The 41,280-nt window shown below is 71.6% G+C and carries 39 protein-coding genes and 2 pseudogenes; 17 read left to right on the top strand and 24 right to left on the bottom strand.

Features of this window, described 5'->3' with window-relative positions:
• Together OTB20_RS35930 and OTB20_RS35925 are read left to right on the top strand one after the other, a co-directional pair.
• Positions 1–108 (top strand): annotated as a pseudogene (locus OTB20_RS35930) (IS5/IS1182 family transposase); the annotation flags it as partial.
• Between the two features lie 848 nt (positions 109–956).
• Positions 957–1,646, top strand: a complete 690-nt coding sequence (locus OTB20_RS35925) for a transglycosylase SLT domain-containing protein (protein ID WP_267824096.1) — start codon at positions 957–959, stop codon at positions 1,644–1,646.
• A 101-nt stretch (positions 1,647–1,747) separates the two neighbouring features.
• Here the strand turns inward: OTB20_RS35925 and OTB20_RS35920 are convergent, their stop codons facing one another.
• Positions 1,748–4,270 (bottom strand): FHA domain-containing protein, encoded by a 2,523-nt coding sequence (locus OTB20_RS35920; protein ID WP_267824094.1) that lies wholly within the window; start codon positions 4,268–4,270, stop codon positions 1,748–1,750.
• Between the two features lie 374 nt (positions 4,271–4,644).
• Between OTB20_RS35920 and serB the strand changes: the two genes are divergently transcribed.
• On the top strand, positions 4,645–5,844 hold the full coding sequence (gene serB / locus OTB20_RS35915) for a phosphoserine phosphatase SerB (protein WP_267752480.1): 1,200 nt from the start codon (positions 4,645–4,647) through the stop codon (positions 5,842–5,844).
• A gap of 78 nt (positions 5,845–5,922) precedes the next feature.
• Here the strand turns inward: serB and OTB20_RS35910 are convergent, their stop codons facing one another.
• The 4 genes from OTB20_RS35910 to OTB20_RS35895 form a co-directional block, all read right to left on the bottom strand.
• On the bottom strand, positions 5,923–6,441 hold the full coding sequence (locus tag OTB20_RS35910) for a SixA phosphatase family protein (protein WP_267824092.1): 519 nt from the start codon (positions 6,439–6,441) through the stop codon (positions 5,923–5,925).
• A 134-nt stretch (positions 6,442–6,575) separates the two neighbouring features.
• Positions 6,576–6,791 (bottom strand): hypothetical protein, encoded by a 216-nt coding sequence (locus OTB20_RS35905; protein ID WP_267824090.1) that lies wholly within the window; start codon positions 6,789–6,791, stop codon positions 6,576–6,578.
• A 137-nt stretch (positions 6,792–6,928) separates the two neighbouring features.
• Positions 6,929–7,048 carry an SGM_5486 family transporter-associated protein gene (locus OTB20_RS35900; RefSeq protein WP_266876817.1) on the bottom strand — a complete coding sequence of 40 codons (120 nt, stop codon included), beginning with the start codon at positions 7,046–7,048 and terminating at the stop codon, positions 6,929–6,931.
• A gap of 5 nt (positions 7,049–7,053) precedes the next feature.
• Entirely contained in the window at positions 7,054–8,340 is a 1,287-nt protein-coding gene (locus OTB20_RS35895; RefSeq protein WP_267824088.1) for a CynX/NimT family MFS transporter, read from the bottom strand.
• A gap of 96 nt (positions 8,341–8,436) precedes the next feature.
• Between OTB20_RS35895 and OTB20_RS35890 the strand changes: the two genes are divergently transcribed.
• Positions 8,437–9,138: a FadR/GntR family transcriptional regulator gene (locus OTB20_RS35890; protein WP_267824087.1), complete on the top strand. Its 702-nt coding sequence runs from the start codon at positions 8,437–8,439 to the stop codon at positions 9,136–9,138.
• On the opposite strand, the gene OTB20_RS35885 is transcribed toward OTB20_RS35890, so the two are convergent.
• The 3 genes from OTB20_RS35885 to fabG form a co-directional block, all read right to left on the bottom strand.
• Positions 9,119–9,550, bottom strand: coding sequence for a hypothetical protein (locus OTB20_RS35885; RefSeq protein ID WP_267824085.1), 432 nt, complete (start codon positions 9,548–9,550; stop codon positions 9,119–9,121). The genes OTB20_RS35890 and OTB20_RS35885 overlap by 20 nt on opposite strands.
• Before the next feature lie 167 nt (positions 9,551–9,717).
• Entirely contained in the window at positions 9,718–10,491 is a 774-nt protein-coding gene (fabI, locus tag OTB20_RS35880) for an enoyl-ACP reductase FabI (RefSeq protein ID WP_267824084.1), read from the bottom strand.
• 5 nt (positions 10,492–10,496) lie between these two features.
• Positions 10,497–11,216 carry a 3-oxoacyl-[acyl-carrier-protein] reductase gene (fabG, locus tag OTB20_RS35875; protein WP_267824083.1) on the bottom strand — a complete coding sequence of 240 codons (720 nt, stop codon included), beginning with the start codon at positions 11,214–11,216 and terminating at the stop codon, positions 10,497–10,499.
• 184 nt (positions 11,217–11,400) lie between these two features.
• On the opposite strand from fabG, the gene OTB20_RS35870 reads away from it, so the two are divergent.
• The 3 genes from OTB20_RS35870 to tyrS all read left to right on the top strand — a co-directional run bounded on the left by OTB20_RS35870 (position 11,401) and on the right by tyrS (position 15,742).
• Positions 11,401–12,948 (top strand): TldD/PmbA family protein, encoded by a 1,548-nt coding sequence (locus OTB20_RS35870; protein WP_267824082.1) that lies wholly within the window; start codon positions 11,401–11,403, stop codon positions 12,946–12,948.
• Positions 12,945–14,345, top strand: coding sequence for a metallopeptidase TldD-related protein (locus OTB20_RS35865; RefSeq protein ID WP_267824080.1), 1,401 nt, complete (start codon positions 12,945–12,947; stop codon positions 14,343–14,345). The genes OTB20_RS35870 and OTB20_RS35865 overlap by 4 nt, the downstream gene beginning before the upstream one ends.
• 131 nt (positions 14,346–14,476) lie before the next feature.
• The gene (gene tyrS / locus OTB20_RS35860; RefSeq protein ID WP_267824078.1) at positions 14,477–15,742 is read left to right on the top strand and encodes a tyrosine--tRNA ligase; all 1,266 of its coding nucleotides are present in this window, start codon (positions 14,477–14,479) and stop codon (positions 15,740–15,742) included.
• A 123-nt stretch (positions 15,743–15,865) separates the two neighbouring features.
• Here tyrS and OTB20_RS35855 read toward each other — a convergent pair whose 3' ends face one another.
• Entirely contained in the window at positions 15,866–16,144 is a 279-nt protein-coding gene (locus tag OTB20_RS35855) for a GlsB/YeaQ/YmgE family stress response membrane protein (RefSeq protein WP_267752464.1), read from the bottom strand.
• 232 nt (positions 16,145–16,376) lie between these two features.
• On the opposite strand from OTB20_RS35855, the gene OTB20_RS35850 reads away from it, so the two are divergent.
• A complete protein-coding gene (locus OTB20_RS35850) occupies positions 16,377–16,655 on the top strand; it encodes a DUF3099 domain-containing protein (protein ID WP_267752462.1) in 279 nt (92 codons plus the stop codon).
• Between the two features lie 157 nt (positions 16,656–16,812).
• Positions 16,813–17,061: pseudogene (locus OTB20_RS35845) on the top strand (hypothetical protein); the annotation flags it as partial.
• Positions 17,062–17,092: 31 nt separating this feature from the next.
• Here OTB20_RS35845 and moaA read toward each other — a convergent pair.
• From moaA to OTB20_RS35830, 3 genes are all read right to left on the bottom strand, one after another.
• On the bottom strand, positions 17,093–18,082 hold the full coding sequence (gene moaA, locus OTB20_RS35840) for a GTP 3',8-cyclase MoaA (protein ID WP_267824077.1): 990 nt from the start codon (positions 18,080–18,082) through the stop codon (positions 17,093–17,095).
• A gap of 196 nt (positions 18,083–18,278) precedes the next feature.
• Positions 18,279–19,934: a cation acetate symporter gene (locus OTB20_RS35835; protein WP_267824076.1), complete on the bottom strand. Its 1,656-nt coding sequence runs from the start codon at positions 19,932–19,934 to the stop codon at positions 18,279–18,281.
• Entirely contained in the window at positions 19,931–20,296 is a 366-nt protein-coding gene (locus tag OTB20_RS35830) for a DUF485 domain-containing protein (RefSeq protein WP_267752458.1), read from the bottom strand. The genes OTB20_RS35835 and OTB20_RS35830 overlap by 4 nt, the downstream gene beginning before the upstream one ends.
• Positions 20,297–20,548: 252 nt before the next feature.
• Between OTB20_RS35830 and OTB20_RS35825 the strand changes: the two genes are divergently transcribed.
• Entirely contained in the window at positions 20,549–22,096 is a 1,548-nt protein-coding gene (locus tag OTB20_RS35825; RefSeq protein ID WP_324290457.1) for a S8 family peptidase, read from the top strand.
• Positions 22,097–22,175: 79 nt separating this feature from the next.
• Here the strand turns inward: OTB20_RS35825 and OTB20_RS35820 are convergent, their stop codons facing one another.
• Genes OTB20_RS35820 through OTB20_RS35810 form a run of 3 tightly spaced genes read right to left on the bottom strand, consistent with a single transcriptional unit; the run spans position 22,176 to position 24,856 of the window.
• The gene (locus OTB20_RS35820) at positions 22,176–23,219 is read right to left on the bottom strand and encodes a zinc-dependent alcohol dehydrogenase family protein (RefSeq protein WP_267824075.1); all 1,044 of its coding nucleotides are present in this window, start codon (positions 23,217–23,219) and stop codon (positions 22,176–22,178) included.
• An 18-nt stretch (positions 23,220–23,237) separates the two neighbouring features.
• Positions 23,238–23,963 carry a lysoplasmalogenase gene (locus OTB20_RS35815; protein ID WP_420716554.1) on the bottom strand — a complete coding sequence of 242 codons (726 nt, stop codon included), beginning with the start codon at positions 23,961–23,963 and terminating at the stop codon, positions 23,238–23,240.
• Entirely contained in the window at positions 23,960–24,856 is an 897-nt protein-coding gene (locus OTB20_RS35810) for a sterol desaturase family protein (RefSeq protein ID WP_267824073.1), read from the bottom strand. Before OTB20_RS35810 ends, OTB20_RS35815 begins: the two co-directional genes overlap by 4 nt.
• Positions 24,857–24,984: 128 nt before the next feature.
• Between OTB20_RS35810 and OTB20_RS35805 the strand changes: the two genes are divergently transcribed.
• On the top strand, positions 24,985–27,972 hold the full coding sequence (locus OTB20_RS35805; RefSeq protein ID WP_267824071.1) for an NACHT domain-containing protein: 2,988 nt from the start codon (positions 24,985–24,987) through the stop codon (positions 27,970–27,972).
• A gap of 79 nt (positions 27,973–28,051) precedes the next feature.
• Here the strand turns inward: OTB20_RS35805 and OTB20_RS35800 are convergent, their stop codons facing one another.
• The 4 genes from OTB20_RS35800 to OTB20_RS35785 are packed head-to-tail and all read right to left on the bottom strand — an operon-like array spanning position 28,052 to position 32,262.
• Complete coding sequence (locus OTB20_RS35800) at positions 28,052–29,278, bottom strand: amidohydrolase family protein (protein WP_267824070.1); 1,227 nt, start codon at positions 29,276–29,278, stop codon at positions 28,052–28,054.
• On the bottom strand, positions 29,275–30,570 hold the full coding sequence (locus tag OTB20_RS35795) for an amidohydrolase family protein (protein WP_267824069.1): 1,296 nt from the start codon (positions 30,568–30,570) through the stop codon (positions 29,275–29,277). Before OTB20_RS35795 ends, OTB20_RS35800 begins: the two co-directional genes overlap by 4 nt.
• 10 nt (positions 30,571–30,580) lie before the next feature.
• Positions 30,581–31,465, bottom strand: coding sequence for an SDR family NAD(P)-dependent oxidoreductase (locus OTB20_RS35790; RefSeq protein WP_267824067.1), 885 nt, complete (start codon positions 31,463–31,465; stop codon positions 30,581–30,583).
• Positions 31,465–32,262, bottom strand: coding sequence for an acetoacetate decarboxylase family protein (locus OTB20_RS35785; protein WP_267824065.1), 798 nt, complete (start codon positions 32,260–32,262; stop codon positions 31,465–31,467). Before OTB20_RS35785 ends, OTB20_RS35790 begins: the two co-directional genes overlap by 1 nt.
• Before the next feature lie 125 nt (positions 32,263–32,387).
• On the opposite strand from OTB20_RS35785, the gene OTB20_RS35780 reads away from it, so the two are divergent.
• The 6 genes from OTB20_RS35780 (at position 32,388) to OTB20_RS35750 (ending at position 38,807) form a co-directional block, all read left to right on the top strand.
• Positions 32,388–33,011: a TetR/AcrR family transcriptional regulator gene (locus OTB20_RS35780; protein WP_267824063.1), complete on the top strand. Its 624-nt coding sequence runs from the start codon at positions 32,388–32,390 to the stop codon at positions 33,009–33,011.
• Between the two features lie 144 nt (positions 33,012–33,155).
• Positions 33,156–35,783: an MXAN_6230/SCO0854 family RING domain-containing protein gene (locus tag OTB20_RS35770; protein WP_324290458.1), complete on the top strand. Its 2,628-nt coding sequence runs from the start codon at positions 33,156–33,158 to the stop codon at positions 35,781–35,783.
• Positions 35,784–35,842: 59 nt separating this feature from the next.
• Positions 35,843–36,817, top strand: coding sequence for a DEDDh family exonuclease (locus OTB20_RS35765; protein WP_267752446.1), 975 nt, complete (start codon positions 35,843–35,845; stop codon positions 36,815–36,817).
• A gap of 91 nt (positions 36,818–36,908) precedes the next feature.
• Complete coding sequence (locus OTB20_RS35760; protein WP_112453882.1) at positions 36,909–37,142, top strand: hypothetical protein; 234 nt, start codon at positions 36,909–36,911, stop codon at positions 37,140–37,142.
• Between the two features lie 101 nt (positions 37,143–37,243).
• Positions 37,244–38,041 carry an SURF1 family protein gene (locus OTB20_RS35755; protein ID WP_267824098.1) on the top strand — a complete coding sequence of 266 codons (798 nt, stop codon included), beginning with the start codon at positions 37,244–37,246 and terminating at the stop codon, positions 38,039–38,041.
• 10 nt (positions 38,042–38,051) lie between these two features.
• Complete coding sequence (locus OTB20_RS35750) at positions 38,052–38,807, top strand: SDR family oxidoreductase (RefSeq protein ID WP_267824059.1); 756 nt, start codon at positions 38,052–38,054, stop codon at positions 38,805–38,807.
• A 41-nt stretch (positions 38,808–38,848) separates the two neighbouring features.
• On the opposite strand, the gene OTB20_RS35745 is transcribed toward OTB20_RS35750, so the two are convergent.
• From OTB20_RS35745 to OTB20_RS35725, 5 genes are read right to left on the bottom strand one after another with little or no spacing between them, the layout of a single operon-like run.
• The gene (locus OTB20_RS35745) at positions 38,849–39,394 is read right to left on the bottom strand and encodes an alkaline shock response membrane anchor protein AmaP (RefSeq protein WP_267824057.1); all 546 of its coding nucleotides are present in this window, start codon (positions 39,392–39,394) and stop codon (positions 38,849–38,851) included.
• The gene (locus tag OTB20_RS35740) at positions 39,391–39,921 is read right to left on the bottom strand and encodes a DUF6286 domain-containing protein (protein ID WP_267824055.1); all 531 of its coding nucleotides are present in this window, start codon (positions 39,919–39,921) and stop codon (positions 39,391–39,393) included. The genes OTB20_RS35745 and OTB20_RS35740 overlap by 4 nt, the downstream gene beginning before the upstream one ends.
• Entirely contained in the window at positions 39,918–40,286 is a 369-nt protein-coding gene (locus OTB20_RS35735) for a hypothetical protein (protein WP_267824053.1), read from the bottom strand. Before OTB20_RS35735 ends, OTB20_RS35740 begins: the two co-directional genes overlap by 4 nt.
• Positions 40,283–40,489, bottom strand: a complete 207-nt coding sequence (locus OTB20_RS35730) for a hypothetical protein (RefSeq protein ID WP_267824052.1) — start codon at positions 40,487–40,489, stop codon at positions 40,283–40,285. Before OTB20_RS35730 ends, OTB20_RS35735 begins: the two co-directional genes overlap by 4 nt.
• 10 nt (positions 40,490–40,499) lie before the next feature.
• Positions 40,500–40,934 (bottom strand): Asp23/Gls24 family envelope stress response protein, encoded by a 435-nt coding sequence (locus OTB20_RS35725; protein WP_267824050.1) that lies wholly within the window; start codon positions 40,932–40,934, stop codon positions 40,500–40,502.
• Between the last annotated feature and the right edge of the window lie 346 nt (positions 40,935–41,280).

The raw sequence follows: 41,280 nt of genomic DNA, 5'->3' as shown, positions 1-41,280 counted from the left end.
AACCGCCTCAAAAACTTCCGGGCAGTCGCCACCCGCTACGACAAACGCGCCTATGTCTACCTCGGAACAGTCACTCTCGCAGCCCTCACGATCTGGCTCCGCACCTGATCCAGGAAACAGAACCTAGGCCCGGCGTAGGTCCCGGCCTAGGGCGGAGGGACCTGGCGGGGTGCGGCCCGCGGCCGAGGCGGCGGGGGCCTCCGGGTTCCCACGGTGGGGGCGTCTGCCGGACGGCAGGGAAGGGCGGGGCTCGGGGGGACGGGAGAAGGGACTGTATATAAGAGGACATTCCGCCGGGCCTTGCGGCCCGGTTTCCCCGTGGGCAGCGGGGGCCCGGACCGGGTCGCACCGGGGAGGACCCGACCCCGGGCCGTGGCCCGGGCGGAGCGGGGCCGGGAGGCGGGAGCCGAGGGGGCGGAGCATCGATGTCGCCGGCGCTAAGGCCGTGGGGCCGCCGGGGGCCGAGCGGGCGGCGGGCGGGGCGCCGCCCGGTCTGTGCGAGCCCGGGGCCTCGCGCCTGGCGGCGCTGGAGGTGGCGGCCGGGCGGGGCGCCGTACCGCGCGGTCAGGCCGAAGCCGTAGCGAATCCGTACCTCTGGCATGAGTTCGGGGACGTTCTTCTGCTACTCAAGGATGAGAACGGCCACTGAGCGGATTGCTGACGCAACGGCGGGTGAGATTGATACGTGACCGATGTGAGCCCGGGCATAGGACGCACATCACTTACGAAGCTCCCTAGTGGACGCATAAGAGCGCCGTTAACGCTGGCTCGTATGCGCCGAGCCCCGAAATCGAGGCTTGCTGTCAGGCCCTGATCCACTAAGCAGGATCGTACGTCACACCTTTGCCACAAGTTTTTGCCACCGCTAAGAATTGCTCTCGCCGCACAGCGCCGCCGGATCCCGGATCCGAGAGGCGCTTTCCTGCGGCCCCCGCTATTCGAAGAGGTTGCTACGCATGTCCGAGACCAGCACTCCCGGCCACAGCCGTCGTCTGACGAAGGCCTACAAGCTTTCCATCGCCGGTGTAGCCACCCTGGGCGCTGCCGCCCTCGCCCTCTCCATCGTCCCGGCCGGAGCCGACGAGGCCACGACGGCCGTCGTCGCCGCCCCCGTCGCCTGGTCGAAGGTTGTCGACGGCGCGCAGACGCAGGCCGTGCAGCAGCACCTCACCGTTCAGCAGGTCGTCGCGGACCAGCAGGCCAAGGTCGCGAAGGTCGCCAAGGACGCCAAGGACGCCGCGAAGGCCAAGGCCGAGGCGGACGCGAAGAAGGACCGCGAGCAGAAGGCGGCCGCCAGTCGTTCCGCGAACCGCGCCCCGGTCTTCGCGAACAACCTCGACGGATGGATCAAGGAGGCCCTCTCCATCATGAAGAAGGAGGGCATCCCCGGCACCTACGCCGGCATCCACCGCAACGTGATGCGCGAGTCGAGCGGCAACCCCCGCGCGATCAACAACTGGGACATCAACGCCCAGAACGGCATCCCGTCGATGGGCCTGCTGCAGGTCATCAAGCCGACCTTCGCGACGTACCACGTCAAGGGCACCAAGTTCGACCAGTACGACCCGGTCGCGAACATCGTCGCCGCGTGCAACTACGCCGCCGACCGCTACGGCTCCATGGACAACGTCAACAGCGCCTACTAAGGCCCTGGCGTCCCGCCAAGCCCCCCATGCGCCTCAGGGCGGCCCCGGTGTTCCGGGGCCGCCCTGAGGCGTCTCTGCGCGCCGCGCGGCGGCGACGGGGCTTACTTGCGCATGACCTCGGGCTCGTGGCGGCGCAGCAGGCGTGCGACCGCGAAGCCGCAGGCGATGCCGAGCAGGACCAGGACGATGATGTCGAAGCTCCACTGGCCGACCGTGGCGTCCCAGAGCGGGTCGGTGTTGTCCGGGTTGTCGCGGTCCCACGGAGCCATGAGCTCCGAGAGGTGCAGCGTGGTGCCGGCGGCGGCGACGGCCCAGCGGGACGGCATCAGCCAGGCGACCTGCTCCAGGCCCGGGGAGTCGTAGACCTGGAAGAGGATGCCGGTGAAGACGACCTGGATGATCGCGAACATGACCAGCAGCGGCATCGTCTTCTCGGAGGTCTTCACCAGCGAGGAGATCACCAGGCCGAACATCATCGAGGTGAAGCCGAGCGCGGTGATCGACAGGCAGATCTCGACGGCCGGGGGCATGAGGAGGCCCTCGGCCGGCATGTCGCGCGGGAAGAAGCCGATCCCGCAGATGACCACGCCCTGGATGGCCGTGATGAAGCCGAGGACGATCACCTTCGACATCAGGTACGCGGACCGGGACAGGCCGGTCGCGCGTTCCCGCTCGTAGATCACCCGTTCCTTGATCAGCTCACGGACCGAGTTGGCGGCGCCCGAGAAGCACATGCCGACCGCGAGGATCAGCGTGATCGTGCCGGCGGCGCTGTTGAACGTGGACGGCGGCTTCGGCGGTGCGAGGCCGAAGGTCGCCGGGATGACCGTGGAGACCACGCCGAGGACCGCCGGGAGGAGCAGCATCAGGGCGATGAAGCCCCGGTCGGACGCGATGACCGACACGTAGCGGCGGATCAGCGTCCACAGCTGCGAGCCCCAGCCCTGCGGCTTCGGCGGCCGTGCCTGCTGCATGGCGGGCTGCACCGACTGCGGGGCGACCGCGTCGATGTCGGCGGCGTACAGCTGGTAGTGCTGGGAGCCCTTCCAGCGGCCGGCCCAGTCGAATTCGCGGTATTCCTCGAAGGCGGAGAACACGTCGGCCCAGTTGGCGTAGCCGAAGAAGTTCAGCGCCTCGTCCGGCGGGCCGAAGTACGCGACCGACCCGCCCGGGGCCATGACCAGCAGCTTGTCGCAGATGGCCAGCTCGGCCACCGAGTGCGTGACGACGAGGACCGTGCGGCCGTCGTCGGCGAGGCCGCGCAGCAGCTGCATGACATCGCGGTCCATGCCCGGGTCGAGGCCGGAGGTGGGCTCATCCAGGAAGATCAGCGAGGGCTTGGTCAGCAGCTCCAGGGCCACGGACACGCGCTTGCGCTGGCCGCCCGAGAGCGAGGTGATCTTCTTGTCCTTGTGGATGTCGAGCTTGAGCTCGCGCAGCACCTCGTTGATGCGGGCGGCACGCTCGGACTCGGCGGTGTCCCCCGGGAAGCGGAGCTTGGCCGCGTACTTGAGGGCGGTGCTGACCTTCAGTTCCTTGTGCAGGATGTCGTCCTGCGGGACCAGGCCGATGCGCTGGCGGAGCTCCGCGAACTGCTTGTACAGGTTGCGGTTGTCGTAGAGGACGTCGCCCTGGTTGGCCGGGCGGTAGCCGGTCAGTGCCTTGAGCAGCGTCGACTTGCCGGAGCCGGAGGGGCCGATGACCCCGATCAGGGACTTCTCCGGGACGCCGAAGGTGACGTCCTTGAGGATCTGCTTGCCGCCGTCGACCGTGACCGTGAGGTGGCGGGCCGAGAAGGAGACGTCACCGGTGTCGACGAACTCTTCGAGGCGGTCGCCGACGATCCGGAAGTTCGAGTGTCCGACGCCGACGATGTCGTTCGGACCGAGCAGCGCGGTGCCCGACTTCGCCAGCGGCTGGCCGTTGACGTAGGTGCCGTTGTGGCTGCCGAGGTCGCGGATCTCGAAGCGGCCGCCCGGCATCGAGCGGAACTCCGCGTGATGGCGGGAGACCTGGAGGTCGGAGACCACCAGCTCGTTCTCCAGCGCGCGGCCGATGCGCATGACGTGGCCCAGCGCGAGCTGGTGGAACGTCGTCGGGCTGCGGCGGTCGCCGTAGCCCGGGGTACCGTCGCCGCCCGGCTGCTGCGCCTGCTGCTGCGGGAAGGGCTGCGCCTGGTGGGGCTGCTGCGCCTGCTGCTGCGGGAACGGCGGGGCCTGCTGGACCTGCTGCTCCCAGGCCTGCGGCTGCTGCTGCGCCTGCGCCTGTGGCGCGTACGCCTGGGCGGGCGACTGCTGCGCCACGGCCGGCTGCGGCGCCGGGGCGGCCGCCGCGGCCGCGACGGTATTCAGCCGCGGCCCGTCGGTGGCGTTGCCCAGGTGCACCGGCGTACCGGGGACGAGCTCGGCCTGCTGGACCCTCGCCCCGCGCACGTACGTGCCGTTGGTGCTGCCGTGGTCCTCGATCCCCCAACCTCGCCCGTTCCAGGCGATGGTGGCGTGCCGCCACGACACCCGGGCGTCATCGATCACCACATCTCCCTGGGGGTCGCGCCCCAGCGAGTACGACCTGGACGGATCGAGCGTCCAGGTCCTTCCATTCAATTCCAGTACGAGTTCCGGCACTCCAGCCCCACTTAAGTCCCCCGAGAATCCCCCATGACGTCTGGGAGTCTAGGGATGGCGAACATCCGGGGGAACTATTTCAGGCGCGCGGCCACAAGGGGAATCCGGGCCACGTACCGGCGTGCGGAGGGCCTTGCCGAGGGGGGAGAAAGTCACCCGGAGGGGGCCTTTCCCGACGTTCCGCCCCCGCCCTGACTCCGGTCGCCGCCCGCGTGGCCTGCGTCCGCGCGCCCCTTCCGCGGCTTCCACATGTCCACCGCGTGGCCTCCGGGCGTCCGCTGTGCGAGCTCCGCACGTCCGTACGGAGCGAAACGGTTCCGCCAGGTGGGACGGGGGTCCGTGCGCGGAGGCCGGGGAGATACGGTGAAGCCACCATGAGCGCTTCGCAGACCTCCGACGTCCCCACCCTCCTCGTCAAGATCTTCGGCAAGGACCGTCCCGGGATCACCGCCGGGCTGTTCGACACCCTCGCCGCCTACTCCGTCGACGTCGTCGACATCGAGCAGGTCGTCACCCGGGGCCGCATCGTCCTGTGCGCCCTCGTCACCCACCCGACCGCCGGCACCGAGGGCGAGCTGCGGGCCACCGTCCACAGCTGGGCCGAGTCCCTCAAGCTGCAGGCCGAGATCCTCTCCGGCACCGGCGACAACCGTCCGCGCGGCAGTGGCCGTTCGCACGTCACCGTGCTCGGGCACCCGCTCACCGCCGAGTCCACGGCCGCCATCGCCGCACGGATCACCGCGACGGGCGGCAACATCGACCGCATCTTCCGGCTCGCGAAGTATCCGGTGACGGCCGTGGAATTCGCCGTCTCCGGTACCGGGACCGAGCCGCTGCGCACCGCGCTGGCCACCGCCGCCGCGCAGATCGGCGTCGACGTGGCCGTGGTCTCGGCCGGGCTGCACCGGCGGGCCCAGCGCCTCGTCGTCATGGACGTGGACTCGACCCTGATCCAGGACGAGGTCATCGAGCTCTTCGCCGCGCACGCCGGCTGTGAGGCCGAGGTCGCCGAGGTGACCGAGCGGGCCATGCGCGGGGAGCTGGACTTCGAGCAGTCCCTGCACGCCCGGGTCGCGCTGCTGGCCGGGCTGGACGCCTCCGTGGTGGACAAGGTCCGCTCCGAGGTACGGCTCACCCCGGGCGCCCGGACCCTGATCCGCACCCTCAAGCGCCTCGGGTACCAGGTGGGCGTGGTCTCCGGCGGGTTCACGCAGGTGACGGACGATCTGCGGGAGCGGCTCGGCCTGGACTTCGCCTCCGCGAACACCCTGGAGATCGTGGACGGGAAGCTGACGGGCAAGGTGACCGGTGAGATCGTCGACCGGGCCGGCAAGGCCCGGCTGCTGCGCCGCTTCGCCGCGGAGGCCGGTGTGCCGCTGGCCCAGACGGTGGCCATCGGTGACGGCGCCAACGATCTGGACATGCTGAACGCGGCCGGGCTGGGCGTGGCCTTCTGCGCCAAGCCGGTGGTCCGCCAGGCCGCGGACACCGCCGTGAACGTGCCCTTCCTGGACGCCGTGCTGTACCTGCTCGGGATCACCCGCGAAGAGGTCGAGGCCGCCGACCTGGCGTGACGACGACGTCTCCCTACGACGGAGCGGGCCCCGGCACTGTGGAAGTGCCGGGGCCCGCTCCGTCGTAGGACGTGTGTGTCAGGCGTGCGGGGTCCAGAAGTCCAGCAGGGTGCCCACGCCGTGTTCCACGGACTTCCAGGAGCCGGTGAAGGAGAGGACCGCGATCCCGGAGGTCGGGAAGCCGCTGTGGTTCATCCGGGCGAGTACGTCGCCCTGCGCGCTCCCGGAGAGTGCGTCGGCCAGGGCGTGCATGCCGGGGTTGTGGCCGATGACGAGGAGGTTCTTCACCTCGTCGGAGGTCTCGTTGACCAGGGCGATGAGCTCGCCCAGGGAGGCCTCGTAGAGCCGTTCCTCGTACGAGGTCTTCGGCCGGTGCGGCAGTTCATGGACGGCCAGCTTCCAGGTCTCCCTGGTCCGGGCCGCGCTGGAGCAGAGGGCCAGGTCGAAGGCGATGCCGGTCTGAGCCAGCTTCTGGCCCGCGGCCGGGGCGTCGTGCCGGCCACGCTCGGCCAGGGGGCGGTCGTGGTCCGGGCCGTCCGACCATTCGGCCTTGGCGTGCCGGAGGAGAACGATCCTGCGGGGTGTGTCGGCGCTCATGGCTCCCAGCTTCGCATGAATCGAGCCACGGGGCGCAGGGTGTTGAGGGGGTCACCCCCAGGTGGGGGCCCGCCCCGGCACCGGGCCGCGCGCGCGGGCTCCCGGTGGCCGGCGGGTCGCCGGCCGGTGCCTCGTCAGCCGACGACGCGCAGCAGCCGTTCGGTGACGTGGACGAGCGTGGAGCCTTCACCGGAGGAGGCGTGGGCCTCGCCGGATCCGGCGAGGAGTATGAGCAGGAGGCCGAAGGCGAGGGCGGGCAGGGCGAGCGCCCACCAGTGCAGCCGGGCGTTCGGCCCGGCGGCGCGGGGTGCGGACAGGCGGCCTGGGGCCAGGTGTATGGGGGCCGACATGGCCGCCTCCGTGGGGGTGCGTCGGACGGGCTCGCTCTTGCTCCTCGAATCTAAGGATTCGAGCCGGCGGTTCCCATCGGGGACGCACCCCAGTTGTCCCTGAGCCTGACCCCCTAGGGGCTGGGGGGATAACCCCCCTACGGCGAGGCGAGGGTCGCGACGACGGCGATGACCACGGTCACCAGGAGCATCGCGCCGAGCACGAGGCCTAGCTTCCTGTGGCCGTTCTGGGGGTTCGGTTCAAGTACGGGCGACATGCCGGTCAGTCTCGCATGCCGCATTCGTCCTCGATCGTGCGGTCCCGGCCCGCGAGCACGCCGAGCGCGATCTGCGGGACGAGCAGTCCGGCCATCAGGGCGAGGGGCAGGTCCCAGCCGCCGGTGTGCTGGTAGAGGGCGCCGATGAGGAGCGGTCCGGGGATGGAGATGAGGTAGCCGGTGCTCTGGGCGAAGGCGGAGAGCTTGACGACCCCGGCCGGGGACTTGGCGCGCAGCCCGATCAGTGTGATGACGAGCGGGAAGGCGCAGTTGGAGACGCCGAGCAGGACGGCCCAGGCCCACGCCCCGGCGACCGGGGCGAAGTACAGCCCGAGGTAGCCGACGAGGCCGAAGAGGCCGAGGACGACCGCGATGGGGCCCTGGTTCCTCATCCGGCCGGCGAGGCCGGGGATGACGAAGGCGAGCGGGACGCCCATGACCATGGTGACGGCGAGCAGGACGCCCGCGGTGGAGGCGGAGACCCCGGCGTCGCGGAAGATCTGTGGGAGCCAGCCCATGGTGATGTACGCGCCCGTGGCCTGGAGGCCGAAGTAGCAGGCGAGGGCCCATGCGGTGCGGCTGCGCACCACGCTCGGCCCGGCGTCGGGCCGGGCGGCCGGTACGCCCGCGGCCGCCTTCTCCTTGCGGGCCGCGGCGGCGATGGGCAGCCAGGGCAGTACGGCGGCCGCGGCGAGGAAGGCCCAGATCAGCAGACCGGTGCGCCAGCTCCCGCCGAGGGCCTCGGTCAGCGGGACCGTGGTGGCGGCGGCGAGCGAGGTGCCGGCGGCCAGGGCCATGGAGTAGAGGCCGGTCATGGTGGCGACCCGGTCGGGGAACCATCGCTTGACGATCACCGGGAGGAGCACGTTCGTCAGGGCTATGCCCGCGAGGCTCAGGGCGCTGGCGGCGAGGAATCCCGCGGCGTTGGTTGCGAAGGGCCGGATCAGCAGGCCCGCGGCGACGGCGGCCATGCCCGCGCAGACGACGGCCGCCGGGCCGAAGCGGCGGGAGAGCCGGGGCGCGGTGACGCCGAAGACGGCGAAGCAGAGGGCGGGTACGGAGGTGATGAGTCCGGCGACGGTTCCGCTCATGCCGAGGCCCGTACGGGTCTCCTCGAACAGGGCGCCGAGGCTGGTGATGGCGGGCCGCAGGTTGAGGGCGGCCAGCACGATGCCGACGAGGAGCACGGGTCCGAGCCACGCCGGCTGCGGGGCGGCGGCGGGAAGGGGCCGGGCGGATGCCGTGTGCTCGGCCTGGGGCCGGTTCAGGGTCTGAATTTCTTCGTCGGACATCCAACCATCATAGATTCATGGGATGATTGGTTGTCCACCCCGCAGTCGATAAGTGCCCGTCCTGAAACCTGTACGTCCGAGAGGAACCCCGACCGCATGCCGCTGACCTCGCCCCGGCGATCCGCACTCGTCGACCAGGTGATCGCCCAGCTCAGGAACCAGATCACCACGGGCGAATGGCCCGTGGGCTCCCGCATCCCCACCGAGCCCGAGCTCGTGGAGCTGCTGGGCGTCGCCCGCAACACCGTGCGCGAGGCCGTCCGGGCCCTCGCACACAACGGCCTCCTCGACATCCGCCAGGGCTCGGGCACCTATGTCATCGCCACCAGCGAGCTGGCCGGGGTGATGCACCGCCGTTTCGCCGGCGCCGATCCCCGGCACATCGCGGAGCTGCGCTCGATGATGGAGTCCTCAGCGGCCCGTCTCGCGGCGGAGCGGCGGACCGCGCGGGACCTCGTACAGCTGGACGCGCTGCTGGCGCGGCGCGAGGAGGCGTGGTCGGGCGGGGAGGCGGAGCCGTTCATCGCGGCGGACGTGGCCCTGCACATGGCGGTGGTGGCGGCCTCGCACAACGAGGTGCTCATCGAGCTGTACGCGGACCTCGGCGATCTGGTGGCCGACTGGCTGCGCACCGACGTGGGCGCGGAGCTCGATCCCGCCTCGCACCTGGACCACGCCCGGCTGATCGAGGCGATCCGGCGCGGGGACGGGGAGGCGGCGGCCTCGGAGGCGGCGGGCTATCCGTTCGTCTGCCTGGGCAGGGAAGCACCCGCGGGGGTCACTGCCGCTGGTGGCTGACCCAGGCGGAGCGGACTTCCTTCCAGCAGCGGCCGGCGAGTTCCACCCGGCCGGCCGGGTGGACGGCCACGGCGGCGGCGTCCCCGTCCACGTCCCACCAGCGGTCGCACTCGACGTGCAGGCGGACCAGGTCGGTCTGCGGGTAGCCGTTGTGGCAGAACGCGGCCACCTGCGAGCCGTTGATCTCGGTGTCGCAGTCGGCCCCGAAGAGCTCCCGGGCGGCGGGCGGCGCGGGCTGTACGGGCGGTTCGGCGGGGATCTGGGCCAGGTCGACCACGGCCTGGGTCTGGGAATCCGTACCGGGTGCAGGGGCGGCCGCTTCGTCCTGCAGGGCGGCCCCCGGAAGCAGGAATCCGGTCAGGACCACCGAGGTGACCAGCAGGGATACCGCTCGGCTCCGCCTCGCGTGCACTCCCGTACCCCCTCCCCGCAAGAGCCGAGAAGATCCCGACAGGGCCAGTTTGCAGGGAAATGTCCTGCTTTTCGACTCGGGAAGATCCGGCCCGGGGGAGGACATCTGATCGAGTCACCCCCTACGGCCACCGCCACCCGCCGCCGTACGGATGGACGGGCCCTGGATCAGGCACCCATCGCGTGCAGGCCGCCGTCGACGTGGATGATCTCGCCGGTGGTCTTGGGGAACCAGTCCGACAGCAGGGCGACGACGCCCTTGCCCGTCGGCTCCGGGTCCGACATGTCCCACTCCATCGGGGCGCGGTGGTTCCAGATGTCCGCCAGGTCCCCGAAGCCCGGGATGGACTTCGCGGCCATCGAGCCGATCGGACCGGCGGAGATCAGGTTGCAGCGGATCTTCTCCTTGCCCAGGTCACGGGCAAGGTAGCGGCTGGTGGCCTCGAGCGCGGCCTTGGCCGGGCCCATCCAGTCGTACTGCGGCCACGCGTACTGCGCGTCGAAGGTGAGGCCGACGATCGAGGCGCCCTCGTTCTCCGGGAAGAGCGGCTTGCACGCCATGGTCAGCGACTTCAGCGAGAACGCCGAAACGTGCATGGCGGTGGCGACCGACTCGAACGGGGTGTTCAGGAAGTTGCCGCCGAGCGCGTCCTGCGGCGCGAAGCCGATGGAGTGGACGACGCCGTCGAGGCCGCCGAGCTCCGCGCGGACGAGCTCCTCCACGCGCGCCAGGTGCTCGTCGTTGGTGACGTCGAGCTCGATCACCTTGGCGGGCTTGGGCAGCTTGCGTGCGATGCGCTCGGTCAGCGTCGGCCGCGGGAACGCGGTGAGGATGACCTCGGCGCCCTGCTCCTGGGCCAGCCGGGCGGTGTGGAAGGCGATGGAAGACTCCATCAGCACCCCGGTGATGAGGATGCGCTTGCCGTCGAGAATTCCGCTCATGGTGATCAGTGACCCATGCCCAATCCGCCGTCAACGGGAATGACGGCTCCTGTGATGTACGCGGCGTTGTCGGACGCCAGGAAGCTGACCGCGGCCGCGATCTCCTCGGGCTGCGCATAACGGCCCAGGGGCACCTGGCCGACGATGCCCGCCCGCTGCTCGTCCGTGAGCACCTTCGTCATGTCGGTGTCCACGAAGCCCGGGGCGACGACGTTGAAGGTGATGTTGCGGGAACCCAGCTCACGGGCGAGGGAGCGGGCGAAGCCGACCAGCGCCGCCTTGGAGGCGGCATAGTTGGCCTGGCCGGCCGAGCCGAGCAGTCCGACGACCGAGGAGATCAGGACGACGCGGCCCTTCTTGGCACGGAGCATGCCGCGGTTCGCGCGCTTGACCACACGGAAGGTGCCCGTGAGGTTGGTGTCGACGACCGAGGCGAAATCGTCCTCGGACATGCGCATGAGCAGCGTGTCCTTGGTGATGCCGGCATTGGCCACCAGGACCTCGACGTTGCCGTGCGCGTCCTCGACCTGCTTGTACGCGAGGTCGACCTGGTCGGAGTCGGTGATGTCGCAACGGACCGCCAGCACGCCCAGGGCCGTGAGCTCCGCCGGGGGCTCGCCCGACCGGTACGTGATCGCGACCTTGTCCCCCGCCTCGGCGAAGGTTCGGGCGATGGCGAGGCCGATGCCCCGGTTTCCTCCGGTGACGAGAACCGAGCGGCTCAACGGATCACCCTTTCGACTAGCGGTCTGAATACCAAAAACCTATAGGTCAAGTACCCCTTACGGAGAATCGGCTCCGACAGGGCCTCGGTACCGGGTCTGTCGAGTCCCTACAGAAAGATGTAGGCACCGCATGCCGCGGCGCGACATGATCGTGCCAGCTGCCCCGACCCCCGGGAGGACCTCCGTGCCCCATTCCATCGACGCGGCCTTCACCGCGCTGCCCTTGCGGGCGCTCGCCGACGCGGCGCTCGCCAGGGCCCGCGCGCTGGGCGCCGACCATGCCGATTTCCGCCTGGAACGCATCCGCAGCGCCTCCTGGCGGCTGCGCGACGCCAAGCCCTCCGGCGGCTCCGACACCACCGACCTCGGCTACGCGGTCCGCGTGGTGCACGGGGGCAGCTGGGGGTTCGCCTCCGGTGTGGACCTGACCATGGACGCCGCTGCCAAGGTGGCCTCGCAGGCCGTGGCCATGGCGAAGCTCTCCGCCCAGGTGATCAAGGCGGCCGGTCGGACCGGGGGCACCCCCAGCGGTAGCTGGGGGCGCGTCGAGCTCGCCGAAGAGCCCGTGCACGCCGACAAGACCTGGGTCTCCGCCTACGACGTGAACCCCTTCGAGGTGCCGGACACGGAGAAGGCCGCGCTGCTCGCCGACTTCAGCGCACGTCTGCTGGCGGCCGACGGGGTGGCCCACGTGGACGCCTCGCTGCTCGCGGTCCACGAGAACAAGTTCTACGCCGACACCGCCGGCACCTCCACCACCCAGCAGCGGGTGCGCATCCACCCGCAGCTCACCGCCGTCGCCGTGAACTCCGCCACCGGCGAGTTCGACTCGATGCGCACCATCGCCCCGCCGGCCGGGCGCGGCTGGGAGTACCTGACCGGCACCGGCTGGGACTGGAACGCCGAGCTGGAGTCGATCCCCGGTCTGCTCGCCGAGAAGATGCGGGCACCGAGCGTCGAGGCCGGGCGCTACGACCTGGTCGTGGACCCCTCGAACCTGTGGCTCACCATCCACGAGTCCATCGGCCACGCCACCGAGCTGGACCGGGCGCTGGGCTACGAGGCCGCGTACGCCGGGACCTCCTTCGCCACCTTCGACCAGCTGGGCAAGCTCACTTACGGCTCCCCGATCATGAACGTCACGGGCGACCGGACGGCCGAGCACGGGCTGGCCACCGTCGGCTACGACGACGAGGGCGTCGAGGCCCAGAGCTGGGACCTGGTCAAGGACGGCACCCTGGCCGGCTACCAGACGGACCGTCGGATCGCGAAGCTGACCGGCCTCGGCCGTTCCAACGGCTGCGCCTTCGCCGACTCCCCCGGGCACGTGCCCGTCCAGCGCATGGCGAACGTCTCGCTGCAGCCGGATCCGGGCGGGCTCTCGACCGAGGACCTGATCGGCGGGGTGGAACGCGGGATCTACGTGGTCGGCGACCGCTCCTGGTCCATCGACATGCAGCGCTACAACTTCCAGTTCACCGGGCAGCGCTTCTTCCGCATCGAGAACGGCAAGCTGGCCGGGCAGTTGCGCGACGTCGCGTACCAGGCCACGACCACGGAGTTCTGGGGCTCGATGGAGAAGGTCGGCGGTCCGCAGACCTACGTCCTGGGCGGCGCCTTCAACTGCGGCAAGGCCCAGCCGGGCCAGGTCGCGGCGGTCTCGCACGGCTGCCCGTCCGCGCTGTTCCGCGACGTGAACATCCTGAACACCACGCAGGAGGCCGGGCGATGAGCTCGTCGATTCGTACCACCAAGCCCCACGAGATCGTCGAGCGGGCGCTGGAGCTGTCCACCGCGGACGGCTGCGTCGTCATCGCCGACGAGCAGTCGAGCGCCAATCTGCGCTGGGCGGGCAACGCCCTGACCACCAACGGGGTCACCCGCGGCCGGACCCTCACGGTCATCGCCACCGTCGACGGCAAGGAGGGCACGGCCTCGGGGGTCGTCTCGCGCTCCGCCGTCACGGCCCAGGAGCTGGAACCGCTGGTCCGGGCCGCCGAGGCGGCCGCCCGCGGCGCCGGACCGGCGGAGGACGCCCGGCCGCTGGTCACCGGCACCCCGTCCTCGCCGGACTTCGCCGACGCCCCGGCCGAGACCTCCTCGGCGGTGTTCGCCGACTTCGCCCCGGCCCTCGGCGAGGCCTTCGCCCGGGCCCGCGCCGGCGGCCGCGAGCTGTACGGCTTCGCCAACCACGAGCTGGTCTCCACGTACGTGGGCACCTCTACGGGGCTGCGCCTGCGCCACGACCAGCCCAACGGCACCCTGGAGCTCAACGCGAAGTCCCCCGACCGCCAGCGCTCGGCCTGGGCCGGCCGCGCGACGCGGGACTTCAAGGACGTGGACCCGACCGTGCTCGACGCGGAGCTGGCCGTACGGCTCGGCTGGGCGGAGCGGAAGATCGACCTGCCGGCCGGGCGGTACGAGACGCTGCTGCCGCCCACGGCCGTGGCCGACCTGCTGATCTACCAGATGTGGTCGGCGGCGGCCCGGGACGCGGTGGAGGGCCGGACCGTCTTCTCCAAGCCCGGCGGCGGCACCCGGCTCGGCGAGCGGCTCTCCCCGCTGCCGCTGACCCTGCGCAGCGATCCGAACGCGCCGGGCCTGGAGTCCGCGCCGTTCGTGATCGCGCACAGCTCCGGAGACGGCGCGTCCGTCTTCGACAACGGCCTGCCGGTCCCGGCGACCGAGTGGATCAAGGACGGCGAGCTGGCCCGGCTGACCACCACCCGGCACACCGCGGACCTGACCGGCCTGCAGGTCTCCCCGTCGTTCGGGAACCTGATCCTGGAGGGCGGCGGCGAGAAGTCGCTGGAGGAGATGGTGGCCGCCACCGAGCGCGGGCTGCTGCTGACCTGCCTCTGGTACATCCGCGAGGTGGACCCGGCGACGTTGCTGCTCACGGGGCTGACCCGGGACGGCGTCTACCTGGTGGAGGACGGCCAGGTCGTCGGCGAGGTCAACAACTTCCGGTTCAACGAGTCCCCCGTGGACCTGCTGTCGCGGGCCTCGGAGGCCGGCCGGACCGAGAAGACCCTGCCGCGCGAATGGAACGACTGGTTCACCCGGACCGCGATGCCCGCCCTGCGCATCCCGGACTTCAACATGAGCTCGGTCAGCAAGGGGGTCTGATCCCCCAGAGGGGCCGGATCCCACGGAGTGGTCCGATCACAAAACGGGTCTGAGGTGCGCGCCTTCCCCGCCTAGACTGGCGGGGAAACCCTCAGCCTTTCGTTTCATCTCGTTCAAGGAGACCCAGAACCGTGACGGACATCGTCGACGAACTGAAGTGGCGCGGGCTCTTCGCCCAGTCCACCGACGAAGAAGCGCTGCGCAAGGCGTTCGCGGACGGTCCCGTCACGTTCTATTGCGGCTTCGACCCGACGGCGGCCTCGCTGCACGTGGGTCACCTCGTGCAGGTCCTCACCGTGCGCCGGCTCCAGCAGGCGGGCAACCGTCCGCTGGCGCTGGTCGGCGGCGCCACCGGGCAGATCGGTGACCCGCGCCCGACCGCCGAGCGCACCCTGAATGACCCGGAGACCATCGCGAACTGGGTGACGCGGCTGCGCACCCAGATCGAGCCGTTCCTGTCCTTCGAGGGCGAGAACGCGGCGCTCATGGTCAACAACCTGGACTGGACGGCGGGCATGTCCGCCATCGAGTTCCTCCGGGACATCGGCAAGCACTTCCGGGTGAACAAGATGCTGACGAAAGACTCGGTCGCCAAGCGGCTGGAGTCCGACCAGGGCATCAGCTACACGGAGTTCAGCTACCAGCTGCTCCAGGGCATGGACTTCCTGGAGCTGTACCGCCGGCACGGCTGCGTGCTCCAGCAGGGCGGGTCCGACCAGTGGGGCAACCTGACGGCCGGTCTCGACCTGATCCACCGCGTGGAACCGGACGCGCACGTCCACGCCATCGCGACCCCGCTGATGGTCAAGGCGGACGGCACCAAGTTCGGCAAGTCCGAGAGCGGCGCCGTCTGGCTCGACCCGGAGATGACCACCCCGTACGCGTTCTACCAGTTCTGGCTGAACGTGGACGACCGGGACGTCTCCACCTACATGCGCATCCTGTCCTTCCGGAGCCGTGAGGAGCTGGAGGCGCTGGAGGCGCAGACGGCTGAGCGGCCGCAGGCGCGCGCCGCCCAGCGGGCGCTCGCGGAGGAGCTGACCGCGCTGGTGCACGGCGCGGACCAGTGCGCCGCCGTGATCGCGGCGTCCAAGGCGCTGTTCGGCCAGGGCGAGCTGGCGGACCTGGACGAGGCCACTCTGGCCGCGGCCCTGTCCGAACTGCCGCACGCCCAGGTCACCGAGCCGGGGCTGGTCGTGGACCTTCTCGCGGAGACCGGGCTGGTCGCCAGCAAGTCGGCCGCCCGCCGGACCGTGAAGGAGGGCGGCGCCTACGTGAACAACGTGAAGGTCGTCTCCGAGGACGCGGTCCCCGCCAAGGAGGACCTGCTGCACGGACGCTGGCTGGTGCTGCGCCGAGGCAAGAAGAACCTGGCGGCGGTCGAAGTCACCGGCTGAGCGCCGCCTCGGCGACGCGGCGCGGGAGCGCCAGGAGAGAGCACGAGGAGGGGGCCGGCCCGGACGCATCGTCCGGGCCGGCCCCCTCCTCGTGGTACGCCGCCCGCGGCGGACCCGGGGCTCCTAGGTCATCTGTCGCTTGTTGCCCCGGACCATGCCGTAGAGCAGGTCGCCGAGACCGACGACCACGACGGCTCCGGCAAGCTGCAGCAGGTGCCGGATCCAGTCGATGCCGCGTGTTTCGTTGACGCCGATCCACGTGGCCACGGCATTGCCGAGGACGGCGCCGATGATGCCGAACACTGTCGTCAGCCAAAGGGGCTGGTGTTGCTTGCCCGGCAGGATCGCCCGGGCAATCAGTCCCAGTACAAAGCCGACGATGATCGCCCACAACCAACCCATGTCGAGCCTCCTCCTGGCGCGTTGCGCGCATGTGGGCCAAGTCTCGACCCGTCCGGCCTACTACGCATTTCGGACAGCTCCATTCGGGGGGCACCCCCTCTGCCCGGCGCCGGGCAGGCGGCGTACCGTGGAGGCGTCCGGGCCGGGGAGTGCCCGGCGGTCGATCGGGTGGTGGATTGTGGAGCGGACGAAGCGGAACGGGTCCGAGGTCTTCCGGATCACGGGGGCGCGGATGAGCCTCGCCGAGGACGTACGGGGACGGCAGCGCCGGTACGTGATCTCGATGTTGATCAGGACCCTGTCGGTCATCGCGACGATCGTCCTGTGGAACGTGCAGCGGCCGGTGGCCATGGTGACGCTCGTCGCGGGGGCGCTGCTGCCGTACGTGGCGGTGGTCATCGCCAACGCGGGGCGCGAATCGACGCCCTCCCTGCCATCCCACTTCATGCCGGCTCCGGCGCACCCCGAACTGGGCGACGGAAACCTCAAGAAAAGCTCAGATCAATCATGAAGTTCCAGTGCACCGCACCGGGTCCTGCGTGACATACTGCCTACGCGCTCCGCATCCCCCGTCGGAGCGACGGACCGACGCCGGGCAGCTCCCCCCGTGGCTGCTCGGCGTCGCCATTCCGTCTTAGGGTTGAGCCGTGACTCCCCTTGACGCACCTCTGAACGACCCGCCCGGCAACGCCGCGTCCGGCGACGACGCCCCCGCCGACGCACCCACCTGTTCCGCCAAGGGCTGCCGCGGGGCGGCCGCCTGGGTCCTGGCGTGGAACAACCCGAAGCTTCACACCCCCGAGCGCCGCAAGACCTGGCTGGCGTGCGAGGAGCACCGCGAGCACCTGTCCCAGTTCCTGGGGGTCCGCGGTTTCCTCAAGGACGTCGTAGAGCTCGACCAGTGGGTACAGCCCGAGGGCTCGCTCGGATCGTCCCTGACCGCGGAGGTCAGCCGCCGATCGCCGACATCGGGCGGTCGGGCTGCAGGAAGGTCGGGTCGTCGAGGCCGGACCCGGCCTTCTTGCCCCACATCGCCACCTTCCACAGGCGGGCGATCTCCTCGTCGTCGGCGCCCGAGCGCAGGGCCGCGCGCAGGTCCGACTCCTCGGTGGCGAACAGGCACGTACGGATCTGGCCGTCGGCCGTGAGGCGCGTACGGTCGCAGGCGCCGCAGAACGGGCGGGTGACGGAGGCGATGACTCCGACGGTGGCGTCTCCGCCGTCGACGACCCAGCGCTCGGCCGGGGCGGAGCCGCGCTCCTCGGACCCTTCCTCGGTGAGCGTGAAGCGGGTCCGCAGGGATTCCAGGATGTCACCGGCGGTGATCATGCCGTCGCGCTTCCAGCCGTGCTGGGCGTCGAGGGGCATCTGCTCGATGAAGCGGAGCTCGTACTCGTTCTCCACGGCCCAGGCCAGCAGGTCGGGGGCCTCGTCGTCGTTGAGTCCGGGCATCAGCACGGCATTGACCTTGACCGGGGTGAGGCCGGCGTCGCGGGCGGCGGCCATGCCCTCGATGACGTCCTTGTGGCGGTCGCGCCGGGTCAGGGTCTTGAAGACCTCGGGCCGCAGCGTGTCCAGGGATACGTTCACCCGGTCCAGGCCGGCGGCCTTGAGGGCCTGTGCGGTGCGCTTGAGGCCGATGCCGTTGGTGGTCAGCGACATCTGGGGGCGGGGCTCCAGGGCCGCGCACTGCTCCACGATCCCGACGATGCCGGGGCGCAGCAGCGGCTCGCCGCCGGTGAAGCGGACCTCTTCGATCCCGAGCCGGGTGACGGCGATGCGGATCAGCCGGACGATCTCGTCGTCACTGAGCAGATCGGATTTGCCGAGCCACTGCAGGCCCTCCTCGGGCATGCAGTAGGTACAGCGCAGATTGCACCGGTCGGTGAGTGAGACGCGCAGGTCAGTGGCTACGCGGCCGTAGGTGTCGAGAAGCACTGTAAGCCCCCTCCCCTGTCCGGTTCATAGAGGTTTGCGTCGCGATGGATGAGAGTACGAGCGCTATCAACGAGCCTACGCGACACCCGTGACATGTAGGGGTGCCGGAATGAACGAGACGAGGTATGGCCGTGTCGTAGGGAAATACGACACGGCCACGCTGGGTGTTCGGAGCATCTCGCTGCGGCGCAGCGTGTCAGTGCGCCCCGGTTCCGGTGAGTGAGCGGACCTCGAGCTCGGCGAACTTCTGCGGGTCGGCCTTCTCCTTGGACAGGACGGTTCCCAGCCATCCCAGCAGGAAGCCGAGCGGGATGGAGATGATGCCCGGATTCTCCAGAGGGAACCAGTAGAAGTCGGCGCCCTTGAACATCGAGGTGGGCTTGCCGGAGACGACCGGGGAGAAGAGCACCAGGACGACCGAGGAGACCAGGCCGCCGTAGATGGACCAGAGCGCCCCCTGGGTGGTGAAGCGCTTCCAGAAGAGGCTGTAGAGGATCGTCGGCAGGTTGGCGGAGGCGGCGACCGCGAAGGCCAGGGCGACGAGCCCGGCCACGTTGAGGTCGCGGGCCAGGGCGCCGAGGCCGATGGCGACGGCTCCGATGACCACGGTCGACCAGCGGGCCGCCCGCATCTCTTCCTTCTCGGTGGCCTTGCCCTTGCGGATCACGTTCACGTAGATGTCGTGGGCGAAGGACGAGGAGGAGGCCAGCGTCAGGCCCGCGACGACCGCGAGGATCGTGGCGAAGGCCACCGCCGAGATCACGGCGAGCAGGACCGCGCCGCCGGTGGATCCCGAACCGCCGCCGATCTCCTGGGCGAGCAGCGGGGCCGCGGTGGTGCCGGCCTTGTTGGAGGCGATGATGTCGGCCCGCTTGAGCAGGGCCGCGGCGCCGAAGCCGAGGACGATCGTCATCAGGTAGAAGGCGCCGATGATGCCGATGGCCCAGTTCACGGACTTCCGGGCGGCCTTGGCCGTGGGGACCGTGTAGAAGCGGATCAGGATGTGCGGCAGGCCGGCGGTGCCCAGGACCAGGGCGAGGCCCAGCGAGATGAAGTCCAGCTTGGAGAGCGAGTCCTTGCCGTACTTCAGGCCCGGCTCCAGGAACTTCACCCCCTGACCGCTGTTGTCGGCGGCCTTGCCCAGCAGGTCCGAGATGTTGAAGTTGAACTTGAGCAGCACCAGGAAGGTGATCAGCAGCGTGCCGGCGATCAGCAGCACGGCCTTGATCATCTGGACCCAGGTGGTGCCCTTCATCCCGCCGATCGTGACGTAGAGGATCATCAGGACGCCGACCAGCGAGACGATGACGACCTTGCCCAAGTCGCTGGTGATGCCGAGGAGCAGCGAGACGAGCACGCCGGCGCCGGCCATCTGGGCGAGCAGGTAGAAGATCGAGACGACGATGGTGGAGGTGCCCGCGGCGGTCCGTACGGGGCGCTGGCGCATCCGGTAGGCGAGCACGTCGCCCATCGTGTAGCGGCCGGAGTTGCGCAGCGGCTCGGCAACCAGGAGCAGCGCCACCAGCCAGGCGACGAGGAAGCCGATCGAGTAGAGGAAGCCGTCGTAGCCGAAGAGCGCGATGGCTCCGGCGATGCCGAGGAAGGACGCGGCGGACATGTAGTCGCCGGAGATGGCCAGGCCGTTCTGGAATCCGGTGAACTGGCGGCCGCCCGCGTAGAAGTCGGCGGCGTCCTTGGTCTGGCGTCCGGCCCAGATCGTGATGGCCAGGGTGGCGACGACGAAGAGCCCGAACAGGGTGATGATCAGCGTGCGGTGCTCGGAGGCGCCGGCGGCGGTGGTCGTGCCCGCCGTGGTCGCCCCGGCGAGTGCCACGTACAGCGGGGCGCTCATTCGCCCGCCTCCATCCTTGCCTTGATGGCCGAGGCCTTGGGGTCGAGCTTGGCCGCCGCGTGGCGCGAGTACAGCCAGGCGATGAGGAAGGTCGTCGCGAACTGGCCGAGGCCCAGGACGAGGGCGACGTTGATGTTGCCGAAGAGCTTCGTCCCCATGAAGCCGCCCGCGTAGTTGGAGAGCAGGACGTAGAGCAGGTACCAGGCGATGAACGCCACGGTGAGCGGGAAGGCGAAGGACCGGTGGGCGTGGCGCAGGTCGGCGAACTCCTGGCTCTGCTGGACGCGTACGAACTCGTCGGCCGAGGGGTGCGCCGGCGGCGTTCCCGCGCTGCCCGGGGGCGGCGCTGCTTCGGTGGTCACGGGGGACTCTCCTTGTGAAGCGGGTGCGGTGGGGACGACGGACAAAACAACCTCCGTGTGGGGGGATGACGGTGCCGATCCCCCCTGTCAACGGCACGGCCGGCGCATCGGGGCGGTTCAACACCTGTTGTTTCTCTGGGAACTGATTTCTCGAACTGATGGCGCAAAGTCGAACGGCGGCACTAGGTTCACGTGGAACCCGTCGGGCGCGACCGCGCCCGCGCGGCTTTTTCACGATGATGTGGAGAACCCATGGCTCATCTGGGAACCGGTCGCCGGCGGCGCGCCCTCGCCGTTCCGGTCGGCTTGGCGCTCACCGCCTCGCTCGCCTTCCTGCCCTCGGTCGCGGCTTCCGCCGCCCCCGTCGGCATGACGGCGGACGCTTCGGCCACCGCCACGCCCGACACCTCCGGCCCCAAGCTGTCGTACGTGGCCAACCTGAACGCGTACGGCAGCATGAAGCAGGCGAAGAAGGCCATTACGCGGGCCGGTGGCACGGTCGTGATCGCGTACGAGCAGATCGGAGTGGTCGTAGCCCACTCGCAGAACCCGGAGTTCGCCAAGCAGCTCCGCGCACAGCGCGAGCTGTTCGTGTCCGTCGGCGCCACCCGGACCGCTCCCCTGTCGGTGGTGCAGACCACCGAGGAGGGCACCACCCAGCGGCTGAGCGACGCGGACGCCGCCAAGGCGGCGGCGAGCGCCACGGACGGACAGGAACCCCTGGAGTCCAACCAGTGGGACCTGCGGGCGATCAAGGCCGACGAGGCTCACAAGATCAACGATGGCAGCCGGAACGTCACGGTGGGCGTCATCGACACGGGTGTCGACGACACCCATCCGGATCTCGCCCCGAACTTCTCCAAGGGCCAGTCCGCGAACTGTGTCGGCGGCGTCGCCGACACCACCGAGGGCGCCTGGCGTCCGTACGCCGACGGCAGCGACCACGGCACCCACGTGGCGGGCACCATAGCCGCCGCTCGCAACGGGATCGGCATCAGCGGCGTGGCGCCCGGCGTCCAGGTCGCCGCGATCAAGGTGAGCGAGCCCGCGACCAGCCTCTTCTACACCGAGGCGGTCGTCTGTGGCTTCATGTTCGCCGCCGAGAAGGGGATCGAGGTGACCAACAACAGCTACTACGTCGACCCCTGGCTCTACAACTGCAAGGCGGACGACGACCAGAAGGCTCTGGTGGAGGCCCTCGGCCGAGCGACGAAGTACGCGGAGCGCAAGGGTGTGCTGAGCGTGGCCTCGGCCGGCAACTCGAACCACGACCTGGCGTCCAACGCGATCGTGGACGAGACCAGCCCGAACGACACCACCCCGGTGACGCGCACCATCGACCCGCACGTCTGCCTGGACCTGCCCACCCAGCTCCCGGGCGTGGTCACGGTGAGCGCGACCGGCGACCAGGGCTTCAAGTCGTACTACTCCACCTACGGTCTGGGCGTCGTCGACGTCGCGGCCCCCGGCGGCGACAAGTGGCAGATCCCCGCCACCCCGGACGCCAACGGCCGCGTGCTGTCCACCGTCCCGGGCGGCGGCTACGGCTACAAGCAGGGCACCTCGATGGCCGGCCCGCACGTCGCCGGTGTCGCGGCCCTGCTCAAGAGCCGCCACCCGTGGGCGAGCCCCTCGCAGCTCCAGGCCATGCTCAAGGGCCAGGCCACCAAGACGGCCTGCCCCGAGCAGGTCTACGACGCCACGGGCGTCCTGGTCGACGCCACCACCTGCAACAGCAAGTGGGGCCAGACCGGCTACTACGGCTACGGCGTGGTCGACGCGCTGAAGGCCGTGAAGTAACCGCTCGGACATGACGCAGGGGCCGGCCCGGGGTGATCCCCCGGGCCGGCCCCTGCTGCGCCCCGCGGGGCGGCGGGCCCTACAGCTGGATGAGCACCTTCAGCGCGCTGCGGTCGTCCATCGCCCGGTAGCCGTCCGGGACCTCGTCGAGGGTGACGGCCCGGTCGAAGACGGGCGACGGGTCGATCGCGCCGCTGAGCACGTCCTCCAGCAGCTCCGGGATGTACGCGCGGACCGGCGCGACCCCGCCGCGCAGGGTGAGGTTGCGGTCGAACATGACACCGAGGTCGAGGCCGGTCCCGCTGCCGTGCGGGACACCGACGTAGCCGATGGCCCCGCCGTCCCGGGCGATGTTCACGGCGGTGCGCATGGACTGCTCGGTACCGACCGCCTCGATGACCGAGTGGGCGCCCTGGCCGCCGGTGAGCTCGCGGACGGCCGCCTCGGCGGCCTCGCCGCGCTCGGCGACCACGTCGGTGGCCCCGAAGAGCTTCGCGATGTCCGTACGGACGGTGTGGCGGCCCAGTGCGATGATCCGCTCGGCGCCCAGACGCTTGGCCGCGAGGACCCCGCACAGGCCGACGGCGCCGTCGCCGACGACGGCGACCGTGGAGCCCTTGCGGACCCCCGCGCCGAGTGCGGCGTGGTGGCCGGTTCCCATGACGTCGGACAGCGCGAGCAGCGCGGTCAGCAGGTGGTCGTCGGAGGCGGCGTCGGCCGGCAGCTTCACCAACGTGCCGTCGGCGTGCGGGACCCGGACGGCCTCGCCCTGGCCACCGTCGTGGCCGACCGAGCCCCAGAAGCCGCCGTGCTCGCAGGAGGTGTGGAGGCCCTCGGAGCAGTAGGCGCAGGTGCCGTCGGACCACATGAAGGGGGCGACGACGAGGTCTCCGGCGCGCAGGCCCGAGACGGCGGAGCCGGTCTCCTCGACGATGCCGAGGAACTCGTGGCCGATACGCTGGCCCGGCTGGCGCTTGGCTTCGCCGCGGTAGGCCCACAGGTCGCTGCCGCAGATACAGGCACGCAGGACGCGGACGACGGCGTCCTCGGGGCGCTGGATCGCAGCGTCGGGCACCTCCTCCACGCGGATGTCGTGCGGGGCGTGGATGACGGTGGCGCGCATGGTGGTGCAGCCCTCCGGCTAGACGATGGTTGAGCCCTGTAGGGCCTCCCCACCGTACGCCCGCTGCGCCGCGAGTGCGCCCGTGGCCAGCAGGTACTGGGCCGCCACGTACGTGGCCATGACCCAGAAGTCCGCGCGGGGCAGCTGGGGCCACTCGGCGACCCCGGTGGCGATGAGCGTGTCGGACAGCAGGAACAGCGCCCCGCCGAGACCGGCCCGGCGCCCCAGTGCGCTGGAGCGGTAGGCCATGGCGGTGAGCAGCAGGCTGTACCCCGCGACCGGGATCCGCAGTTCCGCGGGCAGGTCGCCCCAGAGCAGCGTGACGGTGGACAGCAGCGCGGCGGCGTAGGCGGCCCCGAGCAGGGGGCCCGTCCGGCGGCGGCCGAAGAGCAGGAGGTAGCAGACGTGCCCGGCGGCGAAGGAGCCCATGCCGATCAGGAAGGCGGGATCTGCGTCGAAGAGCAGGGCCAGGTCCCCGCCCCAGCCGAACAGCAGGGCCGCGATCAGCAGGCGGGGGGCGCGGCGGGTGATCACGTACCCGACGAGCAGCGGCATCAGCAGCGGCTTGGCGACGAGGTGCCCGGTGTGCCAGCCCGCCAGCAGGGATCCGAGGTCCAGGGCGGTGGCGGCGGCGAAGGCGAGGAGCAGCGCCCGGCCGGCGAAGCCCGGGGCCGGGGGGACGGCGGGACGCGCCCAGGACGGCGTACGGGACCGCGCGCGCTCGGTGGATCCGGTGGCGCTCACGCGGCGTGCTCCGGGGTGGGCGCGGGCGCCTCGGACGGGGCGGCCTGCGCGGACGGGGCGGCCTGCGCGGGCTGCCAGCCGGGGCCGCGGAACACGCGGCCGGCGCGCTCGCGCCAGGTGGCGGCGGAGCGTACGTCGCGGGCGATGGAGGCGTACTCGTGGGTGGCGACGCGCAGCGGGTTGTGGGTGGCGATGTTCTTGGTGAGGCCGAAGACGGGCTTGTCGGTCTCACCTGCCCAGGAGCCGAACATCCGGTCCCAGATGATCAGGATGCCGCCGAAGTTCCGGTCCAGGTAGCCGCCTTGGGAGGCGTGGTGGACACGGTGGTGGGAGGGCGAGTTGAAGACGAACTCCACGGGGCGGGGCAGTTTGTCGATGCGCTCGGTGTGGATCCAGAACTGGTAGACGAGGTTGACCGAGTAGCAGAAGGCGATGGCGGCCGGGTGTACGCCCAGCGCGATCATCGGGAGATAGAACGGCCAGGAGGTGGCGCTGGTCCAGGGCTGGCGCAGGGCGGTGGTGAGGTTGAACTTGCGGCTGCTGTGGTGGACGACGTGGCAGGCCCACAGGATCCGGATGACGTGGTGGCCCCGGTGCTGCCAGTAGTAGAGGAAGTCCTGGGCGAGCAGCATCAGCGGAACGGTCCACCACAGGACGGGGACGCGGAGCGGGGTGAGCTCGTAGAGCGCGGTGTAGATCGCGAGGATCGGGATCTTCCAGAGGAAGTCGAAGCCGAGGCTGCCGATCCCCATGCCGAGGCTGGTGACGGCGTCCTTGGTCTCGTACCCGGCGGCGTCCTCGTCGGGATGGATGCGGTAGCTCACGAGCTCGACGACGGTGAGCAGGACGAAGGCGGGTATGGACCACAGCACGACATCGGGCAGGTTCGGCATGTCCGCACCATAGAGGCGGGTTCGGGGGCTCGGCTAGAGGTTGTTACCGATCGGTATCCATCGGTGTTACCGACGGTTCACGAGATGCTTCCGGGTGAGGGCATCCGGGCCAGGGGGAGGGCATGGGGATGACGGACTTCGGGGCGGGTTTCGAGGCGGTGGCCTCAAGGACGGCCGAGGCGGTCGCGCTGGCATTGGCGAGGTCCCGGCCGGGAGCGGCGCGCCGGCTCAGGCCCGCGAAACCGGGAGACCCCGCGGTACGACGCCTCGCGCACGAGCTGGCGGCCCGGCTGACCGGGGCGGCCCGGGAGCTCGCGGAACCCGACCGGCTGGCGGCGGTGGCCGCCGTCGGCGAGGCCTTCGCCGCGCTGGGCCCGCGGGAGGCCCGGGCCCTCTTCGCCGCGGACCCCGGCCCGGTGCCCGCACTGGAGGCCTCCCTGAGCCCGGCGGCGCGGGCCGCCTACCGGGAGCTGTTCGCCCTGTGCCGGGCGGCGGGCGGGAGCGAGGGCGCCGGGAGCGAGGGCACGCCGGCCCCGGGCGCGGCCGACGCGGCGGCCCGCTTCGAGGAGGAGTACACTCGGTACGTGGCCAGGGCCCAGGCCCGGATCCAGCTGTTCGGGCTGACTTTCAGCCAGGCCCGCCAGGACTGGCCCCTGGACCTCGCCTACATCAGCCTCGCGGTCAGCGGCGGGCAGCTCCTGGAGGATCCCGGGCTGCAGGCACCGGTCAAGGCCGAGGTGGCCCTGAACGCCGTGGAGCGGATCCTGCTGCGCGGCCCGGCCGGCTCGGGCAAGAGCACCCTCGTCCAGTGGCTGGCCCTGAACGCCGCCCGCAGCAGCTTCGGGCCCCGGCTGCGCGACTGGAACACCCTGGTCCCCTTCGTCCTGCCGCTGCGCTCCTTCAACTCCCCCGCCGGGCTCCCCCTGCCCGAGGACTGGCTGACCGCGACCGGTGTCCCACTGACCGCCCCGGAGGGCTGGGTCGCACAACTCCTCTCCGCCGGGCGGGCGCTGGTCCTTCTCGACGGGGTCGACGAGGTGCCGCCGCGCCTGCGCAGCCGGACCGAGTCCTGGCTCCGGGAGCTGCTCACCGCCTATCCGGCGGCCCGCTTCGTGGTCACCACCCGCCCCTCGGCCGTACCGGAGGACTGGCTCACCGCCCAGGGCTTCTCCTCGCTCGCCCTGCTGCCGATGGAACGCGACGACGTCGGCGCCTTCATCACGCACTGGCACGACTCCGCCCGCGCGGAAGCGGACGGCGAGGGCGCCGGCCGGGAGGGGGAGCTGCTCGACCGGTACGAGAAGGCGCTCCTGCAGGCCGTGGGCACCCGCCGGGACCTGGGCCGGCTCGCGACGAACCCGCTGATGTGCGCCCTGCTGTGCGCCCTGAACCGGGACCGCCGGATGCACCTGCCCCGGGCCCGAAAGGAACTCTACGACGCGGCGCTGGACATGCTCTTGATCCGCCGCGACAGCGAACGGGACATCTCCGGGGTCGAGGGCGTCTACCTCAGCCGGGACGAGCAGACCCTGCTGCTCCAGCGGCTCGCGTACTGGCTGATCCGCAACGGGCAGGTGGAGGCCTCCGCCGAGGAGGCGATCAGGATGATCGCCGAATCGCTCGACGCCATGCCTCAGGTCAAGGCGCAGGGCAGCGCGCAGACGGTGTTCCGGCACCTGCTGATCCGCAGCGGGCTGCTCCGGGAGCCGGTACCGGGCTCCGTGCTGTTCGTCCACCGCACCTTCCAGGACTACCTCGGCGCCAAGGCGGCCGTGGAGGCACGGGACTTCGGTGTCCTGGTGCGCAATGCCCACGAGGACACCTGGGACAACGTGGTCCGGATGGCGGTGGGGCATGCCCGCCCCGATGAACGCGCCCACTTGCTGCGGCAGTTGCTCAAGCGCGCCGACCAGTCCGAAGGCGACCGCAGCCGGCTGGTGCTGCTCGCGGCCGCCTGTCTGGAGCACGCGCCGGAGCTGGACCCGGAGGTCTGGCGCGAGGTGGAGGCCCGTACGGCGCTGCTGCTGCCGCCGCGCTCCCCGAGCCAGGCCGGGGAGCTGGCCAAGGCGGGCGAGCTGGTGCTGGAGCTCCTGCCCGAGCCCGCCGGGCTCACCGAGGACGAGGCCGCCGCGACCATCCGTACGGCGGCGCTGGTCGGCGGCGACCGGGCGCTCCAGGTGGTCGCGGGTTTCCGGGCGGACGAGCGGTACGGGGTGGAACGCGAACTGTCCGACTCCTGGGGGCGGTTCCCGATCGACGCCTACGTGGACTCGGTGCTGGCCGACGCCCCCATGCGCACGGCCCACCTGCACGTCCGCACGGGCGAACAGCTTCGGGCCCTGGACCGGCTGCCGCACATCCGCCGGCTGCACGTCACCTGGGACGGCCCGGTCCCGCGGGAGATCTCCGGGCGGCGGGACCTGGAGTCGCTGACCATGCACCGCAATGCGCTGCTGAGCGATCTGTCGCCGCTGGCCGGGCAGCCGTCACTGCGCCACCTGGGCGTCCTGGACTGCCCGAAGGTGACGGGCATCGAGGTGGTGGGCGAACTGGAGGCGGACAGCCTCGCCTTCGGCTACCTGCGCGACGACCTGTCACTCGCCCCGCTGGCCGGGGTACCGGGGCTGCGCTCGCTGGTGATCGGTTTCGAGCCGCAGGAGCGGCGGATCGGAGACGTCCCGGCCGGGCCCGGGCTGACCTCGCTGCACCTGTGGCAGGGCGCCCGCCGGATGACGCTCGACGGGATCGAGCGGTGGCCGGGGGTGGAGACGCTGACGGTCGCCGGGAGCGGCCAGTACCGGCAGCTGGTGCGGTCACTGCCGCTGACGGGCCTGGACAGCCTGCGGATCCGGCATGCCGCGCCGGTCTCGGCCGCGGCGCTCCTGCCGTACGAGCGCCTCACCCGTCTCGTGCTGATCCGGTGCGCACTGGAGGGCACGCTGGAGGCGCTCCGCGAGTTCCGCGCTCTGCGCCGGCTGGTGCTGAACGAGTGCCTGGGTACCGTGGACCTGTCGCCGCTCGCACCCCTGGAGGAGCTGGTGATCGAGCTGTACCGGGGCACCCACGTGAGCGGGGCCGGGCTGTTCCCGCCGGAGCGGCTCGTCCGCAGGGACTGAGCCGCTCCGGCGGGAGCGCCGGGTCAGGCGGCCGCGGGGCTACGGGCGCCAGGGCTACGGGGCGTTCGCGCGCTCCCCGTCACCAGACCCGGACCGATCCGCCCCGGGCGAAGGCCGGGCTGGTGGCGGCCGCCGGGACCTCCGTCAGTGGCTCCGCGACCTCCGAGACGAGGGGGCCGTGCTTGGCGGCCACCGCGTCGAGGAGGGCGAGGTCGAAGCCGTACACCCGGGCGGCATTGCCGCCGACCATGGCGGCGACCTCCTCGCGCGGCAGGCCCGCGTAAGCGATGCGCAGGCCCTCGCGGGAGAAGGGCGTGGTGCCCTCGTCGTGGGGGTAGTCGCTGCCCCACATGATCTTGTCGAGGCCGATGCGGTCCCGCAGCGGGACCTCGTGGGGGCGCATGAAGCTCGCTCCCACGAAGCAGTTGTCCCGCCAGACCTCGCTGGGGCCCTTGCCCATGGACTCCGCCAGTCCCGCCCCGAACTTGGCCTCGGCGGTGGCCGAGGCCGCCACCAGGCGGCCGTGGTAGTAGTCCAGCATCTCGATCACGCCGGGGATCCAGCCGGATCCCTGCTCCGTCAGGACCAGTTTCAGCCCGGGGTTGCGGCGGAAGGCCCCGCCGAAGATGAGGTGCCACAGGGCCCGGTGGGAGAACCAGGTGGTCTCCACCATGAAGACGGCCCGCGCCGCCGGCTCGTCGCCCAGCGGCGGCGAGGCCGAGCCCCCGTGATGGTTGACCGGCACGTCCAGCTCGTCGCAGACCGCCCAGATCGGGTCGTAGACCTGCGAGTAGAGCTCGGGCACGGTGGAGCCGGGCGGAACGCCGGGCAGCAGGACGCCGCCCGTCAGGCCCGCCTTGCGGGTGCGGCGGATCTCCTTGACCGCCGCGTCCACGTCGTTGAGCAGGATCTGCACGACGCCCGCCCGGCGGCCCGGCGCGTCCGCGCAGAAGTCCGCCAGCCACCGGTTGTGGGCCTGGAGCCCGGCCCAGCGCATCTCGTACTCGGCCGCCGTCGGGGGCTGGGCCATCAGCGAGGCCTTGGGGAAGAACGGCGGGATGGTGTTCGGGAAGAGGACCTCCGCGACGATCCCGTCGGCTTCGAGTTCGGCGAGGCGCCGAGCTGAGTTCCAGTTGCGGTCCGCCGTGTCCGCGAGGAGGTCCTCGTAGGGGTTGACGTAGGTGGCGGCCCAGGCGTCGAACTCCTCGTGGTAGCGCTTCTCCAGGTACGGCCTGTAGTCCAGCAGGTCGCCGCCCGCGTGGCAGTCGGCCGAGATGACCGTGTACCGGTCCGGGGCCCCGGTCACGGGTTCACCCCCAGCACCGGGAAGTCGTTGTCGGTCAGCCAGTGCCGGCCCACGTCGCGCGAGCGCGCCCAGGAGGCTTCGACGGCCGCCTGGTCCGCGCTCTGGCCCAGCTCGGCAGGGGTGGGCCCGATGCGGCGGGCGAGCGGCGCCAGCTTCTCGGTGTCGAAGCCGAAGACGTCCGCCGCGGCCAGGCCCAGCATCCGGCGGGTCTCCTCTACGGGGATGTCGTGGAAGGTGTTCTTCAGCCAGTTGCGGGTGTTCGGCCAGGTCCCCTCGGGGTGCGGGAAGTCCGAGCCCCACAGGATGTTGTCCACGCCGATCTCGTAGCGCTGGGCGAGCTCGCGCCGCTTGGTGTTGGTGGCGCAGATGAACACCTGGCGGTCCAGGTACTCGCTCGGCGGCCGCTTCAGCTCCTCGAACGGCGAGAGCTTCTTGCCGCCGTGGGCGCCGAGGTAGAGCCGGTCCATGAACCAGAGCTGGTTCGGCAGCCACCAGCAGCCCGACTCGGCGACGCCGAACTTCAGCCCCGGGTGCCGCTCGAAGACACCGGACCAGAGCAGGAACCACAGGGGGCGGGCCGGCCACCAGGTGACCTCGGAGACGAAGATGCCCAGGTGGTCCCCGTACTCGTGGCGCGGTGAGGACCCCGAGTGGGTGACGATCGGCATCTGCGTCTCGGCCGCCGCCGCCCACACAGGGTCGTAACGGCGGTCGTGGTAGGGGGCCTTGTCCACCCACATGGCCGGGATCATCAGGGCCCCGAGCCCGGACTCCTTGGCCCGGTGGATCTCGGCGACGACCTTGTCCGGTTCGCCGGTGATGGGCAGCAGGGCGACCCCGCAGTGCCGCTCTGGGTTCTGGGAGACGAACTCGGCCAGCCAGCGGTTGTGCGCCTGGGCGCCGGCCATGCCGAGCTCGGGGTCCTGGTCCCCGGAGAGGCCGAGGCCCACCCCGAAGGGGGCGGCGGTCTGGCTGTCCACGGCGTCGGCGTCGGGGAAGACGACTTCGGCGGCCACTCCGTCGCCGTCGAGTTCCTTCAGCCGCTGCCCGACGTCCCAGCCGCCCTTGAGGCCTTCCTCGTGGTCGTGGAACCACTTCTCGGCGAAGGCCTCGTTGCGGACTCCGAGCCGGGTGGCCTCGGCGCGGCGGGCGTCGCGCTGGCCGAGGAACTCGTCGAACTGCGGGTGGAACGCGCTGTCCAGGTAGGGGCGGTACTGCTCGGTGGGCAGTCCCGCATGACAGTCGGAGGAGATGATCAGGTACGGGTCTTCGTGCGCGCTCTCGGCGTTCATGTGGGCACCCTCAGTCAAGGATGAAGCTTTCCAGGTAGGCGGGGTTGGCGCGGTCGAGCATCGACTGCGACCGGGCGCGGATCTGCCGGTCGCTGTGCTCGCTCTCGGGCAGCATCCAGAAGCGGTCGGCGCGGATCCCGTCCACGACGTGGTCCGCGACGTCCTCGACCGGGGTGAAGTTCACTTCGTGGCCGGCCTGCTTCATGGCGGACTCGTACTGGTCGAGGCTGCGGTACGGGCTCTTGCGCGGGCGTTCCTTCGCGAACCGCTCGGGCCGGTTGCGGTGCGACTCCCACAGGCCGGTGCGCAGCATGTGCGGTCCGGGGAAGAGCACGGAGGCGCCGATCTGCGTGTCCTCCGCCTTGAGGTGGGCGTAGAGCGACTCGGTCATGGTGACCACCGCCGCCTTGGTGACCGCGTATACCGAGGCGGTGGGCAGCGGGGCGATGCCGCCGTCACCGGAGGAGGTGTTGACGACGTGGCCGGGGCCACCGGCCGCGATCATGCGGGGGACGAAGGCCTGGATGCCGTGGAAGACGCCCCACACGTTGACGGAGAAGGCCCATTTCCAGTCGTTGGGCTCGTGCTCCCACATGCGGCCCTCGGCTCCGGAGCCGACGCCCGCGTTGTTGCAGAGCACGTGCACGGCGCCGAAGGTCTCGAACGCGGCGTCCGCGAGGGAGATCACGGAGTCGCGGTCGCTGACGTCGACGATTTTGGCGAGCACCTCGGCGCCGTCCGCGGCCAGTTCGTCGGCGGCCTTGCGCAGGGCGCCCTCCTCCACGTCCGCGAGGACCACTTTCAGTCCCTCGGCGGCGAAGCGGCGGGCCATCGCGAGGCCGATGCCGCTCGCGGCTCCGGTGACCACGGCCACCTGTCCCGGTTCCAGTCGCATCAGACGCTCCCCTCGGGCGGCCCGTCGAGGATCTGCATCGGGTCGTCGTAGCGCTGGTGGATGTACGGGAGCAGGGCCTGCGCGCTGACCCGCTCGACGACCCTGCCCTTCTGGTCGGTGGTCTTCTCGCCGATGGTGAGTTCGACGAGGCGGCGTACGGGGAGATCCGCGATGGGGTCGAACATCGACTCCCGGAGCACCACGTCGCCGGTGATGTGCTCCAGCTTGCGAACCTTTTCGTTGCGGGTGCAGTGGACCAGTACCGGATCGGCGTCGAAGCCCGAACCGTCCACCGCGGGGAGGAACTTGAAGTAGAAGTCGGTCTTCGTCGTGGGCTCGGGCAGCGGCAGTTCGCGGTCCACCGCCCCGCGCACCTCCACGAAGGCGATCCCGTGCCGGGCGAGGGAGGCCCGTACGACCATGCCCTCGCGCTCGACGGTGATCTCGCCGAGCTTCTTCGGCTCGCCGAAGACCTCGCGGCCTCCGATCAGGGCGCGCTCCATGCTCATCGGCATGACCAGCGGGTACCAGCCCTCGACCCCGCCGTGCTGGGCGGCGACGGCCACCGAGCCGGCGCCGAGCGGGTAGCCGGTCAGCTCCACCTTGCTGATGTTGGCCCGCACCAGGGGCCGCTCCGCGGGCTTCAGCGGTGGCGGCAGGACCGCCGCCACCACGTCCGGGTCGGTCTCCCAGACGGCCACCACACCGGTGGACCAGATGTCGGGGAGCTTGGAACTCTTCTCGCGCGACGCGGCGATCTCGGCCTCGGTCCGCGCTCCGTACCGTACGCGTGCCATCTATCGCACCATCCTTCGTCTGGGACGCAGTCGGTTCTGTAACACAGTTACACCGCCACCGATGAAGGGTAAAGACCCTTGCACGTACCTGATCTGACGGATCGACAGAAAGCTGGACGGACACGATGACCAGAACCACGCTGACTCGCGCGGAGGTGCTGGACGCCGCCGCGTCCCTGGTCAAACAGCACGGTCCGGCCTCCCTCACCATGCGCAAGCTCGCCGCCGAGCTGGGCACCGCGGTGACCTCCATCTACTGGCACGTCGGCAACCGCGAATCGCTGCTCGACGCCCTCGTGGAGCGGACCGTGGAGGAGATGGGCGCCATCCGGCCGGTCGGCCGCAACCCCGGTGACCGCATCCTCTCGGTCGCCCGGACGCTGCGCCGCGAGCTGCGCGAGCGCCCGCACCTGATCGCGATGGTCCACGAGCGCGGCCTCACCGACCGGATGTTCCTGCCCGCCCAGCAGGCCCTGGTCCACGAGGTGCACGCGGCCGGCCTGCGCGGGGCCCGGGCCGCCGACGCGGTGCGCGCGATCCAGTTCCAGATCATCGGCTTCGTCCTGCTCGAGCGCAATCGCGAACGCTCCCCCGCCCAGTCCCCCGCCGAGGGCGACCTGTGGGACCCGGCCGACGCCCTGCACGACCCGCCACTGGCCCGCGCGCTGGCCCGGCCGGTGGATCCGGAACGGCTGTTCCAGCTGTCCGTACGAGCCCTGGTGAAAGCCCTGCTGACGCCGACCGGATAATTCCTTTGCGGACCTGCGCCGCCCCGTGATGGAATCGGTGGACACGGGGGCGGCTCCCCGGCGCGCATCCTTCTCACCTTCCTGCAAAGACCCCGCGCGCCCACTCTCCGCCCCCGTTCTTCACGTTCGCGGAGGGAAACACCCATAGCCACTGTCGAGTCCGTACTGCTGCGTCGACTCCAGACCTTCCACGTCGGCCCGGCAGCCTCGCCGACCGACACGGCCCCCGGGCCCGCCCTGCGCAGGCTCGAAGCCGAACTCCTGGGACGCGGCCACACCCTGCGCCCCGAGCTCTACGCGGCTCTGGCCTCGCTCCCCTTCGAGGAGCTGGCCGCGGCGCACCGCCGCCTCGTCGCCCTGGTCGACGGCCTGCTCGGCGCGGACCGCACGCACACCCCGCTCTTCGGGCACTTCCCGGCGATACCGGTGATCGCGCCGCGCGACACCGAACGCCTCTACGTGGACCGGGTCTTCGCACACCTCCTCCAGCAGGCGGACCACCCGTGCGTGCTCTGCGGCGAGCAGCGCACCGTCTTCCCGGTGTCCCCCTGCGCCCACCTGATCTGCCGGCTCTGCTGGGACGGCGCCGACTACTCGGCCTGCCCGCTGTGCCACCGGCGGATCGACCCCGCCGATCCGTTCCTGCGCCCCGTACGGGCCGTCGGCGCGGCCAAGCCCGCCCACCCGGGCCCGCTCCGGCTGCTGCGCCACGGCGCCGACCCCGCCGCCGACGCGACCCGGATCGTGGCGGGGCTGCTCGCCCGGCCCACCCCCCTCTCCCCGCAGGACCGCGAGGACCTGGTCACCCTGCTGCCTCTGAGCCCGGCCGCACGCGGCGAGCTCCCCGCGGAGATCCCCGTACGGGAGACCAAGACGCTGGTCCTGGCCACCCTGCTGGCCGACCCCCGGGCGCAGGACTCCGTACGCCCCCTGCTCGCCGGGCAGCTGACCACCGCCACCGATGTGCTGCGGCTGCTCGCCGTGGCCTCCGCAGGAGATCCGGGACTGCGGCCGCTGCCGCCCCGTTTCATCTCCCTCGGGCGGTCGATGCGACGCGAACTGCTCGGTGTGCTCGACGCGTTGCCCGTCCCCCACCTCGTCGAGGACCTGCTGCGGCACCCCACGGGCTGGAAGCGCGCCGCCGAGACCCTGCACCCCTTCGAACAGCACGCCCGCCACCCGCGCGCCGCGCTCGCCTTCGCCGTCCTGCGCGGCACCCCGCTGACCGGACCCCTGGGCGCGGCCCTGCGGGAGACCGCCGCCGCGCACGGAGACATCGTGCGCGTGGACCCGGACGGCAGCCGGCTCCGGCCCTCGCCCTGGGGCGGGCGCATGGAGCGGGCCCTCGCCGACGGAGCCCCGGAAGCCGCCGCCGCGCTGGCCGGGCAGCGGCCGGGCGAACTCGTCCGCCGCCTCGACCACCTGCTGCGCCTGCACACCGGCGACCTCCCGGTGGCGCAGCTCACCCGGGCGCTGCGGCGCGGGCTGCCCGGCGTGGGCCCCGGCCCCCTGCTGTCCGCGCTCGGGGCGCTGCGCGTGCGCGCCGAGGACCGGACCGGCTCGCGCCGGGTCTTCTTCCCGCGCGGCGAGGTCACCCGCGCCCAGTCGGTGGCGGAGGACCGGCCGCCGCTGCCCGCGCCCCTGGTCCGGGCGGTCGTCGGGCTGCTGGAGGCCGAAGTGCTGCGCCGGTTCGGCCTGGCCGGGCGACAGCCGTACGACCTGGCGGTGCTCGACTCCGCGCTCGCCGACCTGACCGTCCCCTTCGCCGAGCGCGACTCCGCCCGGTCCCTGGTCGCCGTCCCCCGGGGCAGCGTGCAGAGCCTGCCCCCGGGCGAGGTGCTGCGGCTCTTCCTGCACTGGACCGAGCCGACGGGCCGGCGCACCGACCTCGACCTGTCCGTGGCCTTCTTCGACGCCGACTGGCAGTTCACCGGGCGGTGCGACTACACGCGCCTGCGGCACGGGCCGACCGGAGCCGCCGTGCACTCCGGCGACCTCACCTCGGCGCCGGCGCCGGCCGGGGCCACCGAGTACGTGGACCTGGACCTGGCGAAGCTCGCCGGGCACGGGGACGCGTACGCCGTCCCGCTGGTGTTCAGCTTCAACAACGTGCCGTTCGACGAGCTGCCCGACGCCTTCGCGGGGTTCATGACCCTGCCGGCGGACGGGCCGCGCGACGCCTCGTACGATCCGCGGACCGTGCGCCAGCGCTTCGACCTGGCGGGCGAGTCCCGGGCCCACCTGCCGATGGTGGTGGACCTGGATGCCCGCCGGGCCCTGTGGGCGGACATCCACCTGCCCCCCTCGCAGACCTTCCAGAGCGTCGGTTCCTCGGGCGGCCACAAGCTGGCCGCCGCGGCCCGCGACGTCTGCGCACACTTCGCCTCCGGCGCCCGTACGACCCTGTGGGACCTCGCGGTGTGGCGTGCGGCGGCCCGCACCCGCGAAGTGGCCGTCCTGTGGCGGGCGCCACTGCCCGGGGAGCTCGACGAGCTGTGGCTCTACCGGGCCGCGGCCGGCGAGGAGCCCGCCGCCTTCGCCGCCCGGATCCGCGCCCTGGAGCCGCCCGAGGAGCGCCGGCCGCACGCGGACACCGATGCCGAGGCCGCCGAACTGGCCGCCGGGAAGCGCGCGTTCCTGGCACTGACCTCGGCGACCGTGGCTCCCGAAGGGGGTTCGGGGACGGCCTACCGGCTCTTCCCGGGGCCCGCCGAAGTACCCGGGACCTTTGCCCGGGTGACGGCCGGGGACCTCGTGGCCGAGCTGGGCTGAGCCGGGCTGAAGGCCCATCGGGCTTCGAGTGTCGGCGCGGGCCGATATCCTCTGTGACCATGCTCGCCGACCGTACGACCGCAGAGACGATGTGGCCGACCGCGTACCCACAGGGGTACGCGGTCGTCGACGTGGAGACCACCGGGCTCGCTCGCGACGACCGGATAATCTCCGCGGCCGTCTACCGGCTCGACGCCCAGGGCAACGTCGAGGACCACTGGTACACGCTGGTCAATCCGCTCCGGGACCCCGGGCCCGTCTGGATCCACGGTCTGACCAGCGACATGCTCCAGGACGCCCCGCTCTTCAAGGACATCGCCGAGGAGTTCGCGGGCCGGCTCGCCGACCGGGTACTGGTCGCGCACAACGCGATCTTCGACTGGCAGATGATCGCCCGCGAGTACGCGCGGGCCGAAGCCACCGCCCCGGTGCGTCAGCGGCTGTGCACCATCGCCCTGTCGAAGGAACTGAACCTCCCGCTGCCGAACCACAAACTGGAGTCGCTCGCCGCGCACTTCGGCGTGGTCCAGGAGCGCGCCCACCACGCGCTCGACGACGCCCGGGTCCTCGCGGAGGCGTTCCGCCCGTCCCTGCACGCGGCCGCGCGGGACAACGTACGGCTGCCCCTGCTGGAATGCCGCCCGCTGACGGAGTGGTCGGACACCCCCGCCGCCCCGCGCGTCGGGTACCAGGCCTCGTACGGGGCGGGCTCCAGCTGGCGGGCCTCGCGCAAGCGGCCGCCGTGCCCGCACCCCAACCCGGGGCGGTGGGCGGACGGCACCCCGCTCAAACAGGGCATGCGGATCGCGTTCTCCGGCGACACCTCCGTGGACCGGGAGCTGCTGGAGGACCGTGCGGTGGAGGCGGGCCTGCACATCGCGACGAGCCTGTCCCGGCTCACGAGCCTGCTCGTGACGAACGACCCGGACTCCTCGACCTCCAAGACCGTCAAGGCGAAGTCCTTCGGGACCCCGGTCGTCGACGAGGCGGCCTTCACCCAGCTGCTGCGGGACGTGGCCCCGGCACAGGACTGACTCGCCGCCCGTTGAGCCGGCCGGGTACACGCTCGGCGACTCACCCCGGTGGATCTTGTTCCTGCGGGCTGCCATGCGCAGCATGCCGCGCATGGCACGTTGCGAAGTCTGCGGGAACGATTACGGCATGTCCTTCGAAGTCCACGCACAGGGTGCTGTGCACGTCTTCGATTGCTTTTCCTGCGCCATCCACCGCATGGCGCCCATCTGTGAACACTGCCGGGTCCAGATCATCGGGCAGGGCGTAGAGGTCGAGGGACAGTGGTTCTGCGGAGGGCACTGCGCCCGCGCGGAGGGGAAGGTGGGCATCACCGACCGCGTTTGACCCCCCTCCCCGTCCCGCCCCGCATCCCCTCCCCCTCCACCACGACCCCGGACGGCCACCCGGCCGCCGGGGTCCTCGCCGCTGGGGGTACCGTCGTGGGCGTGTACCGCTTTGTACTGACCCGGCAGTGGGTGTGCCTCACCCTCATCGGCCTCGCCCTCGTCCCCGCGATGATCAAGCTGGGGTACTGGCAGTTCCACCGCCACGAGCACCGGGTCGCGCAGAACGAGCTGATCGCCGCGAACCTGCGCGCGAAACCGGTCCCGATGACCGAGGTGACCTCCCCCGGCCACGTCGTCCCGCGCGCCGACTACTGGCGTGCCGTGACCGCCACCGGCAGGTACGACTCCGCGCACGAGGTCGTCGTACGGATGCGCACCGACAACGACGACAAGGTCGGCGTCCACGTCCTCACCCCGCTGGTGCTCGCGGACGGCCGGGCGGTGCTAGTCGACCGCGGCTGGGTGCCCGGCGGTGACGATCCCCGCGCGTACCCGGCGGTCCCCGCCCCGCCCACGGGCGAGGTCACGGTCACCGGCCGGCTGAAGGCCGACGAGACCAGCGGCGGCAGCGGGATCAAGGACCGCAAGGGGCTCCCGGACCGCCAGGTGATGCTGATCAACAGCGGGCGGCAGGCGGAGTACCTGGGCAAGCCCGTCCTCGGCGGATACCTGGAACTCACCGGCCCCGTACCGGCCGACGGCAAGCCCGAGGCGGTCGCCGAGCCCGACCACGACTCGATCGGGCCGCACATGGCGTACGCCGTGCAGTGGTGGCTGTTCACCTTCGCGGTGCCGGTGGGCTGGATCGTGCTCGTACGGCGCGAGAAGCGCGACCGCCAGGCGGCCGCCGCCGCCCAGGCCGCCGCTTCCGAGCGGGAGCCGGTGGCGACCGCGTAGCGTGTCGGGCATGGATCTTGGACTGAAGGACCGTGTCTACGTAGTCACCGGCGCCACCAGGGGCCTCGGATACGCTTCCGCCCGCGAACTGACCGCCGACGGCGCGAAGGTGGTGCTGACCGGCCGGGACGCGGGCCGAGCCGAGGCCGCGGCCAACGAACTGGGCCCGAACGCGGTCGGCGTGGCGGCCGACAACTCCGACTCCCAGGCCCCCGCCCGGCTCGTCGCCACGGCCCGTGAGCGCTTCGGCCGCTTCGACGGCATCCTCATCAGCGTGGGCGGCCCGGCGCCGGGTTCGGCCGCGGACAACACCGACGAGCAGTGGACGGCGGCCTTCGAGTCGGTCTTCCTCGGCGCGGTCCGCCTCGCGCGGGCGGCGGCCGCCGAGCTCACCGACGGCGGGGTCATCGGCTTCGTCCTGTCGGGCTCCGTGCACGAGCCGATCCCGGGCCTCACCATCTCCAACGGCCTGCGCCCGGGCCTGGCCGGCTTCGCGAAGTCCCTCTCCGTGGAGCTGGGCCCGCGCGGCATCCGGGTGGTCGGCCTGCTGCCCGCCCGCATCGACACCGACCGGGTCCGCGAGCTCGACGCCCTGTCCGGAGACGCCGAGGCCGCCCGCGCGGGCAACGAGTCGCGGATCCCGCTGCGGCGTTACGGCGCCCCGGAGGAGTTCGGCCGCTCGGCGGCATTCCTGCTGTCCCCGGCCGCTTCCTACCTGACCGGTGTCATGCTCCCGGTGGACGGCGGCTCCCGCCACGGCTTCTGAGCCGTCAGGATCTCCCCCTCGGGCCTCGCGGGCCGCTCACGTCACCCGCGCCGCGCCCGGCGGGGGGTGACGTGGAGGCGGGCCTCCGTCGGAAGGGCCGCGAGCGCGGCCGAGGTGCGGGCACGGCCCAGTACCGGGCCGGCCAGCGCCGCCAGTACGTCGGCCGGCACCGCGTGCGGTTCCAGTTCCAGGGCGACCCGCAGGGCCGGGGCCCCGCGCCGCCCCCGCAGTGTGACCCGGCACCGGGCCACACCCGCCACGGCCTCCTGGACATCGGCCGCGACGGCTTCCTCCAGCGCCCGCCCGCGCAGCACGGCGAACGCCCCGTCACCGGTGTCCACGAGCACCGCCGCGAGCCGGGCCCTACGCGGCTGGGACAGCAGCCACCACAGCGCCAGCAGTACGCACACCCCGAGTCCGGCGAGCACCGCCCACCAGGGCGCCGGCCAGTCCCGCCCGTGCGGCGTCAGCAGGGGCTCATTACGGCCCCCGAACGGCCAGGACGCGCTCAGCACCGAAGCCCCCGCGGCCAGCAGGGCCAGTCCGAGCAGCGCGAGCAGGATCCGGTTGACCGTCCCGAGGCTCACCGGCGGTTCACCCGCACCCTCGGCCGTAGCTCGTCGGCCAGGCCCAGTTCGTCGACGCCGACGGCCAGTGCCGCGTCCAGGTCGGCCCGTACGTCGTCCAGTTCGCGGAAGTGGGACACCGCCCGGACCCCGATGCGGGCCCGGCCCACGCCGACCCGCACCGACCGCACCCCGGACACCTCCATGGCCCGGTCCCGCAGCACCTGCGCGGCGGCCTTGCGTTCCAGTGCGGCCCGGACCTCCGGGTGCCCGGACCTCATCGGGAGGATCCCGCGCAGTCCGGGAGTGAGGGCGTACAGCAGCAGCACGGCCCCGGCCACGGCCAGGGCACCGCCGCCGATCAGGACGCCGGTGTCCGCCGGGGTGTGCCGCTCCAGTGCGCGGGAGAGCTCGTGGCGCCAGCGCATGCCCGGGCGGTGGGCGCGCACCGCCGCCAGGTCGTACAGGAACAGCCCCGCCACCGCGAGGACGGCGAACGCCCCCACGGCGGCCGGGAGCCGCCGTGGCGACCGGAAGCGGGCGCTCACCGCAGCCGCCGGTCCCGCCCGGCGGCGGGCCGGGCCCGCGCGGGGCGCAGGTGCTCGATGTCGACGTCCACCTCGGGTACGGCCATCTCCGCGTACTCCTCGACGCGCAGGGCGACCTGACGGCGTACGGCCGCGCACTGGGCGGCGAGGTCGCAGGGGTAGGGGAGCTCGAGGACCACCCGTACGCGGGCGATGTCGTGGTGCACGGTGACGCTCGCGTGCGGCGGGGCCGCGTCCGGGGCGGGCCGGGTCAGCGCTTCCCGGGCGGCCCGGGCGGCGATCTTCGCCACGACCCGGTCGGCGATCCGGGTCGCTCCCCGCTCGGCGGGCGGCACCCGGGGCGGGGTGGAGCGGGGGGTGCTCATCGGTCCCGGTCCCGGTCCCGGTCAACGGGGCGGCCGCGGGGGCGGAAGAAGTCGCCGGGTTCCAGGTCCCCGTCGAGGAACCGGCCCACGACGAAGCCGACGGCGCCGAGCGCGGCCACCAGCAGGAAGGCCCCGAAGCCGCCGAAGTACCCGGCGAATCCCAGTGCCATGCCGGCCACCAGGCCGACGACCGCCATGCTCATGCGGGCTCCTCTACTGCAGTCGGGACTCCGGCTCCTCGTCGTCCTCGTCGGGCAGTTTGACGTCGCCGACCGCGATGTTGACCTCGACGACCTCGAGGCCGGTCATTCGCTCCACCGCCGAGACGACGTTCTCACGGACGGCCCGGGCCACGTCCCGGATCGACACGCCGTATTCCACGACGATCTCCAGGTCGATGGCGGTCTGCACCTCGCCGACCTCTGCCTTCACTCCCCGGCTGACGGTGGACTTGGCCCCGCCGGGGACGCGGTCGCGGACGGCGCCGAAGGTCCGGGAGAGGCCGCTGCCGCTGCCCATGGCGTGGACGCCGGCCACCTCGCGGGCGGCCAGGCCTGCGATCTTCTCGACGACGCCGTCTGCGACGGTCGTACGGCCTCGGTCGGCGGGCGGCTTGGCGGTGCTTCCCGAGGCGGCGGATTCGGTCATCTCGTATCCCTTCGCGGATGCGGGCTCCCGACCCACGGTAAGGCGGCGACCGCCCGCCCGCCCTTCCCGACGCGGCCGCCCCGGGTCGCCCTGCGGCGAAGTCCCCTGCCCTCCCCCAGACTCCGTCCGGGGGGACCCCCGGTTCGAACGTTCCCCGGGCACTGCCGGGACCTGCGCCTCAAACGCCGGCCCGGCTGACCAGGCGCCGAGGCCCTCGGGCTAGTGATCTGGTTTTGAGATCCTGTCGCAGTAGCGGCAGATCCGGTCGAGGATCTGGTCAGCGGTCTTGGTCCACTTGAAGGGCCTGGCCTCGTCGTTCCAGACCTTGATCCAGTCCTCGAGCGCG

The organism is Streptomyces sp. H27-H1 (genome assembly GCF_026627445.1).
Classification (GTDB): domain Bacteria; phylum Actinomycetota; class Actinomycetes; order Streptomycetales; family Streptomycetaceae; genus Streptomyces.
The sequence above is the reverse complement of the archived record's forward strand: the minus strand, read 5'-3'. Positions and strand labels throughout refer to the sequence as shown.

Bases quoted from the DNA above. Each gene is read 5' to 3' on its own strand.
- OTB20_RS35925 (WP_267824096.1), top strand. From the start codon at position 957: ATGTCCGAGACCAGCACTCCCGGCCACAGCCGTCGTCTGACGAAGGCC.
- serB (WP_267752480.1), top strand. From the start codon at position 4,645: ATGAGCGCTTCGCAGACCTCCGACGTCCCCACCCTCCTCGTCAAGATC.
- OTB20_RS35910 (WP_267824092.1), bottom strand. From the start codon at position 6,441: ATGAGCGCCGACACACCCCGCAGGATCGTTCTCCTCCGGCACGCCAAG.
- OTB20_RS35905 (WP_267824090.1), bottom strand. From the start codon at position 6,791: ATGTCGGCCCCCATACACCTGGCCCCAGGCCGCCTGTCCGCACCCCGC.
- OTB20_RS35900 (WP_266876817.1), bottom strand. From the start codon at position 7,048: ATGTCGCCCGTACTTGAACCGAACCCCCAGAACGGCCACAGGAAGCTA.
- OTB20_RS35895 (WP_267824088.1), bottom strand. From the start codon at position 8,340: ATGTCCGACGAAGAAATTCAGACCCTGAACCGGCCCCAGGCCGAGCAC.
- OTB20_RS35890 (WP_267824087.1), top strand. From the start codon at position 8,437: ATGCCGCTGACCTCGCCCCGGCGATCCGCACTCGTCGACCAGGTGATC.
- fabI (WP_267824084.1), bottom strand. From the start codon at position 10,491: ATGAGCGGAATTCTCGACGGCAAGCGCATCCTCATCACCGGGGTGCTG.
- OTB20_RS35865 (WP_267824080.1), top strand. From the start codon at position 12,945: ATGAGCTCGTCGATTCGTACCACCAAGCCCCACGAGATCGTCGAGCGG.
- OTB20_RS35855 (WP_267752464.1), bottom strand. From the start codon at position 16,144: ATGGGTTGGTTGTGGGCGATCATCGTCGGCTTTGTACTGGGACTGATT.
- OTB20_RS35850 (WP_267752462.1), top strand. From the start codon at position 16,377: ATGAGCCTCGCCGAGGACGTACGGGGACGGCAGCGCCGGTACGTGATC.
- OTB20_RS35835 (WP_267824076.1), bottom strand. From the start codon at position 19,934: ATGAGCGCCCCGCTGTACGTGGCACTCGCCGGGGCGACCACGGCGGGC.
- OTB20_RS35825 (WP_324290457.1), top strand. From the start codon at position 20,549: ATGGCTCATCTGGGAACCGGTCGCCGGCGGCGCGCCCTCGCCGTTCCG.
- OTB20_RS35820 (WP_267824075.1), bottom strand. From the start codon at position 23,219: ATGCGCGCCACCGTCATCCACGCCCCGCACGACATCCGCGTGGAGGAG.
- OTB20_RS35810 (WP_267824073.1), bottom strand. From the start codon at position 24,856: ATGCCGAACCTGCCCGATGTCGTGCTGTGGTCCATACCCGCCTTCGTC.
- OTB20_RS35805 (WP_267824071.1), top strand. From the start codon at position 24,985: ATGACGGACTTCGGGGCGGGTTTCGAGGCGGTGGCCTCAAGGACGGCC.
- OTB20_RS35795 (WP_267824069.1), bottom strand. From the start codon at position 30,570: ATGAACGCCGAGAGCGCGCACGAAGACCCGTACCTGATCATCTCCTCC.
- OTB20_RS35790 (WP_267824067.1), bottom strand. From the start codon at position 31,465: ATGCGACTGGAACCGGGACAGGTGGCCGTGGTCACCGGAGCCGCGAGC.
- OTB20_RS35785 (WP_267824065.1), bottom strand. From the start codon at position 32,262: ATGGCACGCGTACGGTACGGAGCGCGGACCGAGGCCGAGATCGCCGCG.
- OTB20_RS35780 (WP_267824063.1), top strand. From the start codon at position 32,388: ATGACCAGAACCACGCTGACTCGCGCGGAGGTGCTGGACGCCGCCGCG.
- OTB20_RS35765 (WP_267752446.1), top strand. From the start codon at position 35,843: ATGCTCGCCGACCGTACGACCGCAGAGACGATGTGGCCGACCGCGTAC.
- OTB20_RS35760 (WP_112453882.1), top strand. From the start codon at position 36,909: ATGGCACGTTGCGAAGTCTGCGGGAACGATTACGGCATGTCCTTCGAA.
- OTB20_RS35750 (WP_267824059.1), top strand. From the start codon at position 38,052: ATGGATCTTGGACTGAAGGACCGTGTCTACGTAGTCACCGGCGCCACC.
- OTB20_RS35735 (WP_267824053.1), bottom strand. From the start codon at position 40,286: ATGAGCACCCCCCGCTCCACCCCGCCCCGGGTGCCGCCCGCCGAGCGG.
- OTB20_RS35730 (WP_267824052.1), bottom strand. From the start codon at position 40,489: ATGAGCATGGCGGTCGTCGGCCTGGTGGCCGGCATGGCACTGGGATTC.
- OTB20_RS35725 (WP_267824050.1), bottom strand. From the start codon at position 40,934: ATGACCGAATCCGCCGCCTCGGGAAGCACCGCCAAGCCGCCCGCCGAC.